Source organism: Microbulbifer zhoushanensis, from assembly GCF_021729055.1.
Lineage (GTDB): Bacteria > Pseudomonadota > Gammaproteobacteria > Pseudomonadales > Cellvibrionaceae > Microbulbifer > Microbulbifer zhoushanensis.
This window is the reverse complement of sequence record NZ_JAJSAO010000005.1, coordinates 1-57671: the sequence shown is the minus strand read 5'-3', so window position 1 is coordinate 57671 and position 57671 is coordinate 1. Positions and strand designations below refer to the sequence as shown.

48 protein-coding genes (1 of these 48 running past the window's edge) are annotated in these 57671 nt (G+C 61.6%); 22 read left to right on the top strand and 26 right to left on the bottom strand.

The features are described 5' to 3' along the window. From LVD10_RS11080 to LVD10_RS11060, 5 genes are all read right to left on the bottom strand, one after another. Positions 1 to 341 carry the 5' end (the start) of an SDR family oxidoreductase gene (locus LVD10_RS11080; protein ID WP_232941890.1) on the bottom strand. It extends 448 nt beyond the left edge of the window, so 341 of the gene's 789 nt are visible here — the first part of the coding sequence; the start codon lies at positions 339 to 341; its stop codon lies off the left edge, out of view. An 18-nt stretch (positions 342 to 359) separates the two neighbouring features. Beyond that, complete coding sequence (locus LVD10_RS11075; protein WP_237063657.1) at positions 360 to 2042, bottom strand: thiamine pyrophosphate-binding protein; 1683 nt, start codon at positions 2040 to 2042, stop codon at positions 360 to 362. Between the two features lie 445 nt (positions 2043 to 2487). Continuing rightward, complete coding sequence (locus LVD10_RS11070) at positions 2488 to 2850, bottom strand: cyclophilin-like fold protein (RefSeq protein WP_237063655.1); 363 nt, start codon at positions 2848 to 2850, stop codon at positions 2488 to 2490. A 182-nt stretch (positions 2851 to 3032) separates the two neighbouring features. Further along, positions 3033 to 3584, bottom strand: a complete 552-nt coding sequence (locus LVD10_RS11065; RefSeq protein ID WP_237063653.1) for a (R)-mandelonitrile lyase — start codon at positions 3582 to 3584, stop codon at positions 3033 to 3035. Positions 3585 to 3670: 86 nt separating this feature from the next. After that, positions 3671 to 4417: an SDR family oxidoreductase gene (locus tag LVD10_RS11060; protein ID WP_237063651.1), complete on the bottom strand. Its 747-nt coding sequence runs from the start codon at positions 4415 to 4417 to the stop codon at positions 3671 to 3673. Positions 4418 to 4688: 271 nt separating this feature from the next. On the opposite strand from LVD10_RS11060, the gene LVD10_RS11055 reads away from it, so the two are divergent. Then, entirely contained in the window at positions 4689 to 5621 is a 933-nt protein-coding gene (locus LVD10_RS11055; RefSeq protein ID WP_237063649.1) for an AraC family transcriptional regulator, read from the top strand. A gap of 136 nt (positions 5622 to 5757) precedes the next feature. Here the strand turns inward: LVD10_RS11055 and LVD10_RS11050 are convergent, their stop codons facing one another. Then, on the bottom strand, positions 5758 to 6675 hold the full coding sequence (locus tag LVD10_RS11050) for a LysR family transcriptional regulator (protein ID WP_237063647.1): 918 nt from the start codon (positions 6673 to 6675) through the stop codon (positions 5758 to 5760). Between the two features lie 455 nt (positions 6676 to 7130). Here LVD10_RS11050 and LVD10_RS11045 point away from each other — a divergent pair, with 455 nt between their 5' ends. From LVD10_RS11045 to LVD10_RS11030, 4 genes are all read left to right on the top strand, one after another. Beyond that, positions 7131 to 9554, top strand: coding sequence for a TonB-dependent receptor (locus LVD10_RS11045; protein WP_232941904.1), 2424 nt, complete (start codon positions 7131 to 7133; stop codon positions 9552 to 9554). A 167-nt stretch (positions 9555 to 9721) separates the two neighbouring features. After that, positions 9722 to 11185 carry an amidase gene (locus LVD10_RS11040; protein WP_237063645.1) on the top strand — a complete coding sequence of 488 codons (1464 nt, stop codon included), beginning with the start codon at positions 9722 to 9724 and terminating at the stop codon, positions 11183 to 11185. Then, positions 11182 to 11997 (top strand): putative hydro-lyase, encoded by an 816-nt coding sequence (locus LVD10_RS11035; RefSeq protein WP_237063643.1) that lies wholly within the window; start codon positions 11182 to 11184, stop codon positions 11995 to 11997. The genes LVD10_RS11040 and LVD10_RS11035 overlap by 4 nt, the downstream gene beginning before the upstream one ends. After that, on the top strand, positions 11994 to 12977 hold the full coding sequence (locus LVD10_RS11030; RefSeq protein ID WP_237063641.1) for a glutamate cyclase domain-containing protein: 984 nt from the start codon (positions 11994 to 11996) through the stop codon (positions 12975 to 12977). The genes LVD10_RS11035 and LVD10_RS11030 overlap by 4 nt, the downstream gene beginning before the upstream one ends. A 30-nt stretch (positions 12978 to 13007) precedes the next feature. Here LVD10_RS11030 and LVD10_RS11025 read toward each other — a convergent pair whose 3' ends face one another. The 4 genes from LVD10_RS11025 to LVD10_RS11010 are packed head-to-tail and all read right to left on the bottom strand — an operon-like array spanning position 13008 to position 17582. Beyond that, complete coding sequence (locus LVD10_RS11025) at positions 13008 to 13664, bottom strand: C39 family peptidase (protein ID WP_237063639.1); 657 nt, start codon at positions 13662 to 13664, stop codon at positions 13008 to 13010. Continuing rightward, positions 13649 to 14203, bottom strand: a complete 555-nt coding sequence (locus LVD10_RS11020; RefSeq protein WP_232941914.1) for an NlpC/P60 family protein — start codon at positions 14201 to 14203, stop codon at positions 13649 to 13651. Before LVD10_RS11020 ends, LVD10_RS11025 begins: the two co-directional genes overlap by 16 nt. Next, complete coding sequence (locus LVD10_RS11015) at positions 14200 to 16410, bottom strand: M1 family metallopeptidase (protein WP_237063637.1); 2211 nt, start codon at positions 16408 to 16410, stop codon at positions 14200 to 14202. The genes LVD10_RS11020 and LVD10_RS11015 overlap by 4 nt, the downstream gene beginning before the upstream one ends. Beyond that, positions 16407 to 17582 (bottom strand): MFS transporter, encoded by a 1176-nt coding sequence (locus tag LVD10_RS11010; protein ID WP_237063635.1) that lies wholly within the window; start codon positions 17580 to 17582, stop codon positions 16407 to 16409. Before LVD10_RS11010 ends, LVD10_RS11015 begins: the two co-directional genes overlap by 4 nt. Before the next feature lie 423 nt (positions 17583 to 18005). On the opposite strand from LVD10_RS11010, the gene LVD10_RS11005 reads away from it, so the two are divergent. The 3 genes from LVD10_RS11005 (at position 18006) to aceE (ending at position 22558) form a co-directional block, all read left to right on the top strand. Continuing rightward, positions 18006 to 18488: an Lrp/AsnC family transcriptional regulator gene (locus tag LVD10_RS11005; protein ID WP_091506257.1), complete on the top strand. Its 483-nt coding sequence runs from the start codon at positions 18006 to 18008 to the stop codon at positions 18486 to 18488. Between the two features lie 56 nt (positions 18489 to 18544). Then, entirely contained in the window at positions 18545 to 19729 is a 1185-nt protein-coding gene (gene megL, locus LVD10_RS11000) for a methionine gamma-lyase (protein ID WP_237063633.1), read from the top strand. 117 nt (positions 19730 to 19846) lie between these two features. After that, positions 19847 to 22558 (top strand): pyruvate dehydrogenase (acetyl-transferring), homodimeric type, encoded by a 2712-nt coding sequence (gene aceE, locus LVD10_RS10995; RefSeq protein ID WP_237063632.1) that lies wholly within the window; start codon positions 19847 to 19849, stop codon positions 22556 to 22558. Positions 22559 to 22574: 16 nt separating this feature from the next. Here the strand turns inward: aceE and LVD10_RS10990 are convergent, their stop codons facing one another. Further along, the gene (locus LVD10_RS10990) at positions 22575 to 23306 is read right to left on the bottom strand and encodes a pseudouridine synthase (protein WP_237063631.1); all 732 of its coding nucleotides are present in this window, start codon (positions 23304 to 23306) and stop codon (positions 22575 to 22577) included. Between the two features lie 111 nt (positions 23307 to 23417). Between LVD10_RS10990 and LVD10_RS10985 the strand changes: the two genes are divergently transcribed. Beyond that, positions 23418 to 24353, top strand: coding sequence for a metallophosphoesterase (locus LVD10_RS10985; RefSeq protein WP_232941926.1), 936 nt, complete (start codon positions 23418 to 23420; stop codon positions 24351 to 24353). A 225-nt stretch (positions 24354 to 24578) separates the two neighbouring features. Here LVD10_RS10985 and LVD10_RS10980 read toward each other — a convergent pair whose 3' ends face one another. The 4 genes from LVD10_RS10980 to LVD10_RS10965 all read right to left on the bottom strand — a co-directional run bounded on the left by LVD10_RS10980 (position 24579) and on the right by LVD10_RS10965 (position 28697). After that, positions 24579 to 26015: a patatin-like phospholipase family protein gene (locus LVD10_RS10980; RefSeq protein WP_232941928.1), complete on the bottom strand. Its 1437-nt coding sequence runs from the start codon at positions 26013 to 26015 to the stop codon at positions 24579 to 24581. 36 nt (positions 26016 to 26051) lie between these two features. Then, positions 26052 to 26432: a YchJ family protein gene (locus LVD10_RS10975; protein WP_232941930.1), complete on the bottom strand. Its 381-nt coding sequence runs from the start codon at positions 26430 to 26432 to the stop codon at positions 26052 to 26054. Between the two features lie 68 nt (positions 26433 to 26500). Continuing rightward, complete coding sequence (locus LVD10_RS10970; protein ID WP_237063630.1) at positions 26501 to 27322, bottom strand: SIR2 family NAD-dependent protein deacylase; 822 nt, start codon at positions 27320 to 27322, stop codon at positions 26501 to 26503. A 70-nt stretch (positions 27323 to 27392) separates the two neighbouring features. After that, positions 27393 to 28697: an APC family permease gene (locus LVD10_RS10965; RefSeq protein WP_232941934.1), complete on the bottom strand. Its 1305-nt coding sequence runs from the start codon at positions 28695 to 28697 to the stop codon at positions 27393 to 27395. A 230-nt stretch (positions 28698 to 28927) separates the two neighbouring features. On the opposite strand from LVD10_RS10965, the gene LVD10_RS10960 reads away from it, so the two are divergent. Genes LVD10_RS10960 through LVD10_RS10950 form a run of 3 tightly spaced genes read left to right on the top strand, consistent with a single transcriptional unit; the run spans position 28928 to position 33701 of the window. Then, positions 28928 to 29467, top strand: coding sequence for a TetR/AcrR family transcriptional regulator (locus tag LVD10_RS10960; RefSeq protein WP_232941936.1), 540 nt, complete (start codon positions 28928 to 28930; stop codon positions 29465 to 29467). Between the two features lie 52 nt (positions 29468 to 29519). After that, positions 29520 to 30596 (top strand): efflux RND transporter periplasmic adaptor subunit, encoded by a 1077-nt coding sequence (locus tag LVD10_RS10955; protein WP_232941938.1) that lies wholly within the window; start codon positions 29520 to 29522, stop codon positions 30594 to 30596. Between the two features lie 24 nt (positions 30597 to 30620). Continuing rightward, positions 30621 to 33701 (top strand): efflux RND transporter permease subunit, encoded by a 3081-nt coding sequence (locus LVD10_RS10950; protein ID WP_237063629.1) that lies wholly within the window; start codon positions 30621 to 30623, stop codon positions 33699 to 33701. A gap of 77 nt (positions 33702 to 33778) precedes the next feature. Here LVD10_RS10950 and LVD10_RS10945 read toward each other — a convergent pair whose 3' ends face one another. Both LVD10_RS10945 and LVD10_RS10940 read right to left on the bottom strand, forming a co-directional pair. Beyond that, a complete protein-coding gene (locus LVD10_RS10945) occupies positions 33779 to 35305 on the bottom strand; it encodes a DUF1214 domain-containing protein (protein ID WP_232941941.1) in 1527 nt (508 codons plus the stop codon). 261 nt (positions 35306 to 35566) lie between these two features. Then, positions 35567 to 36955, bottom strand: coding sequence for a M28 family metallopeptidase (locus tag LVD10_RS10940; RefSeq protein ID WP_237063628.1), 1389 nt, complete (start codon positions 36953 to 36955; stop codon positions 35567 to 35569). Between the two features lie 191 nt (positions 36956 to 37146). Between LVD10_RS10940 and LVD10_RS10935 the strand changes: the two genes are divergently transcribed. Genes LVD10_RS10935 through LVD10_RS10910 form a run of 6 tightly spaced genes read left to right on the top strand, consistent with a single transcriptional unit; the run spans position 37147 to position 44820 of the window. Further along, complete coding sequence (locus LVD10_RS10935; RefSeq protein ID WP_237063627.1) at positions 37147 to 37548, top strand: BlaI/MecI/CopY family transcriptional regulator; 402 nt, start codon at positions 37147 to 37149, stop codon at positions 37546 to 37548. Then, positions 37545 to 38522, top strand: coding sequence for a M56 family metallopeptidase (locus LVD10_RS10930; protein ID WP_237063626.1), 978 nt, complete (start codon positions 37545 to 37547; stop codon positions 38520 to 38522). The genes LVD10_RS10935 and LVD10_RS10930 overlap by 4 nt, the downstream gene beginning before the upstream one ends. 4 nt (positions 38523 to 38526) lie before the next feature. Further along, positions 38527 to 39720, top strand: coding sequence for a TolC family protein (locus LVD10_RS10925; RefSeq protein ID WP_237063625.1), 1194 nt, complete (start codon positions 38527 to 38529; stop codon positions 39718 to 39720). Beyond that, positions 39717 to 40115: a hypothetical protein gene (locus LVD10_RS10920; protein ID WP_237063623.1), complete on the top strand. Its 399-nt coding sequence runs from the start codon at positions 39717 to 39719 to the stop codon at positions 40113 to 40115. Before LVD10_RS10925 ends, LVD10_RS10920 begins: the two co-directional genes overlap by 4 nt. Further along, a complete protein-coding gene (locus LVD10_RS10915; protein ID WP_237063621.1) occupies positions 40105 to 41715 on the top strand; it encodes an efflux RND transporter periplasmic adaptor subunit in 1611 nt (536 codons plus the stop codon). Before LVD10_RS10920 ends, LVD10_RS10915 begins: the two co-directional genes overlap by 11 nt. A gap of 15 nt (positions 41716 to 41730) precedes the next feature. Continuing rightward, complete coding sequence (locus tag LVD10_RS10910; RefSeq protein WP_232941955.1) at positions 41731 to 44820, top strand: efflux RND transporter permease subunit; 3090 nt, start codon at positions 41731 to 41733, stop codon at positions 44818 to 44820. Between the two features lie 51 nt (positions 44821 to 44871). Here the strand turns inward: LVD10_RS10910 and LVD10_RS10905 are convergent, their stop codons facing one another. The 6 genes from LVD10_RS10905 to ahpC all read right to left on the bottom strand — a co-directional run bounded on the left by LVD10_RS10905 (position 44872) and on the right by ahpC (position 51482). Continuing rightward, positions 44872 to 45738, bottom strand: coding sequence for an AraC family transcriptional regulator (locus LVD10_RS10905; protein ID WP_237063619.1), 867 nt, complete (start codon positions 45736 to 45738; stop codon positions 44872 to 44874). A gap of 327 nt (positions 45739 to 46065) precedes the next feature. Continuing rightward, positions 46066 to 46275 carry a cold-shock protein gene (locus LVD10_RS10900; RefSeq protein WP_232941958.1) on the bottom strand — a complete coding sequence of 70 codons (210 nt, stop codon included), beginning with the start codon at positions 46273 to 46275 and terminating at the stop codon, positions 46066 to 46068. A 349-nt stretch (positions 46276 to 46624) separates the two neighbouring features. Then, on the bottom strand, positions 46625 to 47212 hold the full coding sequence (locus LVD10_RS10895) for a YceI family protein (RefSeq protein WP_232941960.1): 588 nt from the start codon (positions 47210 to 47212) through the stop codon (positions 46625 to 46627). A gap of 371 nt (positions 47213 to 47583) precedes the next feature. Next, positions 47584 to 48897, bottom strand: a complete 1314-nt coding sequence (locus LVD10_RS10890) for a murein L,D-transpeptidase catalytic domain-containing protein (protein ID WP_237063617.1) — start codon at positions 48895 to 48897, stop codon at positions 47584 to 47586. 208 nt (positions 48898 to 49105) lie between these two features. After that, entirely contained in the window at positions 49106 to 50713 is a 1608-nt protein-coding gene (gene ahpF, locus LVD10_RS10885) for an alkyl hydroperoxide reductase subunit F (RefSeq protein WP_232941964.1), read from the bottom strand. A gap of 202 nt (positions 50714 to 50915) precedes the next feature. Continuing rightward, positions 50916 to 51482, bottom strand: coding sequence for an alkyl hydroperoxide reductase subunit C (gene ahpC / locus LVD10_RS10880; protein ID WP_232941966.1), 567 nt, complete (start codon positions 51480 to 51482; stop codon positions 50916 to 50918). 281 nt (positions 51483 to 51763) lie between these two features. Between ahpC and LVD10_RS10875 the strand changes: the two genes are divergently transcribed. The 3 genes from LVD10_RS10875 to LVD10_RS10865 all read left to right on the top strand — a co-directional run bounded on the left by LVD10_RS10875 (position 51764) and on the right by LVD10_RS10865 (position 54295). Then, complete coding sequence (locus LVD10_RS10875; protein WP_237063615.1) at positions 51764 to 53098, top strand: DUF2157 domain-containing protein; 1335 nt, start codon at positions 51764 to 51766, stop codon at positions 53096 to 53098. Continuing rightward, entirely contained in the window at positions 53095 to 53619 is a 525-nt protein-coding gene (locus tag LVD10_RS10870; protein ID WP_232941970.1) for a GDYXXLXY domain-containing protein, read from the top strand. The genes LVD10_RS10875 and LVD10_RS10870 overlap by 4 nt, the downstream gene beginning before the upstream one ends. Before the next feature lie 70 nt (positions 53620 to 53689). Then, positions 53690 to 54295 (top strand): CPBP family intramembrane glutamic endopeptidase, encoded by a 606-nt coding sequence (locus LVD10_RS10865; protein WP_237063614.1) that lies wholly within the window; start codon positions 53690 to 53692, stop codon positions 54293 to 54295. 47 nt (positions 54296 to 54342) lie between these two features. Here the strand turns inward: LVD10_RS10865 and LVD10_RS10860 are convergent, their stop codons facing one another. From LVD10_RS10860 to LVD10_RS10850, 3 genes are all read right to left on the bottom strand, one after another. Continuing rightward, complete coding sequence (locus tag LVD10_RS10860) at positions 54343 to 54882, bottom strand: glycoside hydrolase family 108 protein (protein ID WP_232941974.1); 540 nt, start codon at positions 54880 to 54882, stop codon at positions 54343 to 54345. A 333-nt stretch (positions 54883 to 55215) separates the two neighbouring features. Continuing rightward, entirely contained in the window at positions 55216 to 55809 is a 594-nt protein-coding gene (locus tag LVD10_RS10855; RefSeq protein WP_237063613.1) for an exopolysaccharide biosynthesis protein, read from the bottom strand. A gap of 165 nt (positions 55810 to 55974) precedes the next feature. After that, positions 55975 to 56985, bottom strand: a complete 1011-nt coding sequence (locus LVD10_RS10850) for an integron integrase (protein WP_237063612.1) — start codon at positions 56983 to 56985, stop codon at positions 55975 to 55977. Between the two features lie 297 nt (positions 56986 to 57282). Between LVD10_RS10850 and LVD10_RS10845 the strand changes: the two genes are divergently transcribed. After that, complete coding sequence (locus tag LVD10_RS10845) at positions 57283 to 57597, top strand: hypothetical protein (protein ID WP_237063611.1); 315 nt, start codon at positions 57283 to 57285, stop codon at positions 57595 to 57597. Positions 57598 to 57671 lie beyond the last annotated feature (74 nt).

The window sequence follows — 57671 nt, the reverse complement described above, 5'->3', positions numbered from 1 at the left end:
TTGAAGGCATCGATAAATTCCGCTGCATCGGCAGCATTGGCCGGACCGGGTGCCGGGCCACCGGTGTTGTTCACCAGGATTTCAAAATTCCCCGTTTCGGCGATATGTTTCTCGATTGCCGATTTGACCGCCTGCGGGTTGGTAAAGTCGGCCACCAGTACGTGATGCTGCTGGCCCTTCGAGGTATCGAGCTCCTTTATTACCGCCTGCAGCTTCTCTGCATTTCGAGAGAACAGCGTAACCGATGCGCCAAGCTGTGCGAGTTCGATTGCACTGGCCTTTCCCAGCCCCTGGCTGGAACCGCAGACAAGGGCGCGTTTTTCTGAGAGATCGAGATTCATGGCAGTCGACTTCTTTTATCAGGTTTTATTTTGGAACTGGGACAGTGTGACCGTGGGGGACAGCGCTTCCAGGGGTAGGCACAGCTCCAGCAGGGCGGGCTGGTCTGCCGCGCGTGCTGCCTCGAAAGCGGGATAGAATTCCTCTGTGCAGGTGATGGTGGCGCTGTGAAATCCGTAAGCGCTGGCCAGCGCTGTGAAGTCCGGGTTGACCAGGTCTGTCGCCATCACCCGGCCAGGATAGTTCTTTTCCTGGTGTGTGCGGATGGTGCCATAGCTACCGTTGTTGATGACCAGCACGATAATATTGGCGCTGTACTGTCTCGCGGTGGCCAGTTCCTGGATTGTCATTTGCAGGCAACCGTCACCGGCGAAGCAGAGCACATCCCTCTGGGGATGGCGCAGCTTGGCGGCAATGGCTGCGGGCAGCCCGTACCCCATGGAACCACTGATCGGCGCCAGCTGCGTGTGTGCGCGTCGATAACGAAAGTACCGGTGTACCCAGATGGAATAGTTGCCGGCGCCATTACAGATAATGGTATCCGCGGGCAACTGTTCACGCAGGTAGGAGACTATCTCTCCATACTGCAGGTCGCCGGGCAGGGTACCTGGATTCGACCAGGCCTCGTACTCCGCGCGGGCACTTTCCAGCCGCGCACGGCGTCGCTCCAGTCGTTCGGGATCGGTCCGGATCATCGCCAACCCTTCTGCCACCGCTGCTACTGGGCAGGCGAAGGCGATATCCGGTTGTCGTACAGTGACAAGCTCGTCGGGGCAGGGGTGTACATGCACCATTTTCTGGGAGCCGGCCTCGGTGAGGATTTCGTAATTCTGGGTGACAATCTCACTGAGCCGTGCACCCATGACCAGCACCAGGTCCGCGTTTTCGATACGCTGGCGCAAGGCCGGGTTGATGCCCAGGCCGCAATCGCCAATATAAGCGGGATGGCTATTATCGAAGCGGTCCTGGCAGCGAAATGCGGCCACAATGGGCACGGCCTGTCGTTCGCAGAAAGTTTCCAGCAGGGAACGTGCGTCTCCGGACCAGCCGCTTTCGCCGCATAGCAACAGCGGCCGCTCACTCCGGGCAAGCAACTGGTGTAGTTGTACCAGGTCGGCCGGGGCCGGGGCGGCAGAGGGCAACGCAGTAGATATTGGCGGCGCCCAATAAGGGGAGGATTCGCGCAGCATATCTTCGGGCAGTGCGATTACAACCGGGCCGGGTCGTCCGGACATGGCAACCGCGAAGGCGCGATCAATGTATTCAGGCAGGCGCGCCGGCGACTCCACCTGCGCCACCCACTTGGCGACCTGACCGAACATGCGCCGGTAGTCAATTTCCTGGAAAGCCTCCCGGTCCTGCTGGTCGCGCGCCACCTGGCCAATAAACAGAACCATGGGCGTGGAAGCCTGCTGGGCGACATGAACGCCTGCGCTGGCATTGGTCGCGCCAGGGCCCCGGGTGACGAAGCATATGCCCGGCCTGCCGGTCAGGCGGCCATCGGCCTCCGCCATCATTGCGGCACCGCCTTCCTGCCGGCAGGTGATCATCTGGATGTCGGGTGCATCACAGAGGGCGTCTAGCACGGCGAGGTAGCTCTCCCCGGGGACGCCAAAAATGCGATCGACACCCTGCGCCTGCAGGCGCCTGACCAGGATCTGGCCGCCGCTCAGTATTTCTGGCGGCTGGTCGGATTGCGTCATATATGGGCCAACTTCTTATGTTTATTTATGTTGGATATCCCAAATATAACGCATTGGGAAATGGAAAACAGGGGGAGCGCCGGGGATCCGGAGTGCAACATGATTGTCAGGGGAATTCGCTGAGGCGCTTCATTTCAGCGATATTTTGCTTGGTCTGCCGGTGTGGATCCAGGCAATCATATGGTCACCACCTGTGGCCATGATCATGATTGGGAGGAGGCGTCGTAATAGTATTTTGTGTACCAGTGCAATCCGGTACTCAAAGACTGCCGGTATCTATGCTGGAGGCGGGCGTAAGTCGCCGGCGGCCGGTGCTTTGCTCTATCCTGTGGTCGTCCGACTTCAGTGTCTCGAATGCGTTCTTGTACAGAAATCGTGAATGGTACATTAGTTGTGGCTTGGGAATGCCTCCTGCGGTGATGCCCTTAAGCCCTTCAGAGATTACTCAGTCCTGCTGCGAGTCACGTTCGATGGTTGCGGTGACGGAGCCTGGCTTTCTGAACAGTTCGATACCGGCGTCGGCATGCCCCAGCCGAACCAGTCCCTTCGAGTATCCGAAATCGTGATAAAAGATTGCCAGGTTTCCCCAGGGTGCATAGTAGCTGATGTCGCCCGCTGAGGGACTGTAGCCATCGGCGGCTCCGTCCGTAGGCAGGCGGTCGGGAAGGTCGCTTATCTTTTCGGCCTGGTGAAAGTCTTCCAGCTCCAGGGTCAATGGCAGCAATGCGACAAAAGCCCGGGAGGTTGCATTATCCTCGATCGTGGCTGTTACTGTGGTGCCGTCAGCGGTTATCTGGATTTTCGTCAATGTGGTGACCTTGTTTTCGAGGTTGTTATCATTTGCGTAGCCGGGCCGGCCAAGCTGCCCAGGGCAGGGCCGGCAGTTGCCAGCACTGCGATCAATAAAACCAGGGGCGCGAATCTTGTTCCCGATCCCAGTTGGTGATCGGGTGTCTGTTGGCAACTGGGTCGGGAGCCCCGGGCCACGGCTTAATCCAGGTACTGCTCATCGGTAACAGGCTCAAGCCATTCAACATTTTTTCCATCCAGTGCCTCCTGGATGGCAATATGGCTCATGCCCGTGCTGCTGGTCGCTCCATGCCAGTGCTTATGTCCTGGCGGGCACCAGATGCTGTCTCCCGCGTTGATCTCGACACGGGGTTCACCCTCACATTGCGTCCAGCCCTTACCCGAGGTCACGATAAGGAGCTGGCCCAGGGGATGTGTGTGCCAGTTGGTTCGGGCGCCCGGTTCAAAAGTGACGAGCGCCGAAGTGATTCGTGAAGGCTCCTGGGCCTCCAGGTGAATGGGGTCGATGCGCGCTCGGCCAGTAAACCAATCGGCTGGACCTTCAATCGAGTCCTGTGAGCCATTCTTTCTCAGAATCATTCCAACCTCCTTTTTGGTGGCTTGTGTTTCTGCAGCTGCCGGTAAGGCTGCAGTAACCGAACCGGCCAGGAAACAGCTCCCGGCAAAGCCGATCACTGAGGCTTTGAGCCGGTTTGATAAAAAGGCTGGCGCCTTGCGAAATTTACGGATCATACTTCCTTTCCCCTGCTATTGATGGTCAGGTCCCTGCTGCCAGTGGCCCCGGGACAGATCCCCGGGGCCTGGTTGGCCAGCCCGGATCAGATCGGCTGGGCTGTTGGACGGAAGAGAATTTCGTTTACGTCCACGTCCTCCGGCTCATTGATCGCAAATGCAACCATCCGTGCGAAACTGTCTGGGGGGATTGCGATCTGGCTGACAAAATCCTTTGTCTGCGCCTGGATTTCCTTGTCACTGATATGCTCCAGCAGCTCGGTTGCCACCGCCCCGGGGGAAATGATGGTTGTGCGGATATTGTAGGGCTTGACCTCCTGGCGCAGTCCCTCGGAAAGTGTCCGCACTGCGTGCTTGGTGGCGCAGTACACGGTGGCGTCGGGGCCGAGTTTGTGTCCGTAGACCGAAGAAACGTTGATGATGTGTCCCGACTTCTGCTTTGCCATATGCGGAAGCGCGGCGGCAATGCCGTAGAGCGTGCCCTTGAGATTGACATCAATCATCTGGTCCCACTCATCGGTCTTGACCTGCTCGAGCGGGGCCAGGGGCATCAGGCCGGCATTATTGATCAGGACGTCGACCTTACCGAAAGTCTCTACGGTGGTGTCGAGTAGGTTCTGGACCTGCGCTTTATCGACCACATCGGTCACTATCGCCTTCGCCTGGTGTCCAGCGGAGGCCAGCTCTTTCTCCAGTGCTTCAATACGGTCTTTGCGGCGTGCGGCAAGAACAACGGTTGCGCCACGTTCTGCCAGGTGGCGTGCAGCGGCTTCACCATTGCCGCTGCTGGAGCCGGTAATCACGATCACTTTGCCTTTAACGTTATCCATCATGGAAGCCTCCTCATGACTCTGCTGTTCCGTTAACTTGGGTGAAACCATAGCGGTTTTCTCTGGCCGCGACGGATCAGCCGGGAGACCGATTCCGCCGGGGAGGCGTGTGGGCGGTCTCTCGAGCTGTCGGGGTTATTCTGCTGTGCCATCCCCGCGGGTCGTTAGAGTATTACGCTTGCTTTGTTGCCTGATCCTATGAGGCGGTATCGTTTCTGTTGGATGGCGTGGAAACCCTGGGTTATAGTGCATCCGGAGAAAGCGGGAACCTCTTATGGTTGAAGATCACGGCTACAATGCACAGATTCGCCCTTTTCAGCGGGAAATGGCGCAAATAATTGCTGAAAGGGTGAAGGCGACAGGGGACTGGGCGACACCGGTACCGGACCTGCTGTTCTTCCGGCGCGACGAGCCCACCCAGCCGGACTATTGCCTGATTGAACCGAGCATAGTGCTGGTGGTACAGGGCACCAAGCAGATGCTGATCGGTGGCGAAGCCTATCCCTACGATACGAGCAACTTCCTGATCACATCGCTGGACCTGCCGGCAAGTTCCCAGGTGCTGGATGCCAGCGCGGAGCAGCCCTGCCTGGGACTGGTCATGAAGCTCGATATCAGTGTGCTGGCGGAATTGATGGCAGGGGAAGGCCCGCCTGACCCCGGTGAACGGTCGGGCGGGATCAGTGCCGGGCTGGGTAGCATGACCCCGGCGATCATGGAGCCGTTCAGGCGCCTGCTTAATTTGCTCAACGAGCCCGGTGCCATCCATGTACTCGCGCCGCTGATTCAGCGGGAGTTACACTACCGGTTACTGTTGAGTGACCAGTCCGCACTGCTGCGCCAGATCGCATCGGTAGACAGCCAGGGGTACCGAATCGCGAAGGCCATCGATTGGCTGAAAGAAAACTACAGTTCGCCATTGCGCATCGAGAGCCTGGCCGGTCTGGTGCAGATGAGCACGCCCACATTCCATCATCATTTTCGCCAGCTCACTGCCATGAGCCCGTTGCAGTACCAGAAGTGGTTGCGGCTGAGTGAGGCGAAACGCCTGATGCTCAATGAACACCTTGATGCTTCCACAGCATCGTTCAGGGTGGGGTACGAGAGCCCGTCACAATTCAGCCGTGAGTACAGCCGCCTGTTCGGCGCGCCGCCGAGGCGGGATATTGAAAGGCTGCGTGGGGCTACAAGAACAGAGTGCGGTTGATGGGCGACAATAAATCTTTATGTTTCATGAAGTAATACCAGGGAGGCTTGCATGTAAGTAGAGTCCCGGATGGGACTTTGACCGTAAACGCAATCGCCCGCTCGGTGATCGTCGTCTTGCCGGGAAGGCAATCTCCTCACGCCGGCTCTTCCGGTGCCGCTGCCAGCACCCCCGAGATTTCATCCACCAGGCTCTGCCCCGCAGGTCCAAGTGACTTGCGCCGGGACCAGATCAGGTCAGTGCCGTAGGGGTAGGGCGTCAGCTGGAAATTCGTGGTCAGAATACGGATGCTGCCCGCGTCGAGGTGCGGCTTCGCGATATGCAGTGGGACAAAGGCCCATCCCAGGCCGGCGGTCAGCATGGACATGAAAAGCGAGTAGCTCTCCAGGTACCAGATTCGATGGCTCAGGTCGTTTTCCGGCAGTGATCCCTGGTTGCCGGGGGCACTGATGCGCAGGTGCAGGTGATCTTGCAGGTCCTGGCTGGACACAGCGTCCTGCGCGGCCATGGGATGCTGGGCACCTGCCACCAGTACAAAGCTGCAGCTGCCGGCGCCGCGGAAGTCGAAGTCCTCGGGGTAATCCCCCTGGCTCAGGATAATACCGATATCAGCCCTGCCTTCCCGTACCAGCTCTGCCGCACTGTCTCCGGATGCGTGCAGGAGGTTGAGCGACACGGTGGCATATCGCTCGTAGAAAGCATCCAGTCCCTGCACCAGTTGTTGCAGGTCGATGGCGGACTCGTCGATGGCAAGGGTAATCGACTCCTCCACACCTGCGCCCAGGCTACGGCTCTTGGCCTCGAAGCGGGAATAGGAGTTCAGCAGAGCACGCACTTCCTGCAACAGGGCGCGGCCCTGGGCGGTCAGTTTTGGCTCCCGCCCGGCCCGGTCAAACAGTTGCAGGCCTGTGTCGATCTCCAAGTTGCTGATCAGGCCGGAGATGGTGGACTGGGCCTTGCCGAGGGCGCGGGCGGCGGCGGAAAATGAGCCGCTGCGGGCAGCAACTTCGAAGGCCTCCAGCTGCTCAGGGGCGATATAGAAACGGCTTTCCATCCGGGCTTACTTCCTTTTATATATTTTCCTTGCCACTTGCCGGCGTTGTCCGGTCGTGAGCTGGTATCGGTTTTGCCTATGGTAAGGACTCTATCACACCCTTCTTGTGAGTAAACCGGATTGCCCAACCCGGGCCTGGATTGCTCATCTGGGCTGGCGGGGACATGTCGGTAGCGAATGCGGGAGCAGTGAAAACCCTTTCAAATCAGGGCCCTGTTTTGCGGAGGCCTGTAGCTGGTCGCGTTGCCACCAGTCATTTCTGTCATTTATGTCTAAGTTCCGCCGATCTGGCAAAAGCCTGGAAGACACCATAATCGTCGCTGATGCATAGCTTAAACCGATAGGTTGTATTTTGGGCGGCCGGGGTTTTCGGGTGATTCTGTGAGCAAGGGTGAGAGGTGCGCGCCCGGGAGTTTATTCACCGACAGAGACCCGCAAATAATAAGGAACTGGTTATGGTACCTTTCAAGAAGAAGCCGCTCCCTTGTCTTGTTTCCACATTGGCATTTGCCCTGGCACCGGCCGTCTTCGCCCAGGACACCAGCGACGCAGAGGAAGCGAAGGATCAGGAAAAACAGAGTGTACTGGAAACTGTCACGGTAACCGCAACACGCCGGGCCGAGTCAGTCGAGGATATTCCCTACAACATTTCCGCGATCGACCAGGATGCCCTGCGCAACCGAAATATCACCGACGCCAAGAAGCTGATCGAACAGAGTGTCGCCATCAGCGCACCCCTGAACGGCGCCCGCTTTAATGACTCCGTGACAGTGCGGGGCCTGAACGTGTCGCCGGTAAACGCCAACAACCTGGACCAGTTTGTTCGCTCCACCCTGGCGTACTACCTGGACGACACCCCGCTGCCGCATATGCGCTACCGCATCAAGGACATCGCCCGTGTCGAGACCCTCCTCGGACCGCAGGGTACCCTGTACGGGGCCGGTTCCCTGGGCGGTACGGTGCGCTATGTCACCAACCAGCCGCAGCTGGGGGAAACCGAATTTGTCGCCAACACCAGTATCTACCAGACGGATTACAGTGACGGCATCAGCAATGACACGGACTTTGTCGTCAACCTGCCCCTGGGGGACAGCGTAGCGGTTCGTGCATCGGTGGCGAACCTGGACGAGAAGGGTTATACCGATCGCGCCGTCAACCCGGTGTGGCGGACTGGCGACAGTGCCTGGCCCGGGGACCCCAGCCCGGGCAAGACCCTGTATGAGGATGATGACTGGCATGAGGCCACCGGTGGCAAGATCTCATTACTATGGCAGGCCACTGAAGATTTCAAGGTGACATTGAGCCATATCCAGCAGAGTGAGCTGGCCCATGGTATCAATGGTGCCAGCCGCCTGCCGGTCAGTCGTTTCTGTGAAGGCGATATCGACTGTTTTGACACCACTTTCCGCGAGGATACGCCGTACCAGTATGGCGAGCACACTGTGGTGTCCCGTTACGAGGAATTCTCGGACCGGGAATTTGTGCTCGACTCCATTACTGCGGAGCTCGCGCTGGGCTTTGCCGATATCTACTCCACAACCTCGCGCTATGAAGATCAGGCTGCAGGGCAGGGAGATTACGCCGATTACGGCGAGTCTTTCTATGGCTGGATCTCCCCGGAGATTTCGCTCTCAGGCAGTAATAACAGCGCTTACATGACCTTTGACAATGTCTACGAGGGTGTGAGTCACGAAACCCGGCTGGTGTCCAATGGCGGAGGTCCGCTGAGCTGGATTGGTGGCATTTATTATGCAGAGCAGGAGAAGCGCCAGCGTTTCTCGGAGTGGATGCCGGAGCTGGATGAGAATGTTCCCTGGCTGGATCGCGCTGCGGCAGGTGGGCGTGTCAATGAGGGCTACGCCGAGGACCTGGGCGGTACCTATGAAGAGCTGGCTCTGTTCGGCGAGGCTACCTACGCAATGACGGAGCGCTGGGATGTCACTCTCGGTGCGCGGGTGTTCAACTACACGGATGAATCCGATGGCGAAGTGACCGACTACCTGGGCTTTACCAGCGGCGAGCGAGTTGCGGAAATCGAAGGTACGGGCGAGTCTTTCTTCAAGTTCAATACCGCCTACGACCTGACTGATGACGTGATGCTCTATGCCACCGCCTCCCAGGGCTTCCGTCGCGGTGGTGCCAACGCATTCAAGGAGGAGGGCGGCCAGGAGCCCACTGAGGATATCCAGTTCTACGAACCGGATTCGGTAAATAACTATGAGATCGGTGTAAAGGGTTACCTGCTGGACGGCGCGCTGTTTGTACATGCCGACTGGTACCGGATGGACTGGAAAAATACCCAGACCTACTGGAGCCAGACAGTCGGCGGCTACCTGCCGATCAATGGCACCACCAATGGCCCGGATTCGGAATCCACCGGCATCGAGCTGGCGGCAAGCTATCGGCTCGCGGATAACTGGTCCCTGAATTATGAAGCCGCGACGACTGAGGCACAGTGGGCCGAGACAGCCGAAGTCTGCACTTACGGTGGCCCGGATGGCGGTAGCGATTGCTACATTTACGAGAAAGGCGGTGAGCTGGGTGGCTCACCGGAGTGGCGGCATAACCTGGGCCTGAAATTCGATACAGTCCTGGTTAATGGGCTCGGGTTGTCTGCCAGCCTGGCCGGCCGCTATGTCGGTGAGACGGCTTCGGATCGTATCGACAAGGAGGATGGGGAAGCCTATGTGCGCGATGCCTATTCCGTTCTCGATGCCTACGTCGCCGCGGATTATGACCAGTACCGTGCAAGCCTGTGGGTGAACAACCTGTCCAATGAAAACGCGGAGGTATCGGGGCATTTCGGCGGACGCATGGGCTACCGGGCGATCAACCTGCGGCCCCGTACGGTGGGCCTTAACCTGTCCTACCAGTTCTGAGTGATCGCCATTGACCACAGGATGGAAAACCGGGACCGGCATTGCCGTTCCCGGTTTTTTTTGCCCGGGGCGGGGACCTATCGGTGGCGCCATTGGTTGTTCACTTCTACAAGCCGGGGCGCTGCCCCATCATGACTCCAGATTCCAGATCAATCACAGGAAATACCATGTCCGAGGAACTGTGCTATCTCGACGCCTGTGGGGCGATTGAACTCTTTCGCAAGCGTGCCATCTCCCCGGTGGAGGTTATACGGGCACAATCCCGTCGCATCGAAGAGCTGGGCCCGGGTATCAATGCATTCACTGATCGTTACCTGGACCGCGCGATGGCGGGGGCACGGCGGGCGGAAGCGGCCTACATGAATGGCAGCGCGCGGCAGCTGGAAGGCATCAGCACGGCGATCAAGGACGAAACCTATCTCCACGGTGAGGTAACCACCAACGGCTCACGCCTACTGGAACACAACCTGGCTGATGTCACCGATCCGGTGCCCGAGCGCCTGGAGGCCGCCGGCGCAACCTTCTGCGGGCGCACGACAACACCTGAGTTTTCTGTGGCTGCTTATACCTGGTCGGATCTCTGGGGTGTGACGCGCAATCCCTGGAATCACCTGGTTACACCGGGCGGCTCCTCCGGTGGCTCGGCGGCTGCACTGGCCGCCGGCTTCTGCACCCTTGCAAACGGGACCGATATGGGCGGGTCCTTGCGCATCCCCGCCGCCATGTGCGGTCTGGTGGGACTGAAAGCGTCGTTTGGCCGCATCCCGGAAATCCCGCCTTACAACGTGGATCCCTATGTACACCATGGCATGCTCACCCGTAGTGTGCGCGATACACTGCTGGCCTATAACCTGGTTTCCGGTCCCCATCCGGTAGACCTGATGTCGCAGTTGCCGAAAGAGGTTGTAGTCGCAGACCCACTGGACCTGCGGGGCGTGCGTGCGGGCCTGTCCCTGGACCTGGGTTTTTACCCGCTGGAGCGCGACGTACGGCAAAACACACTGGCTTTTGCCGACATGCTGCGGCGTATGGGCGCCGAGGTGGACACTGTCTCGCCGGGCTGGGACGATCGCTGTATCCACACCGCGCAGGTGCACCAGGGAGCGCAGATGGGGCATATGCTGCGGGAAAAGTTTGACCGGCCGGAGTGTCACGAACAGCTCACCTCCTATGCGCGGCATTATTTTGCCCTGTCCCGCGCTGCGATGCCGGCAGCGATCCTGGAGGCACACACCTATGCCCAGGTCATGTGGGAATCACTGGAGCGGATTTTCCGCGACTGTGACTTTATCCTGTGCCCGACCGTGTGCACGACACGGGTGCCGGCAGATTTCGATTACAGCCGCGACAGTATCAGTATCGACGGGCACCAGGTGGATCCGGTCAAGGGATGGTTTATGACCTACCCGTTCAATACCCTGAGTCGCTGCCCGGTACTCTCCATGCCCAGTGGGCTGGCGCAAAACGGCGTGCCCACCGGTGTACAGCTGGTGGGGCGGCCCTATGCTGATGCCGCGGTGCTGCGGGCGGGCCTGGCGGTGGAAGCAGAGTGCGGGACCTTTATCAACGCTCGCCGGAAACCCGGCGTTGGCGAGGAGATGGTACGGGAAGAGCTGGGAGCCGGGGCGTGAGCGGGGAAAGCGGGCTGGATATTCGCCGGGAAATTCGTGCCGGCCGTTTTCGGGCTCCCACCTCGGGACTGGGGGCGGGCCTGGTCCAGGCAAATATCGCCATAGTCCCGGCGGCATATGCCGACGATTTCGCGGCCTTTTGCACCGCCAATCCCCGGGCCTGTGCCCTGCTGTATCGCTCTTCGCCCGGTGACCACCGACTTGCGGCACTTGGCGAGGATATTGATATCCGTTCGGACTTGCCCCGTTACCAGTTGCACCGGGCCGGTGCGGACACGGAAGAGATTACGGATATCCACTGCCACTGGCGGGATGACCTGGTCACGTTTGCCCTTGGCTGTTCCTTCTCATTCGAGGAAGCGCTGGACCGCGAGGGGCTGGAGGTACGAAATATCTCCGAGGGCTGTAACGTCCCCATGTACCGGACACAGCAGGCCTGCAAAGCGTCCGGACCATTCCACGCTCGGCTGGTGGTCAGTATGCGCCCCTTTATGCCCACTGAATTGCCACAAGTGCAACAGGTGTGCGAGCGCTATCCCCTGGTTCACGGTGCGCCGGTATTTGCCGGCGACCCGGCTGCACTCGGGATTACCGATATAGATAAGCCGGATTTTGGCGATCCGGTCCCGCTCCGGCAGGACGAGGTTCCGGCTTTCTGGGCCTGCGGCGTTACCGCGATCGAGGCCCTGCGAAACGCGGGACTCGACTTCTGTATCACCCACAGTCCCGGCCATATGCTGGTCACCGACCGGCTCAACACATCACTGGCGGGCATCCCTGCAGCCGGCGACCTTGACTGGAGTCCGCTGTGAGCCGGCGAAGTTCCAGCAGGCGCGCGCTTGCCGACCATTCCGGGTTGCGGGGCGACGTACCGCAACTTGACGCCCTTGCAACAGCAATGGAGCAAACACTGGTGGACTCCGACTTTCGTGGGATGGCCGGGGTGCGCGCAGTCTGGGGTGGCGGCTACCTGCAGCGCGCGATGAACTGCCTGCTGCGCAGTTGCCAGCGGGTCACCATTATCAGCGGCTTCCCGGTGGGGCAGAGCTTCGAGACAGACGGGCCGGTTGGCGCGCTCGCCCTTGCGGCGGCACTGGAGCAACTGGGTTCCCGGGTACGCCTGGTCGGGCTACCGGATTATCTGCAGCGGCTTGAAGAGCCGGCGGGATTGGTCGGGTTGCGGCACAAGCAGGTATTTGAACCCATGGGCGGTACGGCGGCGGACTTCAGCCTGCAGGTGCAACAACACCTGCATCACTTCCGGCCCACTCTGCTGGTATTTGTCGAAGTGCCGGGCCGCGCCGGGGACAATTGCTATTACAACATGCACGGGCAGGAAATCGGCTCGCAGACAGCCTGCTGGGAGCTGTTGCTCGAGCTGTCCCGCTGCCCGAGTATTGCTTTTGCCGACGGTGGCAATGAGGTGGGCATGGGGCTGGTGGCGCCGATCCTGGAGAGGCAGGGGATCACCCCGGCCTCGGTGCAGACTGATTGCCTGGTGCTGTCCGATGTTTCCAACTGGGGTGTGCATGGCGTGCTCGCACTGGCCTCAGGCTACCTGGAACGGGACCTGATGTTGCCATCCCCACTGCAGCCGCTGCTGGAGTCCATGAATGCTGCGGGCATTGTTGATGGTGTGACGGGGCGGGGCACTGCTACTGAGGATGGACGACCGGCGGTGGAGGGGCAGGCGATGATCGACCGACTCGGGGCCCTGGCGCAGGTATCGGCGTCTGCGCACCATGGGAATATCATCATCGACAACACCACGGTTCCGGAAGCGGGGAGGTGATGCTCGGCTTTAACAGGTATCTCCCGCCGGTCATTGTTTCCCTGTGGCTACCTGCCTGCGGAATATATGCAGCCAGAGGTCATCACCGCTGCCGTTATCGTTGATCGCCAGTTCAAATGCCTCTTTCGGGTAGCGCAGGTCACGCCCGGACATGCCGGTATCGTAGCTGCCCCACTTCTCCAGGTTCCAGCGGCCATTGGGATCGTGCACGGTGTAGTGATCCCCATCGAAACCCGTTACCACCAGGATATGGCCCGATGGCGTGAACCAGCCATGCACGATGGCAGGATGTCCGGTGGCGAGGGCGGCCCGGAGCTCGCTAATAGTGCCGTTGGTCTTGCTGTGAGCGCGCAGGTCGCTCCCCGCAGCCGCGGCGATGCTGTTAAAACCTTCCTGCAGTGCGGCCACTGTCTGGCGTACCCCATCGAGTCGCCCGAACAGGTAGTCCGGGGTGCGGCCAGTTGTTTGGGGATCCGTAAGGCCGAAATAATCGGTCACCATCGCCAGGGAAGTAAGTGAGCAGGTGCGCTCCGGCTGGTAGCGATTTTCAGTCTGCTTCCAGTAGGGCAGCTTGAGTGTCGTTGCGTCGCCGGCAAGAGACCCGCCGAGTGGCAGCAGGCCCATTAGCAGGGTGGGCAGCCACCGCTGGATAAAACGGCCGGCGGTGGGCTTCAATCGGAATAGCACAGAGATTCCTTCAAGCGAATGCCCGAGTCAAAGTCGCCGCTGGGGATGGGGTCGATCCTGACAATACCGTCATTGGAAGTCATGCGATGGATATAGCTCCCGTCACCCAGGGCGATGCCCACGTGGGTCAAGACACCCTCGGCCCAGTCCCCATAGGTATTTTTCAGGAACACCAGGTCGCCGGCCTGCAAATCCTCGAGGCGGATGATTTTTTCACCGAATTCATCCGCGGCCAGTGAGTCCACATGTTCCGGGAGCAGCTCATCGTCCGGGCCGAGCAGGTGCCCGTCCCAGGGTTCCTGTGTCTCGATGGTGGCGAAATGCTTGCCGCACGCCGCCACCAGCACTTCCCGGGTCCAGTTCATGCATTGCTCGGCACTGCCCACCCGGTATTCTTTATTGTCCCAGGGCAGGGCCTGGGCCATGACTTTACTGGCCATGTCCTGCCGGGGCGCCGTCGATTCTGCTGCGGCCATTGCGGGCAGCAAGAAGATGGCGAGCAGCGGCACCACAAGCCCGGGGAGTTGATTTCTGTTCATAGTGCTTCGATCTCAATACAGTTGTTGCTTCGGTCTGTATCCGGCGTCAGCCACAGGGGGTCGATACAGATACGCTGTGGCCGGGAGGAGTCCGGCAGGGGGACCTGCAGCACCAGCCTTCCCCGGTCGGCCCGCATCCATGTCTGCGCGGGAATTTGCCAGCGGAAGCCGCGTCCGTCGTCCATAGCGATATCAAGCGGCACCGGCAACAGGCCGTTGCCGCCGTTGGCCAGCGTCAGCTGAAACCAGCGTGTGGTCTCACCGGGCGCGGGCAGTTTGCTGCCGGCGTTGGTCATGGCCTGGGCCACCGGCTGTTGCTCCAGGGGTTTCGTATAGCCATCCACGAGCTCCGGGTCACGATCGACGGCAAAAGAGGTAATTTCCCCGGCGGTGTAAGCCAGCGCCGGTGGCTCTGGCTGGGCGATCGGGCTGGTGCTGAGGAGGGTTCCCTGCTCGGCGATGCCGGTAATGGCAAAGTCCACGTGGTGCGCGGCGTAGAACCAGCTGCGCCAGAACCAGCTAAGGTCTTCCCCCGCGGCATTCTCCATGGCCCGGAAAAAGTCCCCGGGCACGGGGCGCTTGCCCTGCCAGTCGCGGGCGAAGCGGCGTAAGCCCCGGTCAAAGGTCTCCGGCCCCATCACCAGGTGCCGGAGCATGTTCAGGACACTGGCAGTCTTGTTGTAAGCATTGGGGACTTTTTCTTTCAGGCTGTCGGCGCTGGTCATGATGGGCTGGTGGTTGGCTGAGAGTGTGTAGCCAGCCACGCTACGCGGTTCCCCGTAAATAACCTGGAAACTGGCCTCCCAGGCATGCTCGGCGCGGTATTCCAGGAAACTCACCAGGCCTTCATCCAGCCAGGCCCACTCGCGCTCATCGGTATTGATGGCCATCGGCAGGTAGTTGTGACCCACCTCGTGAATCACGCTGCCGATAAAATCGTATTTTGTCTGCGCATCCCAGGGCTGTTCCTCGCCTCCCTTCATGCTTGTGTCATCCGCGTTGGTTTCCGCCGTATTCCTCTGCGGGCGTAAACCGATGGCAGAGAGACCGGGATACTCCATACCGACACCCGCCACATTCACCACACTGATGCTCTGCCGGGGCAGGGGGAATGTGGCGCGGTCGAAAATCTCCAGCGTATGCTCCATCGCCGCCAGTCCGAAGGTCTCCCAGAGGGGGGCTGCCTCGGCAGGAAAAAACAGTTGCAGGCGGCGCCCGCTGCGGTCCTGTTTCTGTAGCCACTGGAACACCGGGGATGCGGCGAACGCAAAATCCCGCAGTTGTTCTCCCTGGAAGAACCATTCCTTCCGCCGGTCGGTACTGCGCCCGCGTCGTTGCTGCGCCCGCCCGGCATCCACGATCCACTGGGCGTCCCCGGTCTCGCTGTCCCAGTGTCGCAGTTGCTCGCGGTCCAGCACGTCGCGGGCGTTTTGCAGCTCACCGCTGGCGGCCACCACATAGTTCTCCGGCACAGTGATACGCACCCGGTAGCGACCCAGCTCGGGGGAAAACTCGCCCTGCTGCAGGAAGGGCTTGAGCTGCCAGCCGGCGTAGTCTGTGTAAGCCACCGCCCGGGGAAACCACTGTGCTGCGAGGAAGATACGGCTGCCGTCATCCAGTGCTTCGTATCCGCTGCGCGCCGCTGCGGCCTGCTTGTCCAGCAGGCCGAGCCGCCACCGGAATGACAGTGCCACCTGGTCGCCGCTTTCCAGCGGGGCTGGCAGGCGTACCTGCATCAGGGTTCCATGCTGTTGCCACTGCAGCGTTTGTCCGCTGGCCAGTTGCACCGACTCGATGTTAAAGCCCGCGGTGGCGCCGGCCCGTGCCATGACGACAGTTCTCGCTGGCGGATCACCGGCGAGGAGCTGATAGCTGGCGGTGCTGTCGTGGAGGAGTGCATCCTGGTCGAGGGCGAAGTACAGGTTGTGCAGACGGTCAGGCGAATTGTTGTGGTAATACACCAGCGCACTGGCGTCCAGTTGCGATTCCTCCGGCAGGAGCTGGACGTCGAGTTCGTAGTCGACCCTTTGCTGCCAGTAATTCGACGCCGGTGTGCCGTTGGCGGAGCGGAACTGGCCGAGTCCCAGCGCCGTCTGTCCCAGTCGCCGGAACGGGTCCCCGGCGTCCTCCGAGGCCCGTGCTCCCGTGCCGGCGCACAGAAATACCGTGAGGCAAAGGGCATAAAATGGCGCAATGGGATTGCTCATGGGGTGCCAGGTACTGGTGCGGCCTGGGTACTTGGCTGCCAGCCTTCGGTTACCAGCGCCATCGCCAGTGCCAGGACCATGCAGCCGATGCCCAGCCACAGGACCCCGGCGTAACCCCATGGCTGGATTGCAGAGGCGGCGAGGGGCGGCCCGAGAATTTCCCCCACCTTGAAGGCGCTGGCGCAGAGCACGATAAACCGCCCGGTATCGTCAACGCGGTTGAACTGGTCCATCAGCAGGGGAATGGTGAAGCTCCAGAAAAACTGGAACACGATTGAGGTGGCAGCGTACAGGAGGAAGGCGTTCACATCCGCCTGGCCCATCAGCAGGGCCAGGGTCGCTACCTGCACGGCGAAGGTGGTCACCAGCGCCGCGGGCCGGCCCAGGGCGCGGCTGGCCAGCGGGGTGGCCAGGGATCCCAGGCCGCTGAGCGCAAACCCGATACCCAGCAGGTCCCCGACCCGGGCACCGTCCAGACCCATATCGACACCGATGCGTTCCAGGTAAGCCCACACCGCTGAAACGCCACAGTAGTAAACCACGGTGGTGGCGAACACCAGTAGCGATCGCCTGTGGAGCAGGGTGAGGATAGCGGGGCCCGCAGCCCGGGATTCCCGCCCGGAGACAGGAAACGCCAGGGTACAGGCCACTAGCGTGGCCACCAGCCACCCGTTCAGGTAGTGGAAGAAGCCATTGACCTGCCAGAGCTCCATGATCCGTGGCACTGCGAAGAACCCGAGGGTGCCGAAGGTCACCTGCGCGGTCACCATCAGGCCGAATGCCAGTGGCGGGCGGCGGTGATCGCCGAGCCCGGCCAGCGCTACCGCATAAGCCGCGCCGCAACCCAGGCCCGCCAGGATCCGGAACAACATCAGCAGGGGGAAACTGTCGGTATCCAGGCTGAGTAAATTGCCACCGAGAAACAGCGCCAGCCCGGCCAGGGTTACCGGGCGCCAGGGTAGCTGGCGGACCCAGAACAGCGCCGACGCGGAACTGGCAAAGATGCCGATCACATCCGCTGCCGCCAGCCAGCCGACCTGGGACTCGGTGAAGTTTCCCTGGTCGCTGAGCCCGCCGACCCAGAGGGGCAGCAAGGTGAGCACGGCGGCGCCCATCATGGACACCATCAGCAGGCTGGCGAGGTTTGGCCAGCGATCGGGATACGGCTGCATATTGCTGTTCTTCTTTTATGCGGGGCTATGCCCGAAAGTTTACCCCCAGTCCCGGGCGTATCGAAATACACTCGATCGGTCACGGCGATAGGTGGGAAATAGACGGGAATAGGTTAGCCGGCTCTGGTCGCCGGCGGACATGCCCGGATCAGGAGGGTATATGAAAGAGGGCTCCGTATGCAGCGGAGCCCGCGCCAGGGCCAGCCCGATGGCGGGCTGGCTTTTTTTGATGGGCGATCCCGGCCGGCACACCGGATCCCCTGACCGCCGCGCGCGGTCCCTCCGTGCCCCACCTAATAACCGAAAATCCGGTCGCCAGCCGAACCGAATTTTCTTAATTCGAGCCGGTGGCAAGTCATTGCTACTTAACAATATTCAGAATAATCTAGATTTTTCCTAATCATACTCTGTGAGGCCTCTCGAATGGTAACCTCTGTTTCGTCGCTGGACCGTACGGATATCGCCATCCTGCGGGTCCTCCAGGCCGAAGGGCGGATCAGCAATGTGGAGCTGTCCGACCGGGTGCACCTGTCGCCGCCGGCCACGCTGGCCCGGGTCAGGCGGCTGGAACAGGAGGGCTATATCAGCGGCTACGCGGCGATGCTCAACCGGGAGAAGCTGGGGCACGACAACCTGGCCCTGATCGAGATCGCCCTGGAACTGCACCAGCACGAGCGGATCGCCGAGGTGCTCGACCGCCTGGTGGCCATGCCCGAGGTGCTGGAGTGCTACCACGTGACCGGTGAATACGACTACATGATCAAGGTCAGCACCGTGAACAACCGCGCGCTCGATCATTTCATCGCCGCGCGACTGATACCGCTGCCGGGCATCGCCCGGATACATACCAGCATCGTGTTGAAGGCGCTGAAGCAGACAACCGAGCTGGATCTGCCGGAACCCTAGGCGGGGCACTACCAGCATGAGTGCCTCGCGGATGTATAACGATAAGAGAGGCACACATGTGGGAATCCAAGAATATCGAGACCAATGCCATCCACGGCGGCAAGCAGTCGCAGGGTGAGCACGGGCCGCTGTCCACTCCCATCTACCAGACTTCCACCTTCGTCTTCGACGACGTGCAGCAGGGCGCAGATCGCTTCGCCGGTGAGGCGGGCGGGCACATCTATTCGCGGCTGGGCAACCCCACCGTGGAGGAGCTGGAAAACCGCATGGCCATCCTCGAGGGCACCGAGGCGGCCGCCGCCTTCGGCTCCGGCATGGGCGCGGTGTCTGCAGCCATCTTCGCGCTGCTGAAGAGCGGCGATCACCTGGTCACCTCCCACCGCCTGTACGGCTGCACCTACGCGCTGTTCAACCACCAGCTGCCGGCGCTCGGTATCGAGGTCAGCTTTGTGGACCTGGCCGACCCGCAGGCAGTGCGGGAGGCCATCAAGCCGAACACCAAAGTGATCTACGGCGAGACCCCGATCAATCCCTGCATGACAGTGATGGACCTGGACGCCCTGGCCGGTATCGCCAGGGAGCGCGGTATCGTCACGGTGATCGACAACACTTTCATGTCGCCGATCCTGCAGCGCCCGGCCGAGCACGGCATCGACCTGGTGTTGCACTCGGCCACCAAGTACCTGAACGGCCATGGCGACGTGGTAGCGGGCATCCTCTGCGGGCCGGCTGAACTGATTGACCAGATCAAGATGACCACCCGCAAGGACATGGGCGCGGTGATGAGCCCGCACGATGCCTGGCTGGTGATCCGCGGCCTCAAGACCCTGCACCTGCGCATGCAGCGCCATGGCGAGAACGGCCAGGTGGTGGCCGAGTACCTGGAGAAGCACCCGGCGGTCGAGAAGGTCTACTACCCGGGCCTGCCGGACCACCCCGGTTACAAGCTGCTGGGCAAGCAGATGAGCGGTGCCGGTGGCGTGATGGCGTTCGAGCTCAAGCAGGGCTTCGAGCAGGCGGTGGCCTTCATCAACGGCCTGCAGATGTGCAAGCGTGCGGTCAGCCTCGGCGACGCCGAGACCCTGATCCAACACCCGGCCTCCATGACCCACTCCACCTACGAGCCCGAGGAGCTGGCGGCGGCGGGTATCTCCCGCACGCTGATCCGCCTGGCGGTGGGGCTCGAGAACGCCGAGGACATCGTAGCCGACCTGGAGCAGGCGCTGGCCGGTATCGGCTGACAGCTGGCACTGGATTTACGGTATAGGAGTGATGACAGCCCGCCCGGTTTCCGGGCCGGGCTGTCTTTCCCTCTGGAGAATGGACCGGAGTTGAAAACGGGGTAGGGCGAGGTGAACATGCAAGTGGATCCGCAGGAGTGTGTCGGGGAACTGGACCCGGAACTGCAGGAGTGGCGGGAGGCGCTGGACGATATCCTGCGTTACCAGGGCGCCGGCCGCGCCCGGGAAATCCTGCGCGAACTGCAGGAGCGCCTGGTGCGCAGCGGCGTGCCGCTGGACGAGGCGCCGCTGAACACCCCCTACCGCAATACCATCCCGCTGTCGGCGCAGCCTGCCTATCCGGGAGACCTGGAGCTGGAACGGCGGGTGGAGGACATGATCCGCTGGAACGCCATCGCCATGGTATTGCAGGCGGCAGACAGCGGCACCGGGGTCGGCGGCCATATCGCGACCTACGCCTCCGCCGCCACCATGCTCGAGGTGGGTTTCAACCATTTCTTCCGCTGCCGTGACGAGCGTTACGGCGGCGACCAGCTCAACGTGCAGGCCCACGCCGCGCCGGGCATCTACGCCCGTGCCTTCCTGGAGGGGCGTCTCACCGAGCAGCAACTGAAAAACTTCCGTCGCCAGCTGCAGCCGGGCGGCGGCCTCTCGTCCTACCCGCATCCGCGGCAGATGCCGGGTTTCTGGCAGGCGCCCACCGCGTCCATGGGGCTCTCCACCCCGTCGGCCATCTACCAGGCCCGCTTCGCCAAGTACCTGGAGGCGCGCGGCCTCAAGCCCGCCAACGGTGGCAAGGTGTGGAACTTTATCGGTGACGGCGAGGCGGACGAGCCGGAGGTGCTGGGCACCATCAATATTGCCGCGCGGGAAAACCTCGACAACCTGGTGCTGGTGGTGAACTGCAACCTGCAGCGCCTGGATGGCCCGGTGCGGGGCAACGGCAAGATTATCCAGGAGCTGGAGCGTAGCTTCCGCGGCGCCGACTGGCAGGTGATCAAGGTGGTGTGGGGCAGCGGCTGGGACACATTACTGCAGAACGACCACCGCGGCGTGTTGCAGAAGCGCATGGACGAGACCCTGGACGGCGACTACCAGCTGTATTCCACCCGGCCGGGTGGCGCCCAGCGCGAGCACTGGGTGGAAAACTCCCCCGAGCTGCGGGCGCTGATGAGCAGCCTGACCGACGACGAGGTGCGCGAGATCAAGCGCGGTGGCCAGGACCCGAAAAAAATCCACGCCGCCTTTGCCCGCGCGGCCGAGGGCAGCGGGCGGCCCACGGTGATCCTGGTGAAAACCGTTAAGGGTGACGGCCTGGGCGAGACGGCCCAGGGCAAGAACACCGCGCACCAGCTGAAACAGTTCTCCCGTGACGACCGTATCGCCATTGGCCGCCGGCTGGGCATTCCCCTCGACGAGGAGGCACTGGCCGGGGCCGCTTTCTACCGCCCGCCGGAAGACTCGGACGAGCTGCGCTACCTACGCGAGCGGCGCCGCGCCCTCGGCGGGCCCATGCCGTCGCGACGCGTTGACTGTGCGGCGCTGGCGGCACCGGAGCGAAAACTGTTTGCAGAGTTCTACCGGGGCAGCGGCGAGCGCGCCATCTCCACCACCATGGCGGTGGTGCGCATGATGGCCAAGCTGATCAAGGACAGGAACGTCGGCAAATATATAGTCCCCATCGTGCCGGACGAGGCGCGCACCTTCGGCATGGAGGCGCTGTTCCGCGAGGCGGGCATCTATGCCCCCGGTGGTCAGAAGTACCAGCCAGTGGACGCCGACAGCCTGCTGCCGTATCGCGAGGCGGCGGACGGCCAGATACTGCAGGAGGGCATCTGCGAGGCAGGTGCCATGGCCTCATTCCTGGCCGCCGGCACCGCCTACGCCAACCACGGCGTACCCACCATCCCTCTGTATATTTTCTACAGCATGTTCGGTTTCCAGCGGGTGGGTGATCTCATCTGGGCCGCGGCCGACAGTATGTGTCGCGGCTTCCTGCTCGGCGGTACTGCCGGGCGCACCACCCTTAATGGTGAGGGGCTACAGCACCAGGACGGCCACTCCCCTATCCTGGCTTCCACCGTGCCCAACCTGCGCAGCTACGACCCGGCCTTTGCCTACGAGCTGGCGATCATCCTGCGCGAGGGTATCGACGAGATGTACGGCCGCGGCGAGCAGGTGTTCTACTACCTCACGGTTTACAACGAGAACTACCCGATGCCCGCATTGCCGGAAGAAGCGCTCGAGCGGATCGAGGAGGGCGTGCTGAAGGGGATTTACCTCTACCGCGAATCGGAATTGACGCCGGGCGGCGCGCCCCGGGTGCAGCTGTTCGGCAGCGGCAGCATCATGCAACAGGTGCTGGCCGCGCAGGAACTGCTGGCTGAAAAGGGCGTGTGTGCCGACGTGTGGAGTGTCACCAGCTACACCGAGCTTGCCCGCGACGCCGAACAGGTAGAGCGCCACAATCGCCAGCAGCGCGGCGCAAAACGGGAGCCATATTTGCAGCAGGTGCTGCAGGGCATCGAGGGTCCAGTCGTGGCCTGTAGCGACTACATGCGCGCACTGCCCGCCAGCATCTCCCGCTGGGTGCCCGGCCGTTACGTGGTTTTAGGCACCGACGGTTTCGGCCTGAGCGAAGCGCGGGATGACCTGCGCAGGTATTTCGAGGTGGACGCCGCCAGTATCGCCTACGCTGCGCTGGCGACGCTGTGCGAGGAGGGCGTGATCAGTTCCGGTGCGTTGACGAGTTATGGCGGGGAACAGGGTGCAGTTGGCGAGTCATCCCACGACGAGCAGTCGAAATCAGCCCCCGTGCTTGCGGAGTGAGCCGTTCGGCTGGTGTTCAGCGGGCCGGCAGCACCCAACCCAACGTCTCCAGCATAGAGGCAAAGCAGCCCCGCGGGGGGGCGTAAATGCATAGCCGCTCTCCGGTTGCGGGGTGGTTCAGTTCCAGTCGGTGGGCGTGCAGCAGCAGGCGCGCGCAGCCGAACTGCTCGGCGAAGAAACGGTTGTGCACTGACTTGCCATACTTGGGGCAGCCGATCAGCGGGTGGTGAATGTGCTTGAAGTGGCGACGGATCTGGTGGCGGCGACCGGTTTCCAGCTCGATCTCCACCAGCGAGTAGCGACTTGAGGGATAGCGGTCGACCGCATAGGGCAGCTCGGTGGTGTCCAGCCGCCGGAAGCGCGTCAACGCCGGTTGGCGGGGCTGGTCGGCTTTGGGGCGCTTGCGCTGGTGCTTGAAATCGCTGACCGGCGGCAAGGGATAATCGATCACGCCTTCCTCCGGGCACCAGCCTCGGCACACGGCCACATACGCTTTCACAGAACTCTCTGAAGCCAGCTCCGCCTGCGCGCGGGCGGCGACTTGGCTACTCTTGGCAAACAGGATTACCCCGGAGGTGGGCTTGTCGAGCCGATGGATCGGGTAGAGATGGCAGCCCACGAGGTCCCGCAGGTGCTGGAGCAGAAAGCGAGTCTCGTGATGGTCGATCGATGACCGGTGCACCAGCCACCCTTCGGGTTTGTAGGCGGCGACCAGGTAGGGGTCTTCAAAGAGAATTTCGGGGTCCATGTACAGCGGACAGCCTGTAGTGGTGAAATGCTGCCTATTGTAATCTGATTATCGGTTGGCCGTACCGCCCGGTTGCTGACCAGTATTACCAGTTCAATATAGGGGTGCGCTTTGCCACAGGGCTACGACATTATCGGGGATATCCACGGACATGCCGCTGAACTGGAGCAGCTGCTCCTGCACCTGGGTTATCGGGAAACTGGATCCGGTTTCCGCCATCCCGGGCGCAAGGTCGTATTCCTGGGCGATTTTATCGACCGCGGTGAGCACCTGCGCCAGCATCGCCGGTTGCTGGAAATTGTTATGGCCATGGTGAACAACGGCCACGCCCTGGCGGTGATGGGTAACCACGAGCTCAATGCCCTGGCTTACCATACACTGCACAAAGGCGAGCCCCTGCGCCCGCGCACCCCAAAGAACACCCGCCAGCACCAGGCTTTCCTTAACGAGTTCGATCACCTGCCAGAGCTGAAGGGGGACGTACTGGACTTTTTTCGCCAGCTGCCGCTGTGGCTGGAACTGGAAGGATGTCGGGTGGTGCATGCCTGCTGGGACCAGCAGCATGTTGACTTACTGCGCGACAGGGCCCCGGATGCGCGGCTGGACCATGAGCTCCTTGTGGCGGCCTCGACGCGCGGAACTCCCGAATTTGTTGCGGTGGAAACACTCCTGAAGGGCTATGAGGTCTCACTGCCGGAAGGAATAACCTTTGCTGACAAAGACGGCAATGCCCGCAAGGCTGTACGGGTCCAGTGGTGGAACAAAGATGCAACATGTCTCGGGGATATTGCGCTGCCGCTGGGAGTGGATATCGGAGCGGCGGCAAGTCTCAGCGTGCCGGAGAATGTTCCCGAATATCCACCCGATGCCGTACCCTGTTTTATCGGGCACTACTGGCTTCACGGCGAACCCGGGCCACTGACTCACAATGTGGCCTGTCTCGACTACTCGGTGGTGAAGGGGCGCAAGGGGGGAGGGAAGCTAGTCGCTTACCGGTTTGATGGTGAACAGAAGCTGGAAAAAGCGCGCTTCACCCATACGGACTGATCCGCGTCTGCCGCAACTCGGAGCCGCCAAACTGTTACCCCGTTATTACTGGCCCGGCTCCGCACTGAAGGCTATTTCAAGCTGCAGCAGCGTACTGGCCGTTTTGTTGATGCTTTCTCTTTAATCCCATAGGTTGATCTGTTTCCAGCCTGGGCCGAAAGGCCGGGAGGCGCAGGCGATGTCGATCAGGGCCGGGACCCCCGGGCGCAACCGGGTTGAGCGATATTAACGATCTTCACCTGCAGCTGGCGGCGGCTGCAGGGAAGATACGCCCGCGGCGGGTTCGGGGATGTCCGGGATGCGTGCGCCAACCGCCTGCGCCAGCCGCTGGAAATCCGGGTTGTTGAACAGCAGGGAGCGCCCGGTGTTGATCAGGGTCGTCACCTGGATGTCGGTCAGTGACAGGCCGGTGGGGATGCTGTCGAAATAGCGGCGCTCGGCTTCCGGCAGGTCGCTGAAACGGATCCGTACAAAGTGCGGTGTGACGTCGATCCCCTGGTCGGCGAGTTCGCCGGTCCAGCGTTCCAGCCGGTCCCCCATCAGGTCGATGGTGGCGGCGTTGTAGCGGTGCAGTTGCACATCGGTGACCGCGTTGATGGTGTCTTTTACGGTTGGCGGCTGGGTCGACTGCTCGATGACCGTGGGGGCGTTGGTCGAGGCATCCACGCTTATCACTGCATAGTGCGGCATGGCAGTGGCGTCGAGCCGGCGCAGGAACTCCGTCGCGCCGCCGGTGATCTCCACCATTTCATAGATGGCCATCAGGCCCAGGTTGTCGGTGATGCCGCCGTCGATCAGGTGGATGAATGGGCGCTGCTGTGCATCCTCATAGCTCTCCAGGTCGCGGGCCAGTTCGCGCACCTGCATCGAATCGTGGTCGTATTGTGCCTGTTGCAGCAGTTCCATGGACTGGCATGTGGGTCGGCAGTTACCGAAATTCCTTACCACCACCGGGTTAAACACCAGCGGTACCGCGGCCGATGCAGTCACCGCCCGTGAGATGGGGTAGCTGTCGATATCCGAGCAGAGCAGGTCGAAGTATTCCTGCAGGAAAGAGAAGCGTACCCCGCGCCCCAGGTCGGTGGCATTGATGACTATCAGTGGCCCGCCCGCCTGTTTCAGGTCGCCGAAGGTCTTGTTGCGGAACAGGGTTTCCTCGAAGTAGCTGACAATATGGTCGGTACGGCGACGGTCACCAAACAGGGCGTTTGGGTCCAGCAGGCGCTTTACCAGGCTGCGCGATACGTCTGCACGCAGGAAGTCATCCTCGAAGTCTGAGAAAATCCGGTCCCCATAAAGCCCGTAGTAGGCGGCCGGGAAGCTTCCCCCGGACACCGAGCTGATCATGTCCACCTCGTCCAGGACGCTCTCCTGCTCGCCCTGCGAGGTAGTGAGGGAGACTTCCTTCAGGCCCAGCATCACCCCGTACGCGAGGGCCGCGGCGCGGTGCCCCCCACCGGAAAATGTCAGTACCAGGGAAAAGTCGCCGTCACGGCGCACCTGGGCGTCCCGGGTCAGGGAATAGCTGTCGCAATTGAGGGGGTCAGTGGTGGGTTGGTTCTGGTAGCCCGGCAGTACCGGTTCATTGGAGGCACAGCCGGCCAGCACCAGTGCGGCTGCCAGCAGCGTCGCCGGCCGGGAAAATTGCGCCCTGGGATTCATGTTCGCGATTCCTTTCCTCGTGGATGCCGTGGCGGGTCAGGGCCACTCCGGCAGCGGGCCGACATAGACCCAGCGTTTCCGGTACAGCCGGAAAAGTGAAATCTCATGCATGGCGCGCTCTCCTTCCCCTGTGTGGTAATAAGCCCTGAACTCGACGATCGATTTTTTCAGGCCCTGTTTGCTGCGCACTACTTCCAGCCGGGTCCACTGTGTATCCATCTCGCTTTCATCCAGTTCCGGGCAGGTATCCGGGTGCCAGGTTTTGCGCAGGTAGGGCAGGTTGCCTGTTACAAAAGCACTGAAGCGGCTGCGCATCAGGGCCTCGGCAGTATTCGGGTAGGCCTTGCCGGAAAGATAGAGCTGGCAGCACTGCTCAAGGGGCTTTCCCGAGCAGCAGGGGCAGGGGGTGTCGGGCATCGTGTCTGGATTCGGTGTTACTGTCAGGTCCAGATCTTAACAGTTTCGCGGCCAGCCGGGACAGCCGTTTACAGCATGGCCGCAATACTGCGAATGGCCTCCAGGGCCCCCATGCGGACCTCGATGGCATCATCAAGCCCGGATTCCGGCTCACTCGGGTTGATTCGTACCAGGCGGCCGCCGACCGCCTCGGATTCCTCGCGTACAGTGGGTATGGCCGTACCTGCACCGCATTCGATAACCACGAGGTTTGATACGGATTGCAGCCAGCATTGGTATTTTTCCTGCTGGGTCTCCTGGCGTGCTGTATTCCAACCCCAGTCCGAGAACATCAGGATATTGGGCCTGGCAACTTCCGCGCAGTGCGGGCAGGTCGGGAGGTCGCCGGTGGCAAGGCAGCGCCCGGTATCGACTTCAGGATTTATTTCACCCGCAGGCCAGATTTCCCCGCGGCAGTCGTTCAGGCACTGCAGGTGGTGAATCGAGCCATGGCATTCGTTGATGCGCTCGGGAGCAAAGCCTGATTTTTCAAACTGCCCGTCTACATTGCTGGTAAAGACAAAGTAACCGCGCTCGCAAGTCTCGCCCATCTGCCGTAACAGGCGAAACCCTTCATGTGGTTGTGTTTCGCGATAGAGGTTCAGGCGGTGGCCGTAAAATCCCCAGGCCCGTTCCGGAAAAGCGGCAAATGTAACCGGGGAGGCGATATCGGCGAAAGATTCCCCGGAGTGGCGCAGGGCCGGGTAAGCCTTCCAGAAGCCCTCATTGCCGCGAAAATCCGGCAGGCCTGAATCGACGCCCATACCTGCACCTGCCGCAATCAGCAGGCCGTCAGCACCGGCAACCAGTTTTGCAGCTTTCTTCAGGCTGCGTCGCGTTTTCCATTCCAAGCCTGTCTCGATCCTGCGTCGGGAAACCATTGTGCGGAATCATAGCATTTCGCGCTGTGGCGAGCGGGCCTCAATCCCTGCTGCCTGGAGTGTCGTTATTCTTATCAGGTTGCAGGGTGCGCACATGTTTCAGGAGCCATGGCCGTAAGAAGATCGCAATCAGTGCGAGGGCAGCCAGCAGGGCCAGGGCGATGGGGGCCGTATCCACCAATTCTTTCACCAGCGCGATAGCGGCAGCCCCCGCACTGAGAGCGCCAAAGCCGGTAATCGCGCGGTGTCCGGCGGATTCCCGGAATGCCAGCGCGCAGACCACGGCAAAAGTAACCAGAAAGGCAAGGCTTGCGGCCTCCACCAGTGCGGTCAGGTTTCCCAGTGCCGCCAGGAGCGCGGCAGCCGCACCGAGGGCAACGACGGCGCGATCCGGTACGCCGACGTTGTTCCGGTGATCAAAGAATGCGGGGAATTGTCCGCCCCGGGTTACCTGGTGCGTGAGGCGGGCGGTGGCAAACAGGGTGGCGTTGATTGCTGAGCCGGTGGAAAAGGCGGCGGCGATGGTGACGATCACCAGCCCGGCAAGGCCCAGGGCCTCCCGCCCCGCATAGGCGAGGGCGACTTCCTCGTGCTCGACAACCCGGTCGGCGCCGATCAGCATCGTGGTGCCGATGGCCACCAGCATATAGACCAGGATAACCACCGCGATTGCCCACAGCATGGCCCGGGGCAGGGTGCGGTCCACGGACTCAATATCGTCGTAGTCGTAGCTGATCAGCTGGAAGCCCTCGTACGCCATGAATACCGATACCGCGCCGAATATGGCAGCCAATAATCCCGCGTCCGGGACGCCCCGGGACAGCATCGGTGGATCCCAGCGGGCGAGCCCCCAGGTGGCGAGCCCTACCAGTACCAGCAGCTTTGCCCACACCAGGAATATTTCCACGCCGCCGGCCTCGCCGACGCTGCGAAGGTTCAGGCCGATAAACGCCGCCATGACGGCAACACTGATTGCCCGCGGGAACCAGGAGCCGAGATCGGCGACATGGCCCAGGTACTGGCCGAATGTGTACGCGTACACCGCGTTGGTGAGCACGTAACCGGCGGTCAGCACCCAGACCAGGCTGCCGGCCAGGTTGTGGGCCCCAACACGGTTCAGGTAGGTAAAGGCGCCACCGCCCTCACCGTAATGCACGGCCAGCCGCGCATAACTGTAGCCCGCCGCCAGGGCGATCAGTCCCGCCACCAGGAAGCTCAGCCAGGCCCAGGGGCCGGCAATCGAGACCACCACGCCGAGGGTGGAGAAGATCCCACCGCCGATCATGCCGCCCACGGCCATTGACCAGGTGCCATTGAATCCGAGCTTGTGTTGCGCTGATGCCAAAGCGACCACCTTCGCGTTGGGAGGAATTGCCGGGAAGTCTCCAAGCATAGCGAATCACAGGCCTGCGGATAGTTGGTCAACCCTGTCGAAATGGTGCGGCAAGAGTGATAAATCCCGCCAATTATCGCCATGGGGTGGCATTGTCACATTCTGTCTATTGACGGCCGACAGTTCACTGCTACCATACCGTCCAGTTGGTTGGTTTTGACTGGAAGTGTCTGGGAGGTCACGTGTCAAAGGTCGACAAAGACACCATTATCCGGGCCGCCGAGGAGGTGATCCGGGAAAAGGGCGCGCGCAAGCTGACGCTCGACGCCGTTGCCGCCCAGTGCGGCCTGAGCAAGGGCGGCCTGCTGCACCATTTCCGCACCAAGCAGGCGCTGCTGAAAGCCATGATCGAATCCACCATCGCCCGGGAGGAGGCAATCCGGCTCGGATGCGGTGCGCCCGGGGGCGAGGGGCCGGGTAGCGAGCTGGCCACCCGGGTCCAGTGCATGTTTGCGCTGATGGCGGATGACGAGGGCCTGCCCCGCTCACTGATTGCGGCGGTGGCCGAGGACCCCTCGCTACTGGAGCCCATCAAGGCTGAAGAGACATACCTGCGCCAGGAGGTGTGTAAACGTTCCAGCGACCCGGAGCTCGCGCAGCTGCTGGTGTTTGCCGCCCGGGGCATTTTCCTCGGGCGCGTGCTCGGCGTGCTGGAGCCGGGCGACCCGGGTATCGAGCGACTGCGCGAACGCCTGGTCGCTATGTGCAAAGAGCTGGACTGATGCAGCCTTTGTTTTTTCGTTTTCCCACCCAATGATTTTGTGGATCCCCAATATGGAATTTTTTGGTAAAGCCGGCCGTTTACTGGTTGCCCTGGTGGCGGTAACGGCAATAGCAGCCTGCAGCGACAGGGAGTCGGGCGAGGAAAAAACCGAGCGTATCTGGCCGGTGAAGATCACCGCAGTTTCCAGTGGTGGCGACGTTGCAGCGCGCCAGTTTGCCGGCCGGGTAAAGGCGGTGCAGACCGTGGACCTGTCATTCCAGGTGGGCGGCAAACTGCAGGAGGTGAAGTTCAGCGAGGGCGAGATCATCCCCAAGGGGCAGCTGATTGCCGTGCTGGATAACACGGATTTCCGCCGGCGGGTGAAGGAGGCCCGGGTCAATGTGCAGTTGCTGGAAAAGACCCTGGACCGCCAGCGGACCCTTGCCGCGCGCAATATGGTTTCTGCCCAGCAACTGGATGAAACCGAGAGCAACTACGAGCTGGCCCAGGTGGCGCTGGAAAATGCCCTGCAGGACCTGGCCTACACAAAACTGACGGTGCCATTCGATGCGCTGGTGACCCGCCAGCTGGTGGAGAACTACACCAATGTGCAGCCCGGACAGGGGATTGTGCGCCTGCAGAATGTGTCCGAGGTGCGGGTCCAGGTCTCGGTGCCGGAAAAGCTGTTGGCCACCATCGATGCTGACCGGGTGGAGTCGATTACCGCCAGTTTTGAATTCCTGCCCGGTCGCGCATTCCCGCTCGAGTACCGCGAGCACCAGGCTGAGGCCGACAGCGTCACCCAGACCTACCAGGTAGAGCTGGGCATGCCACGTCCGGACAATGTCCAGATCCTGCCGGGCATGACTGCACGGGTTAACCTGCGCCTGAAGCAGGCCCGGGGAGAAATGCGTGTGCCCCTGTCCGCGGTGCAGACGAATGCCGATGGCACCCCCTATGTGTGGCTGATCAATGAAGACCGCTCGGTATCCCGTGTTGATGTAGCACTTGGAACCACCGACGGCAATACCGTCCAGATCACTGAGGGCCTGGAGACCGGCGCCCGCCTGGTGGCAGCCGGCGGGCAGCACCTCTATGAGGGGGCAAAGGTCCGGAACTATGTCGGCGATGCCGGCGAGCGCCAGTAATCGGGTTGTCAGGGGAGACACGCAGTGAAGATCTCTGAGGTATTTATCCGGCAGCCGGTCTACGCCTGGCTGCTGATGCTTATCTGCCTGTTCGGCGGGCTATGGGGTATTGCCGACATCGGTCGGCTGGAGGACCCGGCGTTTACCATCAAGGAGGCGCGGGTATTCACCGCCTATCCGGGCGCCAGTGCGCGCCAGGTCGAAGAGGAGGTTACGGAAAAGCTCGAGGTGGCGATCCAGCAGCTCGGGCAGCTCAAGGATATTACTTCCACCTCCCGGCCGGGCATGTCGGAAATTCGAGTGGAAATCGAGGACCACTACGATTCCAGCCAGCTGCCGCAAATCTGGGATGAATTGCGCCGCAAGGTGCGTGATGCCCAGGGGCAGCTACCTCGGGGGGCAATGCCGCCGGTGGTGAATGACGATTTCGGTGAAGTGTTCGGGATCTACTATGCCATTACTGGTGACGGGTTCTCGAAAAGCGAGATGCGGGATATCACCAAGGCCATTCGTCGTGAATTGCTGACTGTGGAAGGGGTGGCCAAGGTTTCCCGCTCTGGGGTGATCGATGAAGTCGCCTACCTGGATATCGATGAGTCGCGCCTGGCGCAGCTGGGCTTTTCCCTCGACGACCTGTCGCAGGTGCTGCAGGCAGAAAGCGCCGTGCAGCAGGTCGGTGAGATCGAGGGGCAGGACCTGCGTACCCGCATCGTCGTTGACAACCCGGCCAATGACCTGGAAAGCATTCGTAACATCCTGGTCGGCGTGCCCGGCTCCACCGCTATGCTGGCCGTGCGTGATATTGCCGACGTCTCCATCGGTTACGAGCAGAACCCGGATTTTATTGCCCGCTACAACGGCAAGCCGGCGATCCTGCTCGGCGTCGCCGGAGGTCAGGATACCAATATCGTCGATGTGGGCATGTCGGTGGAGCGTAAACTGGCTGAACTGGAGCAGGGCCTGCCGCTTGGTGTGGAGATATTCCCCATCTACGAACAGCACCGGGTGGTGGCCGACAGCGTAAACGGCTTCCTCTTCAACCTGGTGTCCTCGGTGGTGATTGTGATCCTGGTGCTGTGCCTGTTTATGGGGTGGCGCTCGGGGGTTGTGGTCGGCACCGTGCTGGGGCTGACGGTGCTGGGTACCGTCCTGATCATGAACCTGCTGGGGCTGAACCTGCAACGGATTTCCCTCGGGGCGCTGATCATTGCCATGGGCATGCTGGTGGACAACGCGATTGTGGTGGCTGAGGGCATGTTGATGGGGGTGGAGAAGAAAGAGAAACCCGAGCATGCCGCCGCCCGGGTGGTGCGCCAGACATTCTGGCCGCTGCTGGGCGCAACCATTATCGGTATCATGGCGTTTTCCGGGATCGGTCTCTCCGACGATGCCACCGGCGAGTTCCTGTTCTCACTGTTCGCGGTGATCGGTATCTCGCTGCTACTGAGCTGGGTGCTGGCGATCACCATCACTCCCTACCTGGGTTACCACCTTTTCAAACCGGGCAAGGATTCCGATTCGCAGGATCCATACCGCGGCCGTTTTTACCAGATGTATGCGAATGCCCTGTCCGGGTCACTGCGTCGCCGCGGCCTGACCATCGCAGTCCTGTTGGCGGTGACAATGGTGAGTTACTGGGCATTCGGCTTCGTCAAGCAGGGATTCTTCCCCAATTCCAATGCGCCGCTCTTTTATGTGAATTATCACCTGCCCCAGGGTAGCGATATCGGGCGCACCGACCGCGCCCTGCAGGAAGCGACGGATTTCCTGCAGTCGCAGGACAGCGTGGTATCTGTCGCCGCGGTCGCAGGGCGCGGCGCCGACCGCTTTATGCTCACCTATGCGCCGGAACCGCCGAACCCCTCCTACGGGCAGCTGATCGTGCGCACGGAGAGTCGCGAGCAGATCCCGGTTTTGATTGAGCGGGCGAAAGCCGAGCTGCGCGATGCGCATCCCGATGCGCTGGTGACCTTCAAGCGCATCGTGTTTGGCCCGGGCGGTGGCGCCGATGTCGAGGTGCGGATATCCGGGCCCGATTTCAACCAGCTGCGGGCGATGGCCGGTGATGTGGAACAATTATTCCGCGACAAGGGACTGGAGGATGTGCGCCATGACTGGCGTGGGCGCGAGCCGACAATCCGGGCCGAGCTGGACGAAGAGCGGGCCCGGGTAGCCGGGGTCACCGGTGTGGATATCAGCCGCACGGTGCAGTTTGCAACCCAGGGGTACCGGGTAGGAGAGTTCGAGAGCGGCGACCGGATTATCCCGATTGTTGCACGCCTTCCCGAGGGTGATCGCAACGAAGTGGGCTCGCTACCGGACCGACTGGTATGGAGCCCCAACGAGCGCGGCTATATTCCCGCCGGGCAGCTGGTGGAGGAATTTGAAACCACCGCCGAGGAGGGGTTGATCCAGCGTCGCAACCGCGTCCCCACGATTACCATCAGCGGTGATGCGCCGGAGGGCATGACCGCCATGGCGGCCTTCGGGCAGGTTCGTGGCGTAACTGACAGTATGCAGCTACCGCCCGGTTACAAGCTGGAATATGGCGGTGAATACGAGCGCTCCACGGAAGCACAGCAGTCCCTGGGCAAGGGCCTGCCAATCGGTTTCCTGATCATGATCCTGGTATCGATCCTGCTGTTCGGCACCTGGCGTGAGCCGCTGATTATCTGGCTGGTGGTGCCCATGTCACTGGTCGGTGTGGTTGTCGGCCTGCTGGTCTCGGGCCTGCCGTTTGGCTTTATGTCGCTGCTGGGGGTGTTGAGCCTGTCCGGTATGCTGATCAAGAACGCTGTGGTGCTGGTGGATGAAATCGAGATCCAGACCCACGCAGGCCTGCCGCGCCTGACCGCGATCCAGCAGGCCAGCGTCAGCCGCCTGCGGCCGGTATCCCTCGCCGCTGTGACTACCATCCTGGGTATGTCGCCGCTGCTCTTCGACGCCTTCTTCGCGGATATGGCGGTGACGATTATGGGCGGCCTGGGCTTCGCAACGGTACTGACGCTTATCGCGGTGCCGGTGTTGTATGCGGTATTCCACCGGGTGCGGGGGAACGAGACCCTGGAGGGTGATGGGAAGGGGACTCTCCCCAACGCGGACTGAGCCTGCCAGGGGGCTCCGGTCGCCGGGCACCAGCCCGGCACCGGCAGCCCCTGTTTGCCCGGGAGTCCGTCGCAGTTTCAGTCGGAAAGTTTTTCTGCCTCCGGCGGTGACCATTTTCCAAGTTTTTCCAGGTCGGGCTCGTAAATTCGCAGCACCAGGTTGAGATCGATGTCCTTGCGCTCGATGGGTAGCCAGTTTTCTTCGGGCACTCCCTCGGGCTTTTCCGCCGCAATATAGATATCGATGCCGCCTTCCTCGTTCAGCTTCATACCCGCGTTCTTGCCCACGCTGTATTTCTTGCGCTCATTCGGAATGAAGAAACCATTCTCCAGGTCGTAAAGGGTCAGTGACCAGAAGGCCCCGGCAGGTGGCAGCGAATCCTTGTCCATGCGGACGACATAGTCGTGCATCGCATTGAGCGGCTCGCCATCGCCGGAATCGACTGTCGGGTAGACGGCTTCCTCGCGCGGCACGCCAATGGGGCCGTAGATGGATACTGCCAGCAGGGTTTCCAGGTCGGTCTCGCCCTTGGGCTGGAACATCTTCGGCTGGATCCTCTCCATCAGTTCGGGGTTATTCATTTGCGCCAGGCCCTCTTCCTGTATGCGCTTTGCCATGTCGCGAGTACGCTCGCTATCCAGTTGCTTTACTGATGCTGGATCAAATTCCCTGCCTGGCTCCACACCCAGTGGCTTGTAGATGGCAAGCAAGCGCTGGTCGAGCGGGTTATCGGGATCGAAAGTGGTGTGGTTGAATACAAACTGCATCACTTCGAGCAGGTTGTTGCCGAATATGGCGACATCGGTCTCGCCGGTAGCGGGAAAATCCACGGGTTGCCTGGTTTTGGGGGGATTTCCACGGTATTCGCTGAGGGTGACCGGCTCGACGGATTGCATTTGCCCGGTGATCTCCTGGAAGCGTTGCGGCTCGTCACTGTGCGGCATTACACGAAAAACCGCAGAGACAAAGTCGCCAGTGGCCTCAAATACCTGGTCGATACCGTCAACCGGCGTGCCGTCATAGCCGTCCGTCCGCGCACTGTAGACCAGTATTTTCTTCGGCTCCTGGAAGTCACCCTTGCGGGAGCCGAGGGGGATATTCACGTAATGATCGTAGCCGGTGATCATCAATGAGGCGTAGTCGGTATTGAATGGTGGTACGTTGAGAACGATAGGCTCACTGCGCAGGTCCAGCAGGCAGCTGATATACAGCGTGTCATTATTTGGTCGTGCTATTTCACGCACGGTATGGTCTTTCAGTTGGGTGTCAGCGACACAGGTGTTCCATCCTCCCTGGGATTCGGCAAACTTGTTGTTCACGTTGTACATGGCGACGTACTGGTAAGAGCGCGAAATCAGCTCTTCAAGCTCCTCATCGGTAAGTCCGGCCCCGTTGCCTGTGCCATTGCCGGTTTCCGCTTGCCCGGTGTTTTCACTGGTCGCCTCCTGCTGCTTCGCAGGCGCTGTGTCTTCTTTCAGGGCGTGGCCATTGTCCTCTTTACCACAGCCGGTGAGATTGGCGCCGGCAGTGACCAGCAGCAGGGTAATTATCGCGACTGCGTGATGGACTGTCCTGTTGCCAGTGGTGACTGGTCCGGTTCCCATAAAGCTTTCTCCTGTCACAGGGGTGCCCAAAGGGCGCGTCAAATGGCAATACTCGCAGGGCGGTTCCTGCGGGCGGGGTGACACTTCCCAATGATAGTCATCAATCCAGCGGGTGAGCCCGGCGGCAGCTGTGATGGTATGGCAGGGAGGGGGGATGGGAGTGCGGTCCCGGCGAGGCAACGTGCGGGGAGTGGTGCCCCTGCCGCGCGAGCGCAGTTCCGGCGCGGCAGGGGAAACGGGCGGGTATCAGTCTGTCGAGACTCAGTCCCGTTTTGATCCATCCAGGTAGAAAGATCCGGCGGGGCCGGGGAAAACCACCGGGCTCTCGAAGCCGTCCCTGCTTACGGCGGCAACACCGAAGAAGTAATTGTCGATCACAATATTCTCCAGGGTGTACTCATCCACCTTGCCGACAAAGCGGCTGTTGGTCCAGGTGGGTTCAGAGGTCAGCCGCCAGTAGACCTTGTAGCCGGCCAGGATATCTTCATTCCCGTTGCCCGCTGCTTTCCATTTCAGGGTGGTATCGGGGGACACCGCGCCCTCGATGGTGACATCCGCCGGCGGCGCCGGGGCCCTGGACAGGGCGGCCATGGTGAGTGCGTTGAGGCCGGTAAGCTTGGCGGCATACTCGAAGTTTACCCCCTCGATCACATCGCCGTAGCGGATGCCGTCCTCAGTGCGCAGGTCCTGGTGCTGGCGGTTGTAGTTCTCGTTGGTTTCCATGATACGCACGCCGGGATAGCCCAGGTCATTGAACGGGCGATGGTGGCCGCCACGACCGAAGCGGTCCAGGCGATAGATCATCATCACGTCCAGGTTGGGAATATAGTCCTCGGCGATACGGTGTACGTAGCGCCCCAGATTGCGGGAGGGGGAGTCCACCTCGCCACCGTAGAAGCGGCGCGCGCGGGCCTCATCGGCAGTCTCGTTCATGCGGGTACCTTCCATAAACACCCGCGCGGTGGTGTTGTTGATCACACCATTGATGCCCTCGATATTGCCGATCATGTCATTGTTCAGCACGCCGGTAATACGCCAGCCGCCTTTCTTTGCCGCAGCCGCCATGATCTTGCCGCCGAACAGGCCCTGTTCCTCGCCGGAGAGCCCGGCGTAGACGATCGAGCCGGCAAACTTGTGCTTGCTCAGAACCCGCGCAGCCTCCAGGGCGCCGGCGAGGCCGGAGGCATTGTCATTGGCTCCCGGTGCGTCCGAGGTGTAGTCCATGGGGTCAGAAACCCGGGAGTCGATATCGCCGGACATGATCACATAACGGCCGGGGTCCACGGTGCCGCGCTGCACGGCAATCACATTGACCACTTCCGTGCGCTCGGGAATGCGCTTTTCCCCCTCGACGAAGTCTGACTGGTAATAGACCTCCAGGCAGCCGTCGCAGGCGTCGCTGATACGCTGGAACTCGTTGTGGACCCAGCGACGGGCCGCGCCAATCCCCCGGGTGTCAGATTTGGTCTCTGACAGGGTGTGGCGGGTGCCGAAGCCAACCAGCGTGCGGATATCCTTCTCGATTCGCTCTGCGGACACGTCCTGCCGGATCTGCTCCAGCAGTGCAGAGTCGGTTGCGGGCTGTGCGACGACTGGGGCGGCGACAGCCATTGAGGAGAATAGGGCGGTAGCAAGGGACAATCGGGACACGAGGAACCTCCGGCCTGAATCTGTTATGGATCTTGTGGTCCACATGCTACCCCAGAACGCAACTGGCGTCTTTTGTGCCCGGCGCTCCGGCGGCCCTGGCGCTCATACCCAGGCTTTCCTGTTAAAAACCGATTGACGATCGGTTTTTTGGGCCAATACACTGAGGGTATTGCTGGAATGCAGGAGGCGACATGGGCGCAACCTCGAAGCCAACCCCCGCACTCGGGGACCTGGAGGTGGCAGTACTGGAGATCACCTGGGAGACACCGGAGTGCTCGGCGAAGGAGGTGCATGAGCGCATTGGTCGCCAGCGGGGTATCTCCCTGAATACCGTGCAGTCCACCCTCGAGCGACTGCATCGCAAGGAGCTGCTCACGCGCAGCAAGCGCGGCCATGCCTATCGTTACACCGCCAGCGTCGAGCGGGAGCGACTGATTGCCTCCTATATCCGCGAGACCCTCGGTCGCTTTGGTGGCGATGCGGTTTCCTCCCTGGCGGCCTTTGTGGATGCTGCCGAGGATATCGATGAATCCAGCCTGGAACGCCTTGAAGAGGAGTTGCGCAAGCGCCGCCAGGGGAGGCGTGACCAATGAACGCGATTCTTTCCCTGGCCTGGCTGTTTGTCCTGCTGGCAGCGGGCGGCTGGGCCATGGGGTGCCTGGCCAGTGCGCTGGTTTCCCGTTTTGCTTTCCGCGAGGGCCTGTCGCCACTGGCACGTCGTCGCCACAGTTTTACCCTTGCCGCCCTGCCTCTGCTGGCCATGGCCGCCCTGGTCGCAGCGGTTGCCACGACGGCACTGGGCAAGTCCCTGGGCTGGGTGGTGGATCACTGTATCTACCACGGCCCGGGGCATCCCCATCTCTGTTTCAGGCACCTGCCGGCCATTGATCTCGGGCTTGTCGAGTTCGTTGCGGCTGTGCTGCTCCTCTCAGGTATCAGCTACATCATCGTCGGCTTTGCCTGCCGGGAGTACCGGGCGGGCAAACATATTCGCAGCCTGCTGCGGCTGGTAGAGGGACGCCGTCCCGATCGCAAAATACACACCGTTGAGGATCACAGTCCTTTTGCCGTCACTGCGGGCACATTTTCGCCGCGCGTGATCCTGTCACGGGGCCTGCTCGACCGGCTGGAAGCGCGGGAGCGGCGCATCGTGGTTGCGCATGAAGTGTCCCACGTGCGCGCGCGGGACCTTCTCTACAACGGGGTATTCGAAATCCTGCTGCTGCTCCAGCTGCCGGCTACCGCGTCCCGCCTGCGCAGCGAGTGGCGCCAGGGGATGGAGGAAAGCGCGGATGACCGGGTTGCGGGCCGCTTCGGCCGGGAAGCGGTCGCCGCAACCCTGCTCAAGGTTTTCCGCCTGCAACGTGGCGAGGTAATGCCCGGGCTCTCGGTGGCGGGGGCCGACGCCGTGATGCGTATCGAGCGATTGCTGTGTCCCATTGAGAGCATCGGGAATGGCCGTGTTTTTTCTGGAATTCTGCTCGCTGCCATTTGTGCCCTGGCGCTGTTATCGGCTGGCGCGCACCACGAGCTGGAGACCCTGCTCGGACTTCTCACGGGACACTGACTTCATGCGATTGCTTCTATTGATCGGTGCGATCCTGGCCGCCGGGGCCGTGCGTGCCGCGCCGGGACTCACGGAGGCCGAGGCCGTGCGGCGCGGGCTGGCGCAACCGGACATCGCCACTTTGCTGGACGCTCGGCGTGAAGCGGCGGCGGGGCGCGCCGAGGCCGCGGGACGCTGGGCGAACCCGGAAATTGAATACAGCAATGAAGGCCTCGACCTGGACAGCGGCACGGCAGAAGAGCGCTACCTGTGGCTGACCCAGCGCTTCAATATTGCCGGCGTACACGGGCTGGAGCGTGATGCGGCAGCCAGTGAGCGCCAGGCGGAAAACGCCCGCGTCGACCTGAAACGCCGTGAGTTGGTGGCCGAGATGCGTCGCCTCTACTACGCCGCGGTTGCAGCCGAGCGTGAGGCCGCTGCGGTGAGCGGCTGGCGTGATCGGCTGGCACAGCTGGCCGGGGCAGTTGCCAGCCGCGCCCGGGCGGGTGATGCCTCGCAGTTTGATGCCCTGCGGCTGGAGAAAGAGCTGGCCCTGGTCAGCGGTGAGGCGCTGGACGCCCGGGCTGCGGCGGAATCGGCAGCGGACCGCCTGTTCAGCCTGCTCGGGTCCGAACCGATGCCGCTGGCCGGCGGGCTCCTCCCTCCGGCAACTGGCTCGGTGGAGCTGGCGACTGTACTGTCCGGGCATCCGATGCTGCAGGCGCTGGAAGCAGAAGTACAGGCCGCATCCCTCTCCGCCAGGGCAGAGCAACGCCGCCGCTGGCCGGAGCTGACCCTGGGGGTGGGGCGCCGTGAATTTGAGGATCCCGAGGTATCTGCCGACGGCCAGCTGCTGTCCCTGGGGGTGGAAGTGCCGTTGTTTGATAACGGTTCCGGCGAGGCGCGGGCGCAGTCTGCCCGCTCGCACCAACTGCAGGCTGAGCGCGCGCTGCTCGAGACACGCCTCGCGGCGGAGACCCGGGCCGTACTCCGGGAACTGCGCGCCCGCCGGCGTGCCGCAATTACCGCGCGCGAAGCCTCTGCCGGCAGGTCGCTGGTATCGATTGCGGAGAGCGCCTATGACGCGGGTGAGGTCAGTGTCCTGGAACTGATCGATGCCCACCGCACTGAACTTTCTGCGCAGCGCGAGGCGGTGCGCCGCGCGCGCGCTGCGCGACAGTCCTACATCCAACTCCAACTGATAAAAGGTGAATTATGAACAAGCTTGCACTGATCCTGTCCATCGCGTTTTCCGCGTTCCTGCTGTCCGCCTGTGGCCAGGACGATGATCACGGGCATCCCCATGAAGGCGAGTCAGGCCACGCCCACGAAGAGGGCGGACATGGCCACGACGACGCCTCTCATGGCGAGGGCCATGATGCCGCGCACGACCACGGCGACGGGGCCCACTCCCACGACGAAACCGAGACCGAGGCGTTTTACGATGAAGAAGCTGAAACCGGTGCGCCAGCAGAGGAGGGTGCGTCCAGCGAGGAAGAAGGCCACGAGCACGGTGAAGCAACGCACACCCACGAGGACGACACCACTGAAGAAGCCGCAGAGGAAGATTCCCACGAACACAGCCATGATGACGATTCCGAGCATGAGCACTAAAAACCTTGTCCGGGCGCTGGCACTGGCCGCTCTCGGCTTCGGCCTGGCTGCCTGCGGCGAACCCGCAGGCAGCGGCCACGGCCATGCACATGGACCCAGCGGCGGTCATGGGGCAGGAGGCGCTCATGGAGAGGGCGGCCACGACGGCGGTGGACATGGCCATGGTGATGCGGGGCCGACCCTGGTCTTTACCGACTACACCGATACCACTGAATTGTTTGTGGAATTCCCGCCCCTGGTTGCCGGGCAGACCTCGAAATTTGCCGCCCATGTCACCCGGCTTGCCGACTCGGCGCCGCTGGAAAGCGGGCGCGTCGACGTGGTTCTCAAGCGGGGCGACAGCATAGCCGCCCGTTTCCGTGTGCGGGAGCCCGCGCGTACCGGCATTTTTACCCCGGGGGTTAAGCCGCGTGACGCGGGGGAATTCCGCCTGCTGATCGAAGTGCAGGATGGGGAGCTGCAGGCCACCCATGACCTGGGCATGGTGCGGGTCTACCCGTCGGCGGCAGAGGCGGTGGTTGGCCAGGCTGAACCCGAGGGTGACATCAGTTACCTGAAAGAGCAGCAGTGGAGCAACCCATTTGCCTCCACCGAGGCGCAGCTGCGTCCCATGCGCCCGTCGGTACCGGCGTTTGCCACCGTGGATGCACCTGCGGACGCGGGCGCCCAGATCCGGGCACCCGCGGATGGTTATTTCTCCCATGCGGGGATGGCCCGGGCCGGGGATGTGGTTGAGAGCGGGGCCGTGCTGGGATACCTGGTACCGCGCCTGGGCGGCGAGACCGACTTTGGCCAGTTGCTGGTAGCGATGGAGCGGACACGTTCGCAACTGTCACTGGCCAAGCGCGATGTCGAGCGCCTGGAGCGACTCTACCAGCAGGGCGCGATCGCCGAGCGCCGGCTGGTGGAAGCCCGGGAAGAACTGGAGGTCGCCAGGGCAGAATTCGCAGCCGCCAGGGCGCGCGTCGAACAGTACCAGGGCGGCAGTGCCGAGGCCGGCATTGCCTTGCGTGCACCGGTCGCGGGCGAGGTGGTCGAGTTCAATGCCCGCCCGGGCGCATTCGTGCAGGCCGGGGAGCGGGTCTTCCGCATTGCCTCGCAGGATCGTCGCTGGCTCGACCTGGCGGTGCCGGAACGCTTTGCCGCCGATGTCGCCGCAGCCAGTGGCGCCTGGCTAGAAACTGCAGGGGGCGACACGGTAGTGCTGGATGAAGCCAGTGGCGCGCGTGTAGTGCAGGTCAGTTCTGCCGTGGACCCGAAAACACGCACGGCGCACGTCACGGTCGAGTACCCGGTTTCCCTGGGGCCGACCATTCTCGGCGCACGCTTGCCCGCGCACGTGTTCACGGCGCCGGCGGAGCCGCGGCTGGCTATCCCGCGCAGTGCGGTGATTGATGATGGCGGTCGCAACGTAGTGTATGTGCAGACCGGCGGTGAGACATTCGCGCGTCGCCCGGTGGAGCTGGGTATTGTCGACGGTGAGATGGTCGAGGTGCTGGACGGCGTGGCAGCGGGTGAGCGGGTGGCCTCGAAGGGGGCCTATTTCGTCAAGCTGGCATCGGTCGGTGGTGACGAAGTGGGGCACGGCCACGCACACTGATGTTGGGAATAGCGAATGATTGATCGAATAATCCAGTGGTCCCTGGGGAATCGCCTGCTGATCCTGGCCGGCGCAGCCCTGCTGTTCGTCTGGGGCACCTGGACGACGCTGAAGGCTCCGGTGGATGTGTTCCCCGACCTGACCGCGCCATCGGTGACGGTGGTGGCGGAGGCGCACGGAATGCCGCCGGAAGATGTCGAGAGGCTGATTACCTTTCCGCTGGAAACGGCCATGAACGGTGCCAGCGGCGTGCGACGTGTGCGCTCCAACAGCGGCATTGGTATCAGTGTGGTTACGGTGGAGTTCGAGTGGGGTATGGATATCTACCGTGCCCGGCAGATTGTCAGCGAAAAGCTGCAGACCGTGCGCGCGTCGCTGCCTCCGGACCTGCCGTCGCCGGTGCTGGCACCGGTTACCTCGATCATGGGCGAGATCCTGTTTATTGCCCTGACCTCGGATGTACATGACGAGATGACCCTGAAGACCACGGCTGACTGGGTCGTGCGCCGCCGCCTGCTGGCAGTGCCGGGTGTCGCCCAGGTGATTCCCACCGGCGGCCAGACGCGCCAGTTCCAGGTGATCGCCACACCGGAACGCCTGGCGGCCTATGGCGTTACCCTGGGCCAGCTGCGTGAGGCGGTGGCCGCCGCCAGCCAGAATGCATCCGCCGGGTTTGTCACCGAGAACGACCAGGAGTTTTTGATCCAGGGTGTGGGTCGCGCCCGCGGCCTGGAAGATATCCGCCAGGCCGTGGTGACCACCCGCGATGGCGTGCCCGTGCAGGTACGCGACCTGGCCAGTGTCGAGACCGGCCCGGCGCCGCGCCGTGGTACCGGCTCCTACCGCGGCGAGGCGGCGGTGGTGCTGGGTATCCAGAAACAGCCCGACGTCAACACGCTGGCACTGACAAAACGCCTGGATACCGTGATTGATGATATCCAGGCGTCGTTGCCCGAGGGCATGCGTATTGAGACAGATGCATTCCGCCAGGCTGATTTCATCAACGTCGCCGTCGATAACCTCGCCGCCGCCCTGCGGGACGGGGCCATCCTGGTTGTTGCCATCATGTTCGCCTTCCTGTTCAGTGCGCGGGCAACCGGTATCGCGCTGCTGGCAATCCCGTTGTCACTGCTGGTGGCAGTGCTGGTAATCCGTTACCTGGGGGGCAGTATCAACACCATGACCCTGGGCGGGATGGCCATTGCGCTGGGCGCGCTGGTGGACGATGCCATTATCGTGGTGGAAAACATTGTGCGGCGCCTGCGGGAAAACCATGCCCTGCCGGAGGCCGGGCGGCGCAGCAATGTCGCCGTGGTGTTCGAGGCGACCCGCGAAATCGAGGGGTCGATTGTCTTCGCGACACTGATCATCATCCTGGTATTCCTGCCGCTGTTTTTCCTCAGTGGTGTGGAGGGCCGCCTGCTCGAGCCCCTGGGCCTGGCCTATGTGGTCGCCCTGGCGGCGTCGCTGCTGGTCGCTGTTACCGTTACGCCGGTGTTGTCCCTGCTGTTGTTGCCAAACAGCGACCCGGTGCACAAGGATCACGATACCCGCTTTATCAGCTGGCTAAAGGCCCGCTACCGACCGGTCCTGGCCGGTGCCATGCGCTACTGGCGCAGTGTCCTGGCAGGTTCCACCGCATTGCTGCTGGTAGCCATCGCCGGCCTGGTGTTGGCGGGCCGGGGATTCCTGCCGGAATTCAATGAGGGCAGCCTCACCATCAGTGTGGTCACCCTGCCGGGGACATCGCTGGAGACGTCGGATGAAATCGGCCAGCGGGTGGAGAAGATCCTGCTGGAGCAGCCGGAGGTGGTGGCCACCGCGCGCCGCACCGGCCGCGCCGAGCTGGATCCCCATGCGCAGCAGGTTTTCGCCTCCGAAATCGATGTCACTTTGGTGATGCAGGAGCGGGAGAAAGACGAGTTGCTGGCGAGCCTGCGGCAACGCTTTGCCGGCATTCCCGGAACCAACGTGGTGATCGGCCAGCCGATCTCACACCGGATCGACCATATGCTGTCCGGCACGCGGGCGAATATCGCAATCAAGATTTTCGGCGAGGACCTGTTTGAGCTGCGTCGCCTGGGCAAGCAGGTGGAGTCGCGGGTAGCGGAGATCCCCGGTGCCGTGGACGTGGCGATGGAGCAGCAGAGTGAGATTCCATTTGTCGCGGTGAATTTCAATCGCCCGGCACTGGCCAATTACGGCATGACAGTCGCTGAAGCGGCCGAATCACTGGAGACCGCCTTTACCGGCACCGAAGTGGGCCGGATCCTGGAAGGGCAGGCAAGTTTCGACCTGGTGGTGCGTTTCCCCGAGTCCGCCCGGGACAATATCGACACCCTGCGCGAGACCATGTTGACCCTCGACAACGGTGCGCGAGTGCCATTCGCGGCAATTGCGGATATCCGTCGTGAACGCGGGGCCAACACCATCAGCCGCGAAAATGTACAGCGCAAGCTGGTGGTGATGGCCAATGTCGCCGGTCGCGACCTGATCAGTGTGGTGGAGGATATCCGCGTGGCCCTGGGGGACAGCATTTCCCTGCCCACCGGTTACCACATCGAATACGGTGGCCAGTTCGAGAGTGCGGAAGCCGCCGGTACCCGGCTGATGTTGCTGGGGGCACTGGTGATTGTGGGCATCTTCCTGCTGCTGGTCGCTGCCTTCGGCAATACCCGTGAAGCCTGGCTGGTGATGCTGAACCTGCCACTGGCCCTGATTGGCGGAGTACTGGGTGTCTGGCTCACCGACGGCATCGTCACAATTGCGGCAGTGATCGGCTTTATCACCCTGTTTGGTATTGCCACGCGCAACGGTGTGATCCTGGTGGACCATATCGGGCGGCTGCAGCGGGACGGGGGGATGGCGCTGGCGGACGCCATCCGGCAGGGCGCCGAGGAGCGACTGGTTCCCATCCTGATGACCGCCCTGGCCACGGCGTTTGCGCTGGTGCCCCTGGCACTGGCCGCGGGCCAGCCCGGCAGTGAAATCCAGGCGCCCATGGCCATTGTCATCCTCTGCGGCCTGATCAGTTCCACGGCGTTGAATATGGTAGTGGTGCCGGTGATGTACCAGCGCTTCTTCGCCGGAAAATCCACCGGCTAACGCTGCGGGCAGGTTGCTGGCCGGGGCGGTGCAGTGGCCGGCCCGTGCTGGCTATGCCAGCGGCAGGTAAATATCGGTCACCATTTCAGCCTCCGGCACGTCCGGGAAGAAGCTGACCCGCTCGAAAAACAGCGGGAAATCCCGTAATTCTTCGCCCGAGCCGGGCAGCCAGTCGCTGTACAGTGCCCGCACCACCCCCTCCAGACCGGAGTCCGGCCCGCAGTGGCGTACCCGCGCACAGCGTCCGCCGGGAATCATATCGGCGTAGATGGCGGTATCGTCGCCATCCACCGGGCCACGGGTCTCCGCGCAGAGACTGAAACGATACTCCGCTGCCGGGGTGGCGGAGGGGTCGTCAAAGACCAGGTTGAAAGTGCGGCTCTTCGCCGGCGACAGCCCGTGCAGCCGTCGCCAGGCGATAAACTTGCGGATGGTATCGCCCAGCAACTGTGGCGGGCCGACGTGGTCGAGTCGTGCTACCAGTACCTGCGCAAACTGCACCAACTCAACTGTCGGCGATTGGTTAATGTTATTCACGATAGGAACCTCGCGGCTTGTGGTCTGCTGATCCTGCCCTTCCAGCCATGCCCAGTCCGGCTGTGTCCTGAATTTGGTGGGGCCGCTGCCGGAAAGTCGCTGGAATGCTCGGGAGAATGCCTCAGTGCTGCCGTAGCCCGCGGCAAGGGCAATGTCGGTGACTGACAGGGCAGGGCGGTACGCCAGCTGCCAGGCGGCCCGGCGCAGGCGCAGGCGGCTGATGTAGCGGGCCAGGGTAATGCCCTGGCTGGCAGAGAAGCAGCGGTGCAGGTGGTACTTCGAGAAGTGGGCCACACGGCTCAGCTGGACCAGGCCCAGGTCGCCGTCCAGGTTGGCATCAATATATGCCCTTAACTTTTCGATCCTGTTCCTGGTATTCAAGCAATGCCTCCCCGTTCCCCCGGATTGAATGGGCACATCATAACTCGCGACCCGGTAGTGGAGCCTGATCCATCTTGCGCATCCGGGCAGTTATGGGGAGGAATTCGGTTGAGTTGACTCGGGAGAGGGGTCGTTAGTGGCGAGCAGGGGGAGAGCGCCAGTAAGATGCCCGCGCCTCGCAGCCCCGCACTGGTGCCGGTGGCACAAGGGGGTAGTGGGCCGCGAGCAGGGCATAAAAAAAGCAAAGCGAATGCTTTGCTTTTAACGGCGCATATTGCGCCTTCAGGTACCGCCGCGCAGGCCGGGCCCGCGCGCCGGAGATCGGGTTTAGATAACCACGATGTTCTCAGCCTGCAGGCCTTTCGGGCCCTTGGTGACGTTGAACTCTACCTGCTGGCCGTCGGCCAGGGTCTTGAAACCAGAGTCGGAAATGGCGCTGTAGTGGGCGAATACGTCGGGACCGGACTCCTGCTGGATGAAACCGAAGCCCTTGGATTCGTCAAACCACTTCACGGTGCCTTTTACTGCGTTAGACATAATATAAGTCCTATAGAAAACATGAAAATTACGACCCGTAAGGATCGGGAGCGCCGGAAAATTGGCTGATATTGCGGTACTACAGAACGAGTATTATGACTAATGCTTCGAAACCGGAGGGAGTCAACAGGAGCTGATTTTCTAGCTGCCCCCAGTGTATAGGTGCTGCCCAGTAAGTCAACAACTCTTTTTCAGGGCCACCAGGGAAGGGAGGGCAGAAGAAAGGGGCGCCGTGCAACAGGTGGCAGCTGGACAATCCCGGGTTAACGGCGGTGGTCGCGGAACTGTACGGTATTGGGGGCAGGCTGTACCAGTAAAGAGACGGGCGGGGCGGGGCCCCGCCACCCGTTTACTCCCTGTCCAGCACCAGCTGGAAGGTGACGGGTACTACCGTGCTGATGGCGTCAAGGCCAGCGACCTCGCGCAGCTTTTCAATTCCCTGCACCAGCTCGTAGTTGCCGGCGTTGACAATGATGGGCTCCGACGTAGATACCATGACGCGGCCATTCTCCAGGCCTGTCACCTGCACCATGGCAGGCTCAGTCTGCTTGCTGCCGGCGAGTGACAGTTCCATCTCCAGCTCGGCAGCATAGGTTTGCCCTGCCTGGAGCCTGGCGAGTTTGTCGCTGTCGATCTGCGCCGATACGGTGGCAGTCGGAAAGCGTTCTGTATTGAACAGCATGGACTGCATCCGCTGGTTGCGAATCGGCACCCCGGTTTCAACGCTGGCGAGCCCGATACTGATGTTTGCCTGGCCGGAATCCTCGATACCACCGGTGATGTTGCTGAGCTTGTGCGTTTCTGCAAACGTGGTTTTCTTGACCGACATAAAGCTGATTTCTGATTGGTCGGTAACAACATTCCAGTCGGCAAAGGCAGCCTGCGACAGGCCCCCGAGTGAAGCAGCAAGTACGGCAATAAGTTGCTTGATTTGCATGAAAGCTCCTGCGGTTATGAATGGCGGAAAGTTCCGGATTTGATCGCCTGTTATTTAAACGGTTCCGGGCTGGCTGAAGACAATATCCAAACCGCTCCGGCAAGGCAAAACAGTGTTTGTAACCGGGCTGATCTTCCGGTCCCGCGCAACGCTTGTCAACGTCCCGGTCGGCAGTAAATGAAAAGTGGTGTGAAAGGTTGCGGAATTTGCGGCACCTACCCTGTCCCGGTGGGCAAGTGCGGATTTTTATTGGTTACCGGGGCAAATGCCCCCGGGCAGCAGGGAAAAATACACGCATGCGGTTTAGCCGGAAAGCGGCCCGGCCACGCGGGTATTATCCGGGGAAGCGGCCGCCTGGCTGCGGGTGACGGTCAACAAACCAGGAGCAGCGACCCATTCTTGAGCTTGTCCACCAGCCCGGGAGCCACTGCGTGCTCCACAGCGGGGCAGCCCCAGGAGCGTCCACAGCGGCCGTGGCGCCGGACCCAGTCGTCACCTGCGTAGTGAGTACCGTGGAAAACGATGGCGCGCTTGAATACATTGTTGTTGCTCGGCTCCAGTCCCTCCAGCCGCAGGGATTTACCGTAACGCCCGCGGTATTCATTCAGGGTCCGGCAGAGCCCCAGTGAACTCATATGGGAATCGGGCCGGTTGGAAAATTCCGTGGCGATTCCATCATGATTGGGGTCGCTGCCCTTGCCGTGGGTGACATGGAAGCGCTCGACCTTCCTGGCGACCCGATCAAAGACATACAGGCGTTTGTTACGGGAGTGTTCGCGGATCTTGAAAATCGCCCAGTAGCGGGGGTTGGAGGTGGGATGGTGCTTGCTCTGCCAGTTGATCATCTTGCTGATATCGTCCCGTGGCACACCGACCTGGTCGGCCAGGGTGTAGAGACCGTCACCAATGGGTTCGTCCGGCACGGACTCCGGCGATCTTTCGTCCACGGAATCGGTCTCGATCAGTGTGCGCAGCCGGTTGGCGCGGTTCTTCCAGCCCCGCAGGAAAACTCGCTGTGAGGGCCGCTTTTTTACAATGGCTTCAAACCGCCTGATATTCCGGTCGATGAAGGCGGGGATAAATTCGTCATCGGCGACCCTGTTGATTGCCTCCAGGGTGCCGGCATCCATTTTCTTTGACTCTGGAATATCCAGCACGTCCTGGCACAGCCTGGCGGCCGTGCCCGTCCCGCAGAGCACGCCCATGTCGAACAGGGCGGTGGCGATGCTCTGGTCGACGACATGGTCGAGGTTCAGCACATCCCAGTAGTTGCGCTTGTAAATATCCCTGATGGTCTCATAACTCAGGTTTTTGACCTCGGCCTTGCTTACGTCCCTGCCCAGGTAGGCGGACAGGGTGCCAATGGTGATGCCCTTGTTGGTGGCGCCGCCGCGGTCCGCAGGGTGGTCGACATAGCCGCCCTCGTTCTTCAGGGTGAAGACCAGCGCATGCTCAATACTTGCGCCCTGGTCCTCGATGATGTCCTCGACCTCGTCGGTCTTTTCCGCGGGCTCCTCTGGTTCGGGCTTCTCTACCGCTGGGCGGTCGAATGCCAGTGCCTCGACTTTCTGGATGGCGGTCAGGGTCAGGGGGCCCACAATGCCGTCAATTTTGCCCTCATAGAGGTCCATGGCCTTCAGCGCGAGCTGCAGCAGGCCGGCGTTGTTTTTGGAGAAGATAGTCATCTCGTTCCGGTTTTCAGGTGCCGTGTCCCTAAGGATGGATTCCGGGTGAGATTTTTCCACATGACATGTCGCTTCGCGGGGGCGAGGCGAGGAACAGGGCGAATGGCCTTCGGGGAAATGGTGACCCGTGGGCGTACCGGGTGGGGAATTTTAGGCAAAAAGTAAGGGCAGCCGCGCTGGACGCGGCTGCCCTATTGATGGCTGCGGGTTATGCGCTTTGCGCCAGCTGCTCCGGTTCGGCGCTCTCAGCGGCCTCCGACCCGTCCTCTTCTTCGGAATGGCGAATCAGGTAGTCAAAGGCACCCAGTGCCGCGGTGGCGCCCTGGCCCATGGAGATCACAATCTGCTTGTAGGGCACGGTGGTGGCGTCGCCGGCGGCGAATACCCCGGGCATCGAGGTGGTGCCGCGATCGTCGACCTCGATTTCACCCACGCGGTTCATGGCGACGTCACTGCCGCGCAGGAACTCGGTATTGGGCACCAGGCCGATCTGCACGAATACACCCGCCAGCTCCAGGTCCACGCTGTCTCCGCTCACGCGGTCGGTGTAGCGCAGGCCATTGACCTTGTTGCCATCACCGAGGATCTCGGTGGTCTGGGCGTTCATGATGATATCCACGTTGCCCATCGAGCGCGCCTTGCGTACCAGCACGTCGTCGGCGCGCAGGGTATCGGCGAATTCCAGCACGGTGACATGCTTGACGATACCCGCCAGGTCGATGGCCGCCTCGATACCGGAGTTACCGCCACCGATCACCGCCACATGCCTGCCCTTGAAGAAGGGGCCGTCACAGTGCGGGCAGTAGGCCACGCCTTTGGTGCGGTACTCGGCCTCGCCGGGCACACCCAGCTCGCGCCAGCGGGCACCGGTGGCCAGTATCACCGAGCGGCTCGCCAGGGTGGCACCGCTCTGCAGTTCCAGCTCCAGCATCTTATTGCGCTGGATGGCGGCGGCGCGCTGCTCGGTAATGATGTCCACTCCGTATTCCTTCACATGCTGCTCGAGGCCCGCAGACAGTTTCGGGCCCTCGGTGTAGGGCACGGAGATAAAGTTCTCGATACCCACGGTATCCATGACCTGGCCGCCAAAGCGCTCGGCCACCAGGCCGGTGCGGATGCCCTTGCGGGCAGCGTAAATGGCTGCCGCGGCACCGGCCGGGCCGCCGCCCACGACCAGCACATCGTAAGGCTCGCGCTGGTTCAGTTCGGCGGCCTTGCGCTCGGCGGCGCCGGTGTCGATCTTGTCGACGATTTCCTGCAGGGTCATGCGGCCCTGGGCAAAGTGCTCTCCGTTCAGGTAAACCGAAGGCACCGCCATGACATTGCGCTGCTCCACTTCATCCTGGAACAGTGCGCCGTCGATCATCTCGTGGGTGATGTTCGGGTTCAGGGTCGCCATCAGGTTCAGGGCCTGCACCACATCCGGGCAGTTCTGGCACGACAGCGAAATATAGGTTTCAAAGTGGAACTCGCCTTGCAGCTGGCGAATCTGCTCCAGCACCTGCGGGTCGGCCTTGGAAGGGTGGCCGCCGGCCTGCAGCAGGGCGAGCACCAGCGAGGTGAATTCGTGGCCCAGGGGAATGCCGGCAAAGCTTACCCGGGGCTCTTCGCCCGCCGGGCCCACGGCCATGCTGGGCGTGCGTTTGCCATTGCCCGCGCTGGCCTCGATCTTCTGCGAGAGGCCGGCAATTTCGTTCGCCAGCTGTTCCAGCTCGGCGGACTTGGGGGAGTCGTCACCGGACACACGCACCTCGATCGGATTGACGATATTCTGCAGGTAGGTGTCCAGCTGTTTTTTCAGGTTTGCATCCAACATCGGTGTGTCCTGTGTGTATTCGTTCAAAAAGGGCCCGCGGGGGGCGGGCCAAGTTTGGGGTTGGTCCCTCGGGGAGAGGGGAGGTGCGGGAGCCAGCCCGCCGTCGCAGTCCCGGAGGCTCTGTGGGCCTCGCCGGCAGGCGGGCTCCCGCATGCTTGCCCCGCTTGATCCCGGCCGGGGCCGGAATCAATTGGGAAGTTGCTTAGATCTTGCCAACCAGGTCCAGGGACGGGGCCAGGGTTTCCTCGCCTTCCTTCCACTTGGCCGGGCAGACTTCACCCGGGTGCGCGGCGATGTACTGGGCGGCCTTGATCTTGCGCAGCAGCTCGCTGGCGTCGCGGCCGATACCGCCGGCAGTGATTTCCACCAGCTGGATCTTGCCTTCCGGGTCGATCACGAAGGTACCGCGGTCGGCGATGCCTTCCTCCTCGATCATCACACCGAAGTTGCGGGTGATGGTGCCGGTGGGGTCACCGATCATCGGGAACTGGATCTTGCCGATGGTTTCGGAAGTGTCGTGCCATGCCTTGTGGGTGAAGTGGGTGTCGGTGGATACGGAGTAGATCTCCACGCCCAGCTTCTTGAACTCGTCGTAGTTGTCAGCCAGGTCGCCCAGCTCGGTGGGACAGACGAAGGTGAAGTCGGCCGGGTAGAAGAAGAACACAGCCCACTTGCCTTTAACGTCGGCGTCGCTGATGTCGAAGAAGTCACCAGCCTGGTAAGCCTTGGCCTGGAAGGGTTTCAGTTCGGATTCGATGTAACGGGACATATTGTCGTCTCCTCGTTGCAAGTGAATGTTGCGGTCTGTTTGTCTGGAACGAGGCAAATACTATGGGTTGCGGCTCATCAATAAAAATAATCTATTTAAATGGCTCTGATAGGCTGGTCTAATCAATGTCGGCTGGTTAATAGTTGGTCAGTTGCGGCAGGTTAACGGTGTGGTGTGGCCGGCCGGCCCTGTGGGATACTGGCGCGTGACCATCCCGTCCGTTTTGTTCGGTCCGGGTGAAGTGTTCCCAGAAATTACCCAACAGGAGCCGCCCAGGGCCCATGCGACTGATCCGCTTACTGAAAAACGACCTGGCCCGGGAGTCCGCCGAATGGGTGGACGACGGGCTGATCAGCCGGGACCAGGCGGAGGCAATCTGTGGCCGCTATGGCGTGGACTATGAACAGGCCCGGCACCGCAGCTTTGGCTACAACGTGCTGGTGGGGCTGGGCTTCCTGTTTATTGGCCTCGCGCTGATCACATTACTGGGGGCCAACTGGGACAATATCCCGCGGGCGGTGCGCATGTGGGGCCTGATCGGCCTGACCGTGGGCACCCAGGGGATGGGGCTGAAGCGCTACCTCTCCGGTGACTCCGGCGGCGGGATCGGGCTGTTCCTGCTGGGCAACCTGTTCTTCGGGGCCTCGATCATCCTTATCGCCCAGATCTATCACCTGGGCGAGTATATGCCCGACGGCATTTTCTGGTGGGCACTGGGGTGTTTGCCGTTCGCGTTGCTCACCCGCAATCCGTGGCTGGCCATGCAGGCGGGCCTGTTGGGCCTGTTGTGGTTCTTTATGGATGTGAGTTTCGGCTTTTATCCCGCCCTGTTCCCCCTGTTTATCATCGCCATGCTGTATGTGCTGTTGCGCGGCCCGCAGAGCGTGCTGTTGTTGTTGCTGGTGATTGCCAGTGCCGGTTTCTGGATCGAGTATTCGCTGGCGGCGCTGTGGCGTGACGAGAGCGGTTTCTACCTGTTTGACCTGCATGCGGAAAACCTGGCGGTGGCCGCGGCCATGTTCCTGCTGCTGTCGGTTTTCAGTCAGTGGCTGTCCGGACGGGAAAGCAATGTGGCCCGCGATTACGCCGCGGTGATTTCGGTGTGGTGCCTGCGTTTCGCGGTGCTTTCCCTGCTGGTGCTGGGGTTTGCCGGGCCCTGGGAGGAACTGCTGGATGCCGGCTGGCAGCACCGGCTGGGCATGTGGCTGGTATTGCTCCTGTTCGCCGTGGCTACCGTGTGGCTGGGTCGCAGGGCTGGGCGCAGGGTGTTCCCGGCAGTGCTGCTGGCGGCCCTGTGGCTGGTAGTGCTGGCGGTCTCGACAGTGCGTAACGAGGACTATGCCGTTTACTTCCAGGTGGCTGCCAACTTCCTGATGATCGGTTTCGGTATCTGGCTGGTGGTGCGGGGGATTCACAGTGGTATTTCCCACTACTTCTTCCTCGGCGTGGCCGCCATCCTGGTGACTGCCTTCCTGCGCTATATCGACCTGATCGGTGATTACATTGGTGGTGCGGTAATGTTTGCCCTGTTCGCACTGCTGTTGCTGGGGGCGGCCCGCTACTGGAAGCACTACCAGGCGGCACTGGATGAAACCGACCGGGAGAAGCGCCCATGACGCGGAGAGCCAAGAAGGGGCTGGCACTGGCGATCCTGTTCCAGTTCCTGGTGCTGGTGGGCATGTACCTGAAAGCACAGGTGCCGCTGTGGACGGGCGAGGAAATCCTGGTGAAAACCATCCCGGTGGACCCACGCTCGATGTTCCGCGGGAATTACGCGCGACTGCAATATCCTTTTTCCGAGCTGGATGCCTCCCTGTTTGGCGAGCATGAGCTGCGCCAGGGCGAGGTGGTGTATATCGCTCTCGAGGAGACCAAATCCGGTGTGTACCGGCTGGCCGGCGCGGGCCTGGAGCCGCCGGAAGAAGGCCTGTTCCTGCGTGGCCGTGTCAGCGGCAGCTGGTTCCGGGACAGTGGCGAGGCCTATCGTGTGCGCTACGGTATCGAGGCGTTCTTCGCACCAAAGGAAGAGGCGTTGCGGCTGGAGAAGGTCCTGCGCAAGGCCGCCCACGCGCGCCTGAAAATTACCGACAACGGCCACGCACGGCTGGTGGCGGTTGAGGCACCGGCCCCACGCTGACCCAGTTCGTGCGAGGATAGTGGGAAAGCCGTGCAGGCCGGTGTTTGCGAAATATCCGAAAGGAGGGGCAATGCAGTACCTGGAGTCACCCGGCGCAGCCAGAATCGGCCTGCTGATTCGCATGCAGGTGGCGCTGCTGTTGCTCGCCGGCGGGGTCACTGCCTGGTCCGGAATGCCGTTTTCCTGGTCGGGGAACACCGGCTATGGAGCGCTGTTCTGGGGTGCACTTGGGGGCGTTGTGAGCTATGCGCTGGCCATGTGGCTGACACGCCTGTCACTGCCCATCGGCCGCAGCCTGCGGCGGATTGTCTCTATGCTACGACCCCTCCTGGCCGGGATTACCTGGCCGCAAATGGTGGTGGTGTCGCTGCTGGCGGGGCTGGGGGAAGAACTGCTCTTTCGGGTATTACTGCAGGAGTGGCTGGCCGGGGCGTTCTCCCCGGCGCTGGGCATAGTGATTGCCTCGCTCCTGTTTGCCCTGCTGCACGCCATGACCCCGCTGTACTTCTTTATCACCCTGGCTTTCGGGCTGGTACTGGGGCTGGCCTACTGGCTGACGGGTAGTGTCCTCCTGGTGGCAAGCTGGCATGGGGTTTACGACCTGGTTGCCATTGCGGTGATCACCCGCAAGCCCGAATGGCTGGGCCTGCCGCAGCGCGAGGCGTCTGCGCCGTAAGAAGCGTGCGCGGGAAAGGGGGCGGCGCCCCCTTTTGGCCACGTCCGTCAGGCAATCTCTTCTTCAAACTCCCTCACACGGTTCATCCAGCCGGCCAGGAAAACATCCTGTGACGGATCCCGGTCCACGATCTGGCGGTAGAAGTCGCGGCGCTCTTCCAGCAAAGCCCGCATAAAGGCCGCCCCCAGCTGCGCCTGGGCCCACTCTGCACCCGCCCGGGTATTCGGCCCCATTGCGCCATCCACCACCAGCAGCGGTGTATAGCCGGTCCGGTTGCAGGCCGCCTGGACAAACTTGATGGCCCGCCCCGGGCCGTGATTGACCGCGCAATCAAACACGAATGGCTGTATTTCCTCCGGCAGCTGGTCGATCTGCGGCTGGTAATAGTAATCGCGGGCGTAGATCTGCCGGGCCACCTCCCGATCGAGGTTTCGTACCTCCTCGTACTGTGCCGCACGCCCCAGGTAACTGGACAGGGTGTTCTGGGTAATACCGTAGCGGGTGGGGCCGCCGCGATCGGCCGGGTGGTCGACAAAGCCACCCTCGCGGCGAAGGATATCCTCGATCATTTCATTGACGGACTTCATGGTGCAGCTCCCTTCATAAGGTTGTGCGGGTTGGTGTGGTTACCAAACGGAAAAGCCCTTGTAGCTCCTGCCCCGACTAGCCTGCACGGCCGTACAGAATGCCGGCGGGCAGCGGACATCGAGTACTGGGATCAACGAACCGTACTGCTGTTTTTCTTTTAATAAGCCCGGAAATGCGAGTTGCGCCGGAATGGCGGCTGGGCAGGTAGATAGAAAGGTAAGAGAGGCCGCGAGAGTAAGCAAGCCCGGGACGCGCCCGGCTGACGCAAAGCGAAGAAGTTAGGGTAGATCGGTGCGCCATTCTTCCAAAAGGGGAAAACCGTGGGGGCTGGCTTATGCCGCGGAGAGTAAACCGAACCCAATGGTGACCAGCGTGGTGGCAGTCAGGCAGAAAGCCGCCAGTGCCAGGACGCCGTCATGGGCCACCAGCGCCAGACCGAAAGCGGCGAGGGCAATGCCGGCGATAGTGGCGGAGAAGGGAACCACCTCCATGACCGGCAGTGCCAGCGCAATCAGGGTGCAGATCAGGGCAATAACAAAAGTGCCGGTACGCCGCACCAGGAACCGTAGCCGCGGCTTCAGCCAGTTATCGATAAAGGCTGCCGGCTTTTCCAGCCAGTGCAGCGCTGTCAGCAGCTTCTGCTTGGAGATGGAGCGTTGCAGCATCCACTGGGGCAGCCAGAAGTGGTGGCGGCCCAGCAGGAGCTGAATCGTCACCAGCAGCACCAGGATCGCCATGGTAGTGGGGAGCCCGGGAATACCGGAGAGAGGCGAAAACAGGATAATGCCCACCAGCAGCAGCACCGGGGCAAAGGAGCGCCGACCGACCGCGCGCAACACCAGGTCCAGCGATACTCGCTCCTGGTTTCGTGCGGTAATGGCGATATGCTCAAGCAGTTGCTGCAGGCTGGTGAACTCGACGGGCATCCGGGACGTCTTGCTGGTGGATTCAGCGCCCATTCTAGCGTGGAGAACGGTCTCGTTGACAGGGGAAGGTTGGTATGCCGCCGGCCAGTCGTGCCAGGACGGCCACTCAGCCGCCGTGGGGTTGCCAGTGTGATCCGTGATGGCCTGCCGGTGTCGCCAGGGAAGTTAGCCGGACGGCAGCGCAGTCCTGAGACGATCCGCCGGGCTCAATACACCCAGGCCGCCCCGGTTCACTACATGGGTATAGATCTCCGTGGTGCCAATATCGGAATGGCCCAGGAGCTCCTGGATTGTCCGCAGGTCATAGCCGGATTCCAGCAGGTGGGTGGCAAAGCTGTGCCGGAAGGCGTGAGTGCGGGCCGGTTTATGGATACCTGCGCTGCGAACTGCCTTGCGCACGTGCTTGTTCAGTGTGGAGGCATGCATATGGTGGCGGCGCTCGGTGCCCGAACGAGGGTCGATAGAGGTAATTGTTGAGGGGAACAGGTACTGCCAGCCAAGTTCCCGTGCGGCGTTCGGATACTTGCGGGCCAATGCATCCGGGAGAAAAACCTCGCCCAGGCCGTTAACCAGATCCTGGGTGTGAAGAAGTTCCACCCGCCGAATCTGCCGTCGCAGCTCCGTCTGCAAGCCCTGGGGCAACATGGTAGTTCGATCCCTGTTGCCTTTCCCGGCGCGTACATAAATATTGTTGCTGCCAAAATCAATATCCTTCACGCGTAATGAAAGCAACTCGGCACTCCTCAGGCCAGTGCCGTACATCAGTTCTACCTGTAGGCGGTAAATGCCTTGTAGCTGGTCGAGAATCGCTCCGATCTCCGCTGGGCTGTACACAACCGGTAAGCGACGCGGCTGTTGTGCCGGACTGAAGTTGAGGGCATCGGTGTCCCTGCCGAGGAAGCGCTTGTACAGGTACACGAGTGAGTTCAATGCGATTCTCTGGGTGTTTACCGAGCAATTTCTCTCTACGCTCAGCTCTGACAGGAACCTCTCAATCTCCCCTGGGCCCATTTCAGTAGGGTGGCGCAGCTTATGAAAGTGAATGTAGCGTTTGATCCAGTGAATATAAGTCTGTTCCGTACGGTACGATAGTCCAGCTTCGCGCATGTGCAGCCTCAGACGCTGTATAAACCTCCCTGCCTTGCTTTTCGGGATCCGATGGCGGATATCATCCATAACAACCTCCACTGAACTGTTTTTTTATACAGTATTTGCGACTGGTTACCACTGTCAAACGCCTGGATCACGCGATGCGTCGCCTATCTTCGGCAAAAATTAGCTAAGTGATTGACTTACAAGGGCTGGGCCTTAAGATCAAGTGACAGGAATACTGGTAGAAAAATGCGACGCGTCGCATTTTTGCGGGCGCTCTTCCCTAAAAGTAGCGCCAACTTACTGAAATAAAAGAAAATTTTGATTTCAGAGGCCGTCAGCACTGTAGATAGGCGACAGTTAGATAAAAAGACGCGTCCTTTGAATAAACTGTTAAGTGGCAGCCTCATGTTGAGAATCCGAAATATACTGCCGGTATTGAAAAGCGAAGAGGGTGCCGTCCTTGCTTCCTTTGAAATTCAGGTAGAGTCCGATAAAGGTGTGCAGAAATTTTGGGCAGAGGCTCGCAAATGTCCGAATGCAGAGGCTCAAATAGACTGGTCAGATGATCTTAGCTGTTTGCTTTCTGAATTTTGTGTGGCGCGTGAGGCATACGATCATCTAAATCAGGCGGTTTTCAGCACATTCGTAGGAGAACAAGTTGAGTATCCTATCAATCTGGCTAAGGCCACTTAACAAGCGACTGTGATGTCAAGCAGCCTGTTTGACATCGCGCCCTCCCCAGTAAGTCCCGTCCCTCACCATCGCAT

What these genes read in the sequence shown, in the direction of transcription:
- LVD10_RS11075 (WP_237063657.1), bottom strand. Translation starts at nt 2,042, where the DNA reads ATGACGCAATCCGACCAGCCGCCAGAAATACTGAGCGGCGGCCAGATC.
- LVD10_RS11065 (WP_237063653.1), bottom strand. Translation starts at nt 3,584, where the DNA reads ATGATCCGTAAATTTCGCAAGGCGCCAGCCTTTTTATCAAACCGGCTC.
- LVD10_RS11060 (WP_237063651.1), bottom strand. Translation starts at nt 4,417, where the DNA reads ATGATGGATAACGTTAAAGGCAAAGTGATCGTGATTACCGGCTCCAGC.
- LVD10_RS11055 (WP_237063649.1), top strand. Translation starts at nt 4,689, where the DNA reads ATGGTTGAAGATCACGGCTACAATGCACAGATTCGCCCTTTTCAGCGG.
- LVD10_RS11050 (WP_237063647.1), bottom strand. Translation starts at nt 6,675, where the DNA reads ATGGAAAGCCGTTTCTATATCGCCCCTGAGCAGCTGGAGGCCTTCGAA.
- LVD10_RS11045 (WP_232941904.1), top strand. Translation starts at nt 7,131, where the DNA reads ATGGTACCTTTCAAGAAGAAGCCGCTCCCTTGTCTTGTTTCCACATTG.
- LVD10_RS11040 (WP_237063645.1), top strand. Translation starts at nt 9,722, where the DNA reads ATGTCCGAGGAACTGTGCTATCTCGACGCCTGTGGGGCGATTGAACTC.
- LVD10_RS11020 (WP_232941914.1), bottom strand. Translation starts at nt 14,203, where the DNA reads ATGAACAGAAATCAACTCCCCGGGCTTGTGGTGCCGCTGCTCGCCATC.
- LVD10_RS11015 (WP_237063637.1), bottom strand. Translation starts at nt 16,410, where the DNA reads ATGAGCAATCCCATTGCGCCATTTTATGCCCTTTGCCTCACGGTATTT.
- LVD10_RS11010 (WP_237063635.1), bottom strand. Translation starts at nt 17,582, where the DNA reads ATGCAGCCGTATCCCGATCGCTGGCCAAACCTCGCCAGCCTGCTGATG.
- LVD10_RS11005 (WP_091506257.1), top strand. Translation starts at nt 18,006, where the DNA reads ATGGTAACCTCTGTTTCGTCGCTGGACCGTACGGATATCGCCATCCTG.
- megL (WP_237063633.1), top strand. Translation starts at nt 18,545, where the DNA reads ATGTGGGAATCCAAGAATATCGAGACCAATGCCATCCACGGCGGCAAG.
- aceE (WP_237063632.1), top strand. Translation starts at nt 19,847, where the DNA reads ATGCAAGTGGATCCGCAGGAGTGTGTCGGGGAACTGGACCCGGAACTG.
- LVD10_RS10990 (WP_237063631.1), bottom strand. Translation starts at nt 23,306, where the DNA reads ATGGACCCCGAAATTCTCTTTGAAGACCCCTACCTGGTCGCCGCCTAC.
- LVD10_RS10980 (WP_232941928.1), bottom strand. Translation starts at nt 26,015, where the DNA reads ATGAATCCCAGGGCGCAATTTTCCCGGCCGGCGACGCTGCTGGCAGCC.
- LVD10_RS10975 (WP_232941930.1), bottom strand. Translation starts at nt 26,432, where the DNA reads ATGCCCGACACCCCCTGCCCCTGCTGCTCGGGAAAGCCCCTTGAGCAG.
- LVD10_RS10955 (WP_232941938.1), top strand. Translation starts at nt 29,520, where the DNA reads ATGGAATTTTTTGGTAAAGCCGGCCGTTTACTGGTTGCCCTGGTGGCG.
- LVD10_RS10945 (WP_232941941.1), bottom strand. Translation starts at nt 35,305, where the DNA reads ATGGGAACCGGACCAGTCACCACTGGCAACAGGACAGTCCATCACGCA.
- LVD10_RS10935 (WP_237063627.1), top strand. Translation starts at nt 37,147, where the DNA reads ATGGGCGCAACCTCGAAGCCAACCCCCGCACTCGGGGACCTGGAGGTG.
- LVD10_RS10930 (WP_237063626.1), top strand. Translation starts at nt 37,545, where the DNA reads ATGAACGCGATTCTTTCCCTGGCCTGGCTGTTTGTCCTGCTGGCAGCG.
- LVD10_RS10925 (WP_237063625.1), top strand. Translation starts at nt 38,527, where the DNA reads ATGCGATTGCTTCTATTGATCGGTGCGATCCTGGCCGCCGGGGCCGTG.
- LVD10_RS10920 (WP_237063623.1), top strand. Translation starts at nt 39,717, where the DNA reads ATGAACAAGCTTGCACTGATCCTGTCCATCGCGTTTTCCGCGTTCCTG.
- LVD10_RS10915 (WP_237063621.1), top strand. Translation starts at nt 40,105, where the DNA reads ATGAGCACTAAAAACCTTGTCCGGGCGCTGGCACTGGCCGCTCTCGGC.
- LVD10_RS10910 (WP_232941955.1), top strand. Translation starts at nt 41,731, where the DNA reads ATGATTGATCGAATAATCCAGTGGTCCCTGGGGAATCGCCTGCTGATC.
- LVD10_RS10900 (WP_232941958.1), bottom strand. Translation starts at nt 46,275, where the DNA reads ATGTCTAACGCAGTAAAAGGCACCGTGAAGTGGTTTGACGAATCCAAG.
- LVD10_RS10895 (WP_232941960.1), bottom strand. Translation starts at nt 47,212, where the DNA reads ATGCAAATCAAGCAACTTATTGCCGTACTTGCTGCTTCACTCGGGGGC.
- LVD10_RS10890 (WP_237063617.1), bottom strand. Translation starts at nt 48,897, where the DNA reads ATGACTATCTTCTCCAAAAACAACGCCGGCCTGCTGCAGCTCGCGCTG.
- ahpF (WP_232941964.1), bottom strand. Translation starts at nt 50,713, where the DNA reads ATGTTGGATGCAAACCTGAAAAAACAGCTGGACACCTACCTGCAGAAT.
- ahpC (WP_232941966.1), bottom strand. Translation starts at nt 51,482, where the DNA reads ATGTCCCGTTACATCGAATCCGAACTGAAACCCTTCCAGGCCAAGGCT.
- LVD10_RS10875 (WP_237063615.1), top strand. Translation starts at nt 51,764, where the DNA reads ATGCGACTGATCCGCTTACTGAAAAACGACCTGGCCCGGGAGTCCGCC.
- LVD10_RS10870 (WP_232941970.1), top strand. Translation starts at nt 53,095, where the DNA reads ATGACGCGGAGAGCCAAGAAGGGGCTGGCACTGGCGATCCTGTTCCAG.
- LVD10_RS10865 (WP_237063614.1), top strand. Translation starts at nt 53,690, where the DNA reads ATGCAGTACCTGGAGTCACCCGGCGCAGCCAGAATCGGCCTGCTGATT.
- LVD10_RS10860 (WP_232941974.1), bottom strand. Translation starts at nt 54,882, where the DNA reads ATGAAGTCCGTCAATGAAATGATCGAGGATATCCTTCGCCGCGAGGGT.
- LVD10_RS10855 (WP_237063613.1), bottom strand. Translation starts at nt 55,809, where the DNA reads ATGCCCGTCGAGTTCACCAGCCTGCAGCAACTGCTTGAGCATATCGCC.
- LVD10_RS10850 (WP_237063612.1), bottom strand. Translation starts at nt 56,985, where the DNA reads ATGGATGATATCCGCCATCGGATCCCGAAAAGCAAGGCAGGGAGGTTT.